We start from the raw sequence: 57671 nt of genomic DNA, 5'->3' as shown, positions 1-57671 counted from the left end.
TCTCCTCGGCAATTATGAGGGCTACAAGGCCGAGTCCGAGATCGACGCCAATGTCTACCGGATCGACGGCACCACCGGCAAAGCCAGCATCGTCGCCGAAGGCGTACTGGGGCCGAACGGGCTTGCCTTTTCGCCGGACGAGAAGATTCTCTACGTGATCGAATCCCGCGGCGAGCCGAACCGCAAGATCCTCGCCTATGACGTCGCGCCCTCCGGCGACAAGCTTTCCAACAAGCGCGTTTTCGTCGACGCCGGGCCCGGCACGCCGGATGGATTCCGCGTCGACATCGACGGCAATCTCTGGTGCGGCTGGGGCATGGGCGATCCCGAGCTCGACGGCGTCGTGGTGTTCGCGCCCGACGGCGTGATGATCGGCCGCATCGCGCTGCCCGAGCGCTGCGCCAACCTCTGCTTCGGCGGGCTGAAGCGCAACCGCCTGTTCATGGCCGCGAGCCAGTCGATCTACGCGCTCTATGTCAACACGCAAGGGGCGCCGGGGGGATAACCTCCGTCATTGCGAGGAGCGTAGCGACGAAGCAATCCAGAGCCGCGCGCGTAGCTCTGGATTGCTTCGCTTCGCTCGCAATGACGATCCTATCCCTTCTTCTCCTGGGCAGCAGCGGTCTGCTTGGCGAGCGCGTCCTCGAACGCTTTTTCGAGCGTCGCGGCATAGCTGTTGAACTCGCCGGGATTGACGAACGGATTGGGCGCGCCGTCGGCGATCTTCGCCCGCTTCTCCTGCATCTTGTACATTTCCGGATGCGGCGCGAGCAGGATATCGACCTTCATGTCCTGCGCCCGCGCAAATGTCTTCCGGTAATCGGTCACGATGCCGGGATAGGTCGGGTTGGGTACGAGCCGGTTGAGCGCGACGGTGCCGCTACAGAAGATGAGGACCGAGCGCGTGGCATCGCCATCCTTCACGTTGAAGGCCCAGCTCGTGCAGCCCGGCGAATGGCCGGGCGTTTCGCGGGCGGTCAGCGTCACATTGCCCACCGTAACCGTGTCGCCTTCGCGCACAGTGCGATCCACCTTCACCGGCGGGAACTGGAGTGCCGTGTCTTCCTTCGCGCCGGGATAGTAGCCGCCTTCGAGCAGCGGCTTGTCGGCTTCGCCCGCGACCATCTGCGCGCCGCTCGCCTGCTTGAGTTCGGCAAGACCGCCGGTGTGATCGATATGTGCGTGGGTGTTGAGGAGATATTTGATGTCGGTGACCTTGAAGCCGAGTTTTTCGATGCTGGCTTTGATCTGCGAGGTCGACTCCGGCATCACCGTATCGACGAGGATGTGTCCCTGCGGCGAGGTGATCAGATAGGACGCGAGGCCATCGGTGCCGACATAGTAGACGTTATCGACGATCTTGAACGGCTCGGTCGGCTTGTTCCATTTCGCAAGCAAGGCGGCGAGCAGGTCCTTGGTGGTTTGCGCCTGCGCTGAACCGGCAAGCGATAACAGCGCGACGAGCGCGATGGCCAGTTTCTTCATTTCCACCCTCTTTTTCTTGTTCGGCTTTTCTTATCTGAACGAGAATGCCGGCTGCTTTGCGGCAGCCGGCATGTTTTCGCTGATAGCGCGTGGGCGCCGTAGATCTTACGCCGCGTTGAAGCCGGCGACAGCCTTCACTTCGAGATATTCCTCCAGGCCGTACTTGCCCCACTCGCGGCCGTTGCCCGACTGCTTGTAGCCGCCGAACGGCGCGGTGCGGTCGTTCGGAACGCCCTGCAAATTGACGTTGCCGGCGCGGATCTGGCGACCGACCTTGCGGGCACGCTCGACCGAACCAGCCGAGACATAACCGGCCAGACCATAGGGCGTGTCGTTGGCGATCTTCACCGCCTCGGCTTCGTCCTTGGCGCCGAGGATGGTCAGCACCGGTCCAAAGATTTCTTCGCGCGCAATCGTCATGTCGTTGGTGACGTCAGCGAAGATGGTCGGGCGGACATAGAAGCCCTTGTTGACGCCTTCGGGCAGGCCCGGACCGCCGGCGACGAGCGTTGCGCCCTCGTCGATGCCCTTCTTGATCAGCGCCTGGATCTTGTCCCACTGGATGCGCGACACGACGGGACCGATGGTGGTGCCTTCGGCGCGGGGATCGCCGGCCTTGGTCTTGTCGGCGACGCCCTTCGCGATCGCGGCCACTTCCTTCATCTTCGACAGCGGCACGATCATGCGCGAGGGCGCGTTGCAGGACTGACCGGAATTGTTGAACATGTGCATCACGCCGCCGGTCACCGCCTTGGTGAGATCGGCATCGTCGAGGATCACGTTCGGCGATTTTCCGCCGAGCTCCTGGCTGACGCGCTTCACTGTGGGCGCGGCGCGCTTGGCGACATCGACGCCGGCGCGGGTCGAGCCGGTGAACGAGATCATGTCGATATCCGGATGCTCGCTCATGGCGGCGCCGACTTCGGGGCCGAGGCCGTTGACGAGGTTGAACACGCCCTTCGGCACGCCGGCTTCATGGAGGATCTCCGCGAAGATCAGCGCCGAGGACGGGGTGAACTCGCTGGGCTTGAGGATCATGGTGCAGCCGGCGGCGAGCGCGGGCGCGACCTTGCAGGCGATCTGATTGAGCGGCCAGTTCCACGGCGTGATCATGCCGACGACGCCGACCGCCTCGCGCACCACGACGGCGGTGCCGACGTTCTCTTCGAAGTGGTAGTTCTTGAGCACTTCCAGGGTGGAGGCGATATGGCCGAGGCCGGCGCCGGCCTGTAGGCGCTCGGCCATCGGCAGCGGCGCGCCCATCTCGTCGGACACGGCGGCGCCGATTTCCTTCATGCGGGTCTTGTAGACCTCGACGATCTTTTCGAGCAGCGCGACGCGCTCCTCGCGGCTGGTCTGCGAATAGGTCTCGAAGGCGCGCTTGGCGGCGGCAACCGCCTTGTCGAGATCGGCCTTGGAGCCGAGCGCGACCTCATACATCGCCTCTTCGGTCGCCGGATTGACGACGGGCGTGGATTTCTTGACGACGGGATCGACCCAGGCGCCGTCAATATAGAATTGCATGCGATTGACCATCGGAAACCTCTTTATGTGCGGGGCGAATGAAGGGGGAACGGAAACGTTCGGCAGGCATCCTTGCACGAAAGCCCGGACAGTTGAACCCGCCATATGCGGGAGGGCGCCTTGCGGCTGGCGCGGAATATAGGGTTGGGTTTGTGAGGGTGGCAAGGCCACCGCTCCAGCGTCGTCCCTGCGAAAGCAGGGACCCATAACCACCGGTCGTGGTTGCTTTTCGAAGTCGTCCTCCAGCCTTTGAACCAATTGCCGCCGCGGCGTATGGGTCCCTGCTTTCGCAGGGACGACAGCTACAATTTTCTCCTACACCGCCATCTTCCTATGCCGCACGGGCGCACCCACGGTGAGGCTTTCGGCCGCATCGATGATGGCGTTGGAATCGAGGCCGTGGTGGCGGTAGAGGTCGGCGATGGTGCCGGTCTGGCCGAAGTGCTCGACGCCGAGCGCCTCGACGCGATTGCCGCGCACGCTGCCGAGCCAGCCGAGCGTCGCCGGGTGGCCGTCGATCACGGTGACGATGCCGCAATCGCGCGACAGCGGCGCCAGCAGCTTTTCGATGTGGCTGAGATACTGAATGCCACGGCGGTCGCGGCGCAGTTTTCGCGCGGAAGTCCAGCCCGCGTGCAGCCGGTCGGCGGAGGTTACCGCCAGTAAACCGACATCGCGGTGGCTTTCGCCGATGAAGCCGACCGCCTCGATCGCCTCGGGCGCGACCGCACCGGTGTAAGCAATGACGAGATCGCAGTTTGGGCCGGGACGGCGCAGCCAATAGGCGCCGTCCGTGATATCCTGCTGCAATTCTTGCGTCATGATCCGTTGCGGCTGATCGATGGTGCGCGTCGACAGGCGCAAGTACACCGAGCCGCCGTCTTCTTCCCCTTGGCCCGCTTCGCGCTGCATGTGGCCAAAGCCCCAGCCCATGATGACGGAGAGCTCATCGACGAAGGCCGGCTCGAACGACGCAAGGCCATCCTGCGCCATGCCGATCAGAGGCGTTGCGATCGACTGATGCGCACCGCCTTCGGGTGCCAGCGTGATGCCCGAGGGCGTCGCCGCCACCATGAAGCGCGCATCCTGGTAGCAGGCATAGTTGAGCGCATCGAGGCCGCGCTCGATGAAGGGATCGTAGAGCGTGCCGACCGGCAACAGCCGCACGCCGTTGATGGAGTGCGACAGGCCAAGCGCCGACATCATGATGAACAGGTTCATCTCGGCAATGCCGAGCTCGATGTGCTGGCCTTTTGGCGAAAAATCCCAGTTGTAGGTCGAGGGGATTTTTTCCTGACGGAACAGATCGTGGTTTTCCGCTTTCGCAAACAGCCCGCGCCGGTTGACCCAGGCGCCGAGGTTGGTCGAGACGGTGACGTCAGGCGATGACGTGACGATGCGCGAGGCGAGTTCGGTATCGCCGCGCGCGAGTTCGTTGAGGATGAGGCCAAAGCCTTGCTGCGTCGACATCTGCGCCGCCGCCTTGAAGGCGAGCTGTTGCGGCACATCGATGACATCAGCGTCCAGCCGGCGGCGGCCTTCACGATTGAACGGCGCATCGCGCAGGAACGCCTCGAACTTCGCTGTGTCCTGCGTCAATCCTTCGAATTTTTCCCATTCATGGCCGGGGCGGATGTTCTGCGCCGCGCGCCATTTTTCCATCTGCGCCACCGTCATCAGGCCGGCGTGATTGTCCTTGTGGCCCTGCATCGGTAGGCCGACGCCCTTGATGGTGTAGGCGATGAAGCAGACCGGGCGATCGTGATCGACGGCCTCGAAGGCGTCGATCATGCTGGTCATGTCGTGGCCGCCGAGATTGGACATCAGCGCCAGCAATTCTTCGTCGCTGCGGCGGTCGATCAATGCGCTCACCGGCCCCTGATCGCCGATGTCGTCCTGTAGATGCTTGCGGAACGCCGCTCCGCCCTGGAAGCACAGCGCGGCATACATCTGGTTCGGGCAATTATCGATCCAGCGCCTTAGCGCCTCGCCGCCGGGCTCGGCAAAGGCCTGCTGCATCAACGTGCCGTATTTCACGATCACGACGTCCCAGCCGAAATTGCGGAACATGGATTCGAACTTGGCCCACAGGCCTTCGCGCACGACGGCATCGAGGCTCTGCCTGTTGTAGTCGACCACCCACCAGGTGTTGCGCAGGCCGTGCTTCCACCCCTCCAGCAGCGCTTCAAAAATGTTGCCTTCGTCCATCTCGGCATCGCCGACGAGGGCAATCATGCGGCCCTCGGGCCGGTCCTTCAGCCAGCCATGCGCCTTCACGTAGTCCTGCACCAGCGAGGCGAACAGCGTCTGCGCGACGCCAAGACCGACCGAGCCGGTCGAGAAATCGACGTCGTCGGCATCCTTGGTGCGCGAGGGATAGGACTGCGCGCCCTTGAAGCCGCGAAAATTTTCCAGCTTGTCGCGGGTCTGGTGACCGAACAGGTACTGGATGGCGTGAAACACCGGGCTCGCATGCGGCTTGACCGCGACGCGGTCCTGCGGGCGCAGCACCGAGAAATACAGCGCCGACATGATGTTGGCGAGCGAGGCCGACGATGCCTGGTGGCCGCCGACTTTCAAGCCGTCGGTGTTGGGCCTGACGTGGTTGGCGTGATGGATGGTCCAGGACGACAGCCACAGCACCTTTCGGGACAGAGCCGACAACAGCTCAAGGCGTTCAGGCGCGATCGGCATGGCGGGTCTCCGGACGGGCTGGCGAATGGTTGATTTTAATCCCGCCGGGTGCGTCAAAAATCTCAATTTGTCGCTACATACCTGTGAATGTTGGGATACATTACCACAAACTACCTCCAATTACGGGATTCATTCCAATGGTGCCCCTGGATGCCATCGACCGAAAGATATTGGCTCTGCTGCAAAACGATGGCCGCATCACCATGCAGGAGCTGGCCGACAAGGTCGGGCTTTCCGTCTCGCCGTGCCACCGTCGGGTGAAACTGCTGGAGGAGCGCGGCGTAATCAGTCGCTATATCGCGACGGTGGACCAGAAGTCGCTGGGGCTGCATGTCAGCGTGTTCATCTCCATCAAGCTGGCGCGGCAGAAGGAGGAAGACCTCAACCGCTTTGCACGCGCGATCTCGAAATGGGACGAGGTGCTGGAGTGCTACCTGATGACGGGTAATCGGGATTATCTCCTGCGGGTGGTGGCGGCGGATCTGTCGTCCTATGAGGCGTTCCTGAAGAACAAGCTGACGCGGCTGGACGGCATTGCCTCGATCGAGTCGAGCTTTGCGCTGAGCCAGGTGAAGTATTCGATTGCGCTGCCGGTGTGATCGACATCTCGCCGTCATTGCGCAGAACGAACCGACGACCACAGTCGTCATTCCCCGCGCAGGCGGGGAATCTAGTACGCCGCGGCTTCTCGCCTCTATCACTGCGGCCTCTGGAATACTGGATCCCCGCCTTCCGCCTTCGCTCTGCGAGCTACGGCGGACAAGTCGCGGGGGATGACGACTGAATATGTGTTCTCGTTCTCGCGACACGCTGTGCCCGAGCTTTTCAAATTCATCGCGCCTCTAACGAGAGAGGGCGCAGGGAATGCCGGGTGCGCGCTGCACCCGCGGTCTCGTGTGCCTGATGCGCAAGCAAAAAAAGGCGCACACGAGCATACAGGTGAGCGGAGAACACTCCGACATCCCCTGCGCAATGGCTTTACGGCTTACTTCGTGCTCTTCCCGGTGGAGCGTGCTTGTTGTCACCGTCAGCCGACAGCGCACTGCTGCCGACCTGACGCCAGCATCGCGGCGTCAGAACCACACGACTTGGCCGTACGCCCTCATCCAGTCGTCCGCTGAACAAGTGCGTCCATCGCAATCCCGGCCCTACGAGTCGTGACGATCGCGAAACGCCCCTCATGTGGGCCGGGGTGCGCGGGTTATGCCACTGATTTGGGGCAGGTGTCAAGTTAATTTCTGAAAAACAGAATTAGATTTCAGTCCTGTCGGGCTTATTTGTCGCAGTCGTCGCACCGCCCGTATTGTCGTCCCTGCGAAAGCAGGGACCCATAACCACAGGATGGTGTTGTCGAAGCAAAGCCGTCGGCATCCTGCTCTTGCAACGTCCGCCGCGGCGTATGGGTCCCGGATCGGCGCTCTCGGTGCTCGCTTGTCCGGGACGACGGCGGAGGTTGGAGCGCCGGACAACGCTACAGCACCCCCCGCTTCGCCAGATTACGCATCAGCTCGCCGATACCAAAGGTCCAGGGCTCGCATTCGTCGCTGGTGCGCATGCGGTTGACGAGTTTGCCGAGCTGCGGCGCGGAGATGGTGACGATGTCGTCGCGCTTGTGGGTGAAGCCCTCACCCGGCGCGTCGCGATCCTTCACCGGTGCGAACATGGTGCCGAGGAACAGCGCAAAGCCGTCGGGGTATTGATGCACGGGGCCGATGGTTTGGGCGACGAGGTCGGTGGGATCGCGGCTGATCTTGCCGATCGAGGAATGGCCGTCGAGCACAAAGCCATCGGCGCCCTTTACGTTGAGATCGATATCCATCTTCCTGACGTCGTCGAGCGAAAATGTCTTGTCGAACAGCCGCAGCAGCGGGCCGATGGCGCAGGAGGCGTTGTTGTCCTTGGCTTTCGAGAGCAGCAGCGCCGAGCGTCCCTCGAAGTCGCGCAAATTGACGTCGTTGCCGAGCGCGGCGCCGACGATGGCGCCGCGGCTCGACACGATCATCACGACTTCCGGCTCCGGATTGTTCCAGGTCGATTTCGGATGCAGGCCGGCGTCCATGCCGGTGCCGACCGACGACATCGTCGGCGCTTTGGTGAACACTTCGGCATCGGGACCGATGCCGACCTCGAGATACTGGCTCCAGGCGTTCTGATCGATCAGCACCTGCTTCAGCTTCATCGCCTGGGCCGAGCCCGGCTTCAGTTTGGAGAGATCGTCACCGACAAGGCTCACGACTTCCTTGCGGATCGCTTCGGCTGACGCCGGGTTGCCGCGCGCCCGCTCCTCGATCACGCGCTCCAGCATCGAGATGGCGAAGGTGACGCCGGCAGCTTTCAGCACCTGAAGATCGAGGGGGGCGAGCAGCCATGGTTTTGTGCGGTCGCGGCGATCGGGCGGCGTATTGGCGAGGATGGTTTCGAGATCGCCGATGTGTTCGCCCTTGGCCGCGCGGATCGCATCGGAGGGGCTGGCCTCCTCGCACAGCGCGCTGACGGTCGGGAAACGCGCGGTGACATCGAACACGCCATCGCCGCGGATCGCCACAACGGCCGGCCCGGCGAGTTGCGGCAGCCAGACGCGCCCGACCAGCGTGCCCGATGTGCCGTCGTCCGGCAGGACGTCCTTTGCGGTGAGTGTGATCATTCGATTCCCCCTCTTTTGTAGGGTGGGTTAGCGAAGCGTAACCCACCGCTTTGATAGCCACGCAGACGGTGGGTTACGCCTTCGGCTAACCCACCCTACGAATTACCGCCACGGCTCCACAATGATCTTGGTGTGCTGCTCCGGATTGGCGAGATCGGCGAAGGCCTGCGCGACGCCGTCGATTCCGATTTGCCCAGTCACCAGCGAGGCGGCATCGACCTGCCCTTCTGCGATCAGGCGCAGCGACCAGGCATATTCCTCCGGGGTGTAGCCCAGCACATATTGCACATTCAGCTCCTTCAGGATGCCGAGCATCGGCTCGGAACGGTCGGTTTCCATGCAGACGCCGACCACGACGATGCGGGCATCGCGCGGCGCGCCCTCGAAGACCTGCTGGATCAGGCCGGGAATGCCGACGCATTCGAAGATCAGTGCGGGTTTCAGCGCCGGCAGCCATGCCTGGAACGGCGGGCGCGCTGCCTTCTGCTCCGACGTCATCTGGGCGTGCTCGGCCCAGGTCTGATACGGCTGCGATTTGGCGGGATCGACCACGACGTCGGCGCCGAGCCTTTCGGCGAGCGCGCGTCGCTTCGGCGAATAGTCCGCCGCGATGATCGGGCCGATGCCCTTGATCTTCAGTGCCGCGATCACGGCGAGGCCGACCGGGCCGCAGCCGATCACCAGCGGCACCTCGTCGCCCCTGATATTGGCCTTGGCGACCGCGTGTACGCCGACGGCGAGCGGCTCGGTCAGCGCGGCGTGCTCGGCGGCAAGGCCGTTCGGCACTTCCAGCAGCAGGGCTTCGCTCAGCAGCATGCGCTCGGCATAGGCGCCGACATGGTCGTTGGAATAGCCGATGCCGCGCGGGCCCTCGGCCGTGATCAGCGCCGGAATCGAGCACACTCTTGTGCCGGGCTCGAGCTTCCGCTCGGTGGCAGGCCCGTGGTCGAGCACCTCGCAGCAGAATTCATGGCCGAACACGATATCGCGCGACAGATCCATCGGCTGGCGGCCGGTGTGCTTTGCGAGATCGGCCATGCGGTAGGCGTGCTGGCGCGCATGCAGGTCAGACCCGCAAATGCCGCAGGCAAGCGATTTCACCAGCACCTGCCCGGCTCCGGGCTTCGGCTCCGGCAGATGATCGACGACGATCTGGCCGTTTCGGAAAATGGCGGCGCGCATGCGTTTCCTCCGCAGGTTTTTCACTCTCTTAGCACAGAGAGTGCCCGCGAACAGCGCGTCATGGCATGGAAGCGGATGACATCAGGCGTTCGGCGACGTCTCGCCCGCGAGCTGGAGCAGTTGCGACCGGCGCACCCGCTCGCGATGGGCGATGTAGAGACCGCTGGCGACGATGAAGGCGGCGCCGGTGACGGTCCAGACATCGGGCACTTCGCCGAACACGATGAAGCCGAGGATGCTGACCCACAGCAGTTGCGTGTACTGGAACGGCGCGAGCACCGATGCATCGGCGTAGCGGAACGCCAGCACGACGATCCATTGGCCCGCGGTGGAGGTGACGCCGATCAGAACGCCGAATGCGATGTCCTGCCAGGTCGGTGTCACCCACACGAACGGCACCAGCGCGGTGAGAATGCAGACGCCGGCGATGGCGGAGTAGGTCATCGTCGTGATGGCGCGTTCGGTGCCGCTCATCATGCGCGTCATGATCAGCGTGCAGCCCCATGCCAGCGCCGAGACGATCGGAAAGATCGCCGCAGGATGAAACGCCGACGTGCCCGGGCGCAGGATGATGACGACGCCAAGCAGCCCCACCGCGGTCGCCGCCCATCGGCGCATGCCGACCTTTTCGCTGAGGAAGATCACCGAGAGCGCGGTGACGAACAGCGGCGCGATGAAGCCGGTGGCGGAAGCTTCCGCGATCGGAAGGAATCGCAGGCCGGAGATGAAGAACAGCGAGGAGCCGACGAGTGTGGCGCCGCGCAACAGGTGCAGGCCCATCCGCTGCGTCTGCATCGCGTAAAGCGGTGAGCCGGGAATCATCGCGGGAATCATGATCAGCGCGAACACCAGGAACCTGATCCAGGCGATCTCGATCGACGGCAAGCTCGCGGAGAGATATTTCGCCGTGACGTCGGAGCAGCCCAGGAACACCGTCGAGGCGAGGATCAGCGCAATGCCCTTGAACGGACGGTCGGCGCGCGCGGGTGCTTTGCGCTGCGTCGACTTCTTTTCGGGCAACAGGATGGGGTCGCTGTCCAGCCTGGCGGCTGTGGCGATAGGCGGATTCACGGCAATCTCGAAGGCAGCAATTCGACTCAAGGGCGAGCGTCTACAAAACGCCAAATGCGCCGAATCCACAAGGCACGCCAGCGGGATGCCGATATGCGCGATTGCGGCGCTGCAACACTTTGTTAAGCAACGTGTTCCGCCCATTGCACCGATGTGACGCGATGCGCCCTTAAACCTCGCCCCGCTTGCGGGGAGAGGTCGGAATTTGCGCGAAGCGCGAATTCCGGGTGAGGGGGTACAGGTCCATCAACAGGCCGCAGCGTTCGCGGAGAGAGCCCCTCACCCTACCCTCTCCCCGCATCCGCCTTCGCCCGAAGGCGGGCTTCGGCGGACAAGAGAGCGGGGAGAGGGAGAAGAAGCTAGAGCATCGGCAGGCTGCATGGCTTTGGCCCGCGCGGAAACGCCTTGTCGAGCGCGGAAATCTCGCTCGCGCTGAGCACGAGATCGCCTGCCGCGGCGTTCTCCGCCGCGTGGTCGGCGGTTGAAGCTTTTGGAATCGGAAATACGGACGGCGCACGCGCGAGAAAGCTCAGCGCGACCTGGCGCGGTGTGGCCTTGTGCGCGTCAGCGATCGATTGCAACACCTCGCCGCCTTCGCTGCGGACCGAGGGAAAATCATTGTGACCGAACGGCGAATAAGCGACGACGGCAACGCCATGCCGCTCGCACCAGGGGATCACGGCGTGCTCGATCGCGCGCTCCTGCAAATGATAGAGCACCTGGTTGCAGGCGATCCTGCCTTGGCCCGACACGGCAAGCAGTTCGTCGAGATCGTCGGCGTCGAAATTGCTGACGCCCCAGGAGCGGATTTTTCCGGCCGCAATCAGTTCCTCGAATGCCGCCACCGTATCCTCCAGCGGATAGGAGCCGCGCCAGTGCAAGAGATAACAATCGAGATGATCGGTCTTCAGCCGCTTCAGCGAGCGCTCGCAGGCGGTGATGGTGCCGCGGCGCGAGGCGTTGCTCGGCAGCACTTTTGAGACCAGGAACAGGCCGTCGCGTTTTCCAGCGATGGCGTCGGCGATGACGAGCTCGGCATCGCCATACATCTCGGCGGTATCGATATGGGTCATGCCGGCTTCGATGCCGCGCTGAAGCGCCGCAATCGCGCGCTTGCGGTCGCCATGGTCGAGATACCAGGTGCCCTGCCCGATCACGGAAACGTTTGGGCCGCCCTCGCCGAATGGATTTTGTCGCACGATTGGCTCGTCCAAAGTTTGTCGGGGACGAGTCTAGACGAACGGCGCGCGAAAGTCCTCGGGTTCGCTTCGCGCGCAATGACGGATCAATTCGCCGCGGCGACTTTCCGCTGTCCGGAATCGGCCGTACCCGTCTGCGCGATCAACCGCTTCAGCTCGGGGATGCAGGACCCGCAATTGGTGCCGGCTTTCAGCTTTGCGCCGATCTCGGCCGGCGTGCACGCGCCCGAGGCGATGGTATCGCAGATGGTGGTGCGGCCGACGCCGAAGCAGGCGCAGACAATCGGCCCGGCGCTGGCGAGGCCGTCGGTGGATTTGCCTGACAGCAGCATGCGGCGCTGTTCGCTTGACAGCGCATCCGACGCGAACAAGCCCTTCACCACATTCCAGTCGCCGGCATCATGGGCGGGGCCGATGAACAGGCATGTTTCGATCCGTTCGCCCGCAAAGGATGCGCCGCGATAGACGCCGCCGCCAAAATCCCTGAATTCGGCGATGTCGTCGCCGCAGCTCGCGCGCAGCCAGTCCTGCCAGCCCAGCAGATCGGCATTGTCGGCGAACAGATAGCCATGGCCGCCGGTCACTGCCACGCGCGCCCACCAGGCATGCGCCGGCAGTTCGAGGGGCGTGCGCGACAGGACGAAGCCACTGAACACGTATTCGTACGGCGCGATCGAGGCCGGGGTCGCCTTGTTCTCGGGCTGGCCGGAAAAGGGATCGGTGAACGGCGCTACCAGCGCGCCGACGCGCGCGCTGGTGGCGTTGGCTTCGCTCCAGTGGATCGGCGCGAACAACATGCCGCGCTGCTGGCGCTCGCTGACCACGACTTTCAGCGTGCACTGGCCGTAATCGGTGGTGACGCGCGCAAAGCTGCCGTCGGAAACGCCGAAGCGCAGCGCATCGTCCGGATGCACCTCGACGAACGGCTCGGGCAGATGCGCGCCGAGCCGCGGGCTTAATCCCGTACGCGTCATGGTGTGCCACTGGTCGCGGATGCGGCCGGTGTTGAGGCGCAGCGGGCGCGACGCGCTGGTCTCGGTGCGCAGCGACGGCATTTCCGGCGCGACGAAGCGGCCCAGGCGGTCGTTGGAGAAGAAGCCGCCTTCAGAGAAGAAGCGCGCCTGCGGCTGTTCGCCCGCGCGGATCGGCCATTGCACCGGCGCCATCAGGTCAAAGCCCTCGTCCGACACCGCCTTCAGCGCGCCGATGTCGAAATCGCGGTTGCCGTTGTTCTCGAAAGCCGAGAGTGCGGCGTGCTCGCGAAAGATGTCGGCGGCGGATTTGAAATCGAACGCCGCGCCGAAGCCGAGGCGTTTGGCGACCTCACTGAGGATCCACCAGTCGGGCCTCGCCTCGCCCGGCGCGGGCAGGAAGGCGCGCTGACGCGAGATGCGGCGCTCCGAATTGGTGACCGTGCCGGACTTTTCGCCCCAGGCCAGCGCCGGCAGCAGCACATGCGCGCCGGCATTGACGGTGTCGTTGGAGCGGACGTTCTCGGAGATCACGAACAGATCGAGTTTTTTCAGCGCCTCGCGCACGCCGTCAGCATCGGGCAGCGAGACTGCGGGATTGGTGCCCATCACCCACAGCGCCTTGATCTCGCCGCGCGCGATCGCCTGAAACATCTGCACCGCCTTCAGCCCCTCATGGGTGGCGATGCGCGGCGCCTTCCAGAACCGGCGCACGCGGTCGATGTCCGGCGGCGTGAAGGCCATGTGGGCGGCAAGCTGGTTGGCGAGCCCGCCGACCTCGCGGCCGCCCATCGCATTGGGCTGCCCGGTCAGCGAGAATGGCGAGGCGCCGGTCTTGCCGATGCGGCCTGTGGCGAGATGGCAGTTGACGATCGCATTGACCTTGTCGGTGCCCTGCGCCGACTGGTTGACGCCCTGCGAATAGAGCGTGACCACGCGCGGCGTGTTTGCGAACATCTGGAAGAAGACAGCGACGTCCTGTTCGGCCAGGCCGGTTGCCAGCGCGGTGGCAGCCACGCTGCCGGCCATGCTTTTGGCGCGCGCCAGCGTCTCGTCGAAACCGGAGGTGTGGCGGGCGATGAAATCGTGGTCGAGCAGCCCGTTGTCGGCGAGGTAAGCGAGCAGCCCCGCGAACAGCGCGCTGTCGGTGCCGGGCTTCAGGCCCAGGAACAGGTCGGCATCTCCCGCGGTGTCGGTGCGGCGCGGATCGATCACCACCATGCGGGCGCCGCGCTTCTGCTTGTTGGCGAGCATGCGCTGGAACAGCACGGGATGACACCACGCCGCGTTGGAGCCGACAAACACCAAGAGATCGGCTTCATCGAGATCCTCATAGCAGCCGGGCACGGTGTCGGCGCCGAAGGCGCGGCGATGGCCGGCGACGGACGATGACATGCACAGCCGCGAATTGGTGTCGACATTGGCGCTGCCGACAAAACCCTTCATCAGCTTGTTGGCGACGTAATAGTCCTCAGTCAGCAACTGGCCGGAGAGATAGAACGCCACCGCGCCCGGGCCATCGCGCGCGACGATGTGCTGGAAGCGGTGCGCGACATGGTCGAGCGCATCGCTCCAGGCGACCTGCTCCAGCGTGCCCTTGCTACAGCGGATCATCGGATAGAGCAGACGGTCCTCGAGACGGAGCGTCTCGCCGAGTGCCGAGCCCTTCGAGCACAGTCTTCCGAAGTTGGCGGGATGCTCGGGGTCACCCGCGATGGCCGCGCCGCCGCTGCCGTCAGGCGTAGCGAGCACGCCGCAGCCGACGCCGCAATAGGGACAGGTGGTGGGCGTGATACGAAGGGCGGGATCGACGGCAGTCATGGCGCGAACCGGATCATGCCGCCTCTGTAGCCAGCGCCAGCGAACGGCCGAACATCATGTCGGCGCGGATACGGGCGGTGGGCGTCTTGTTGCGGATCAGTTCGAGATACCAGAGCGCGTCTGATGTATCGCCGACGAGCACCGCGCCGGTGAGCTTTCCTTCCGAAATCACCAGCTTCTTGTAGGTGCCGTGCCTGACATCGCTGAGAACGATCTGCTCGCTGCCGTCAGTTCCCATGAAATCGCCGGCGGAGAATACGCTGACGCCGGAGACCTTCAGGTTGGTCGACACCACGCTGCCGGCATAGCGGGCATCCTTTCCGGCAAGATGCTGCGCCAGCACCCTCGCCTGCTCATAGGCCGGCTCGACCAGGCCGTAGCAGGTGCCGCGATGCTCGGCGCATTCGCCGATCGCGAACACGTCAGGCGCGGCGGTCTGCAAATGGTCGTCCACCACGATGCCGCGGTTGACTGAGATGCCGGCCTCCTTCGCCAGCGCGATGTTGGGGCGGATACCGGCCGCAAAGATCACGGCGTCTGCATCGATCTTCCGGCCGTCTGCGAGTTCGACGCCCGTAACGCAGCTCTCGCCATGGATGCGCGCGGTGTTGGCGTTGAGCACGACCTTGATGCCCTTGCGCTCGACCAGCGACTTCAGGAGCTCCGCGGCCGGAGCATCGAGCTGGCGCTCCATCAGGCGGTCCATCAGATGGATCAGCGTCACCGGCGCGCCGGCTTTGGCGAGACCGTACGCCGCTTCGAGGCCCAACAATCCGCCGCCGACGACGACCACGCGCTTCCTCTGCGCGGCCAAGGTCAGCAGGAGGTCGACGTCGCGGCTGTCGCGAAAAGTGTGAACGCCGGGGAGATCGGCGCCGGGCACGTTGAGCCGCAGCGGCGCTGAACCGGTCGCGAGGATCAATTTGGAAAACGAAATACTCTCGTCGTTCTCGATCTTGAGCTCGCGCCGGCCTACATCGATCTCGGTGGCGATGCAGCCGTATTTCAGCGTGACGCCGCGATCCTGCCACCATGAGGCCGGACGCAGCTCGATCTCGTGCGATGCGGTTTCGCCCGCGAGCACGGAGGAAAGCAGCACGCGGTTATAGGCGAGCCGCGGCTCGTCACCGATCACGGCGATTGCGTAGCGGCCGAGCGCTGCTTTCGACAGTTCATCGACCAGACGCGCGGCGGCCATTCCATTGCCGACGATGACGAGCGGCTCACTCACGTCATTTCCTTTACTCGGCAGCCTGCACGGTGCCGTAAGCTTCCGAGATCATGTAGCCGGACAGCGTTCCGTAGGCCGAAGTCCAGGCAGCGGCGACATCCGGCGTCCAGGCCTCACCGAGCCCCTTTTCCAGCGTCCACAGCAGCGCGCCGCCAACGACCGGATAGTGTGCCGGCTTGGCGCCGTAGGCGACATGACGCTTGGCGAGTGCGCTGGCGGCGGGCAGGATCGATTGGAGATTGCCGAGACCGCCAACGACGACGGCGAGCGTCGCCATCAGCTTCTTGCGCTGCTCGCTCATGTCGTCCGGAAACATCGCCTTTACCTGCGGGGCGACTTCGAACAGGCGATCGTAGAAGATCTGCGCTGCCGCTTCTGAAATCGGCGCGACCTTGGCAAAGCTCTCCTGAACCAGTTTCACTTCTTCCGAATTCATCTCAACTCTCCTCGATATGCTTTAAGGTGAGCCATTAGGTCTCGACTTACGGAACAATGGTTCGATCTGAATTTGCGATATGACGGTTCGATCCGGATGATGCCTACGCCGCTTCCACGAAACGATGCCGCTCGTAGAGGAATTCGAGCACGCGCTGCCGGCACTTGAGGTAGGCGGCGTTGGTTGCGAGCTCGAGCCGTTTGCGCGGACGCGCCAGCGGCACTTCCAGCACCTCGCCGATGCGCGCGCTCGGGCCGTTGGTCATCATCACGATGCGGTCCGACAGCAGCACCGCCTCATCCACGTCGTGGGTGATCATCAGGATCGTGTTGCCGAGTTTTTGATGCAGCGCCATCACGGAGTCCTGGAGATGCGCGCGGGTGAGCGCATCGAGCGCGCCGAAGGGCTCGTCCAGCAGCAGCACCTTCGGCTCCATCGCCAGCGCACGCGCAATGCCGACGCGCTGCTTCATGCCGCCGGAGATTTCCGACGGACGCTTGTCCTTGGCATGGGCCATCTGCACGAGGTTGAGATTGTGCATCACCCAGGCATCGCGCTCGGCCCTGGTCTTGCTGGACGCAAACACCTTGTCGACGCCGAGCTTGACGTTCTCGTAGACCGTCAGCCAGGGCAGCAGGCTGTGATTCTGGAACACGACCGCGCGATCGGGTCCGGGAGAATTGACCTCGCGGTTTTCCAGCAGCACGCCGCCGGTCGTTGCGGTGGTCAGGCCCGCGATGATGTTGAGCAGCGTGGATTTGCCGCAGCCGGAATGGCCGATGATCGAGACGTATTCGCCCATCTCGATCGTCAGATTGATGTCCTTCAACACCTCGGTAGTCGCGCTGCCGCGGGTGAAGGTTTTGTCGATGTGGTCGAGCTTCAGATAGGAGGTCATGGCCATTTTTCCTTCAGCTTGCCGAGGTGCCGCGGGTGACGATCTTGCCGAGCACCGCAATCAGGCGGTCGAGCAGGAAGCCGATGATGCCGACATAGAACAGCGCCAGGATGATCTCGCTGATGTGCGAGGAATTCCACGCATCCCAGATGAAGAAGCCGATGCCGACGCCGCCGATCAGCATTTCGGCCGCGACGATCGCCAGCCACGACAGGCCGATGCCGATGCGCAGGCCCGTGAAGATGTAGGGCGCGGCGGCCGGGATCATGATCTTCCAGAAAAACTCCAGCGGATTGAGCTGCACCACCGCGGCGACATTGCGATAGTCCTGCGGGATGTTGCGGATGCCGACCGCGGTGTTGATGATGATCGGCCATACCGAGGTGATGAAGATCACGAAGATCGCCGAGGGCTGGCCGTCGCGGAAGGCGGCGAGCGAGAGCGGCAGCCAGGCGAGCGGCGGAATGGTGCGCAGCACCTGGAACAGTGGATCGAGCCCGCGCATGGCCCAGACGGATTGTCCGACCAGCGTGCCAAGCGCGATGCCGACGACGGCGGCGATCGAGTAACCGAACGCGACGCGCTGGAGCGAGGCCGACAGATGCCAGAACAGGCCCTTGTCGATGCCACCGCGGTCGAAGAACGGATCGAAGATCAGCTCCTTCGTATCCTTGAAGACGCGCGAGGGCGGCGGCAGCGCCGAGCCGGCGCGCTGGCAGGCCAGCTCCCAGAACAGCAGCAGCAGCGCCAGCACCACCAGCGGAGGGACGACGCGAACCGCGGCGTCCTTTGCGAGCTTGAGATATTTTTCCGTGGCCGGTGTCCGCTTGGGCGTCATGGTCACGACGGCAGCGGGAGCCGCCGCGGCCGGAAGCACGGCAGTAGAGGCTTCGGATTTCATGGCAGGCATCGACATCTGGAATCTATCTCCGTGATTGAATGGGCGGGCCGCGCAAGCACGCGGCCCGCCGGGATCAAACCTCGACGCGCTTGATGGACAGGGATTTCAGGTAGGCGGCAGGATCCTCGGGATCGAACACCTTGCCGTCGAAGAAGGTCTCCTTGCCGCGCGACTTCGAGGCCGGGATGTCGGCAGCGGCAACGCCGAGCGCCTTGGCCGCATCGCGCCAGATGTCCTCGCGGTTGACCTTGGCGATCAGCGCTTTGGAATCGTAGCCGGGCTCGAACTTGCCCCAGCGGATGTCCTCGGTCATGAACCAGAGATCGTGGCTCTGGAACGGATAGGAGGCAAAATCCTTCCAGTACTTCATGATGTGCGGCGAGTTCTCGACGACCTTGCCGGTGCCGTAGTCGAACTTGCCCCTGGCGCGATCGAGAATGTCCTCCACCGGGCAGTTGATCCACTGCCGCTTGCCCATGATGGTGGCGAGCTCTTCCTTGTTTTCCATCTTGTCGGCCCACTGCTGGGCTTCCATGACCGCCATGGTGATCGCCTGCGCAGCCTTCGGATTCTTGTCGACCCAGGCCGAGCGCATCGCGAAGGATTTTTCCGGGTGCTTGTTCCAGAGCTCGCCGGTGTTGATCGCGGTGTAGCCGATCTTCTGGTGCACGAGCTGGCCGGGCCACGGCTCGCCGACGCAGAAGCAGTCCATGGTGCCGACCTTCATGTTGGCGACCATCTGCGGCGGCGGCACGGTGATGGTCTCGATGTCCTTGTCGGGATCGATGCCACCGGCGGCGAGCCAGTAACGGATCCAGAGATCGTGGGTGCCGCCCGGGAAGGTCATCGCCGCCTTGATCGGCTTGCCGGAAGCCTTCTTCTTGTCGAGCGCTTCCTTGAACGGCCTTGCGTCGATCCCGACCTTGAGATCGGCGTATTCGTTGGCGACCGAAATGCACTGGGCGTCGAGATTGAGACGCGCCAGGATGTACATCGGCGTCGGCTGATTGTTCTGCGTCACCTTGCCGGCCGAGATCAGGTACGGCATTGGGGTGAGGATATGCGCACCGTCGATGCCGTTGCCTTCGGAGCCGAGCACGAGGTTGTCGCGCGTGGTGCCCCACGACGCCTGCTTCTGCACATCGACGTCGGGCACGCCGTGCTTGGCGAAAAAGCCTTTATCCTTCGCGACGAACAGCGGGCCAGCGTCGCTGAGCGCAATGAAGCCGAGCTTGGCGCCCTTCACCTCGGGGCCGGCGCCTTGCGCGAACGCGCCCGCGGGGAAGTTCAGTTTTGCCGCGGCCAGCAAGGCGGCGGTGCCGCTGGTCGCCTTCAGAAGCTGGCGGCGGCTGATTCCGCGGCGGGGGGTCGTGTTGCTGGTCTTCGTCATGTCTGCGGTGGTCCTCTGGGTTGAAATCGGGACCGTCCGTCCGGTGACGCAGCTTGGAGCGCATGAAGTCGCGTTCCGAGGAAACCCCGGAATGGCGGCGGCACATTCGGATGAATGGTCTCGAGGGACGGCTTCAATGGCGTCAGCACCCACTATTCAAGCGGTGTGCCAACCTTGCCGCAGCGCAATAAGGCTATGAATTACAGTCGCTTACAAGATCGACCGGTCAGTGCCGGTCAACTTTTGACCGCATCTAAAATTTGCGATTCGCTCAATTCTTATGGGCCATTCGCCCAATCCTTGTGCGCTGCACAAGGACTGGGCAGGTGGCGCAATTTTATTCTCAGGCTGCTTCCGAGGCCTTCACCCCCAGCGGTTTTGGCGCGACGCCCTCGCCCGGCTTCATCCTGAATTCGTAGGTCATCAGGTGCCAGGGTCCGGACGACGGCTTGCCATCGGGCATGGTCGGATCAGTGCGCTTTTCGATATTGGCGATCAGTTCGTCCTTCACGCCGAACACCACGTCCTTGTCGATGTTGGGATCGCCGCCGATGAAGACATGCGTGACCAGCGGCTGATAACCGGGCGCGGCGACGAGGAAATGAACATGCGCCGGCCGCAGCGCCGGGCGTTTGGTGGCATGGATCATCTCGCCGACCGGGCCGTCGGTCGGGATCGGATAGCTACAGGGCACGATGGTGCGGAAGAAGAAGCGGCCGTCCTTGTCCGTGATGAATCGCGCGCGCGACGATGGACCCTGCGTCGCGAAGGTCGGCTTCTGTGAATCGTAAAAGCCGTCATCGTCGGCGTGCCAGACGTCGACCGGCACATTGGCCAGCGGCTTACCGCCTCTGTCGGTGACGCGGCTCTGCACGAACATGCGCTCGCCCTCCAGCTCGGCCGAGATGTCGGTGCCGTGGGCGGTCACCTTGTGCTCGCCGACATAGAAGGGGCCGAGCACCGTGGTCTCGGTGGCGCCCTCGCGGTCGCGATGGTTGACCGCATCGACCAGCATGGAAACGCCCATCACGTCGGAGAGCAGGATGAACTCCTGGCGGATGTCGGTGCATTTCTGCCCCGTCCGGGTCAGGAAATCGATCGCATAATCCCATTCCTCGAAGGTGAGGTTGGTCTTGCGGACATAATCGTGCAGCGACTTCACGAGCTCTTGCAGCAGGAACTTTGCCCGCGGGTCCGGCGTGTCGTCAAAGCTGCGGATGACGGCGGCGGTCAGTTCGGTTTCACTGAATTGGGTCATTTCTGGCTGTCCTGCTGGATGACACGGCGGTGGGAGGGCGAGCCTACACCCGGGTAACGATCTTGCGTAGGCACAAGCGGTTGGAACGGGCCACACTTTTCGGGTATCAAACCCGCCTTCCCGCCCCGTTTTCGGAGACCTTGCCGATGCTCGCTCCAACCTCCGCCTCGCCCGAATCCGCCGGCATGTCCACGGCCGCGTTGGCCCGCATCGAAGACCATCTGAAGCAGCGCTACATCGATGCCGGCCGCTTTCCGGGCACACAGCTCACGGTCTACCGTCGCGGCAAGATCGTGCACGCGGCCTCGCAAGGTTATGCCGACCTCGAGCGCAAGGTGAAGGTGGCTGATGACACCATCTACCGCATCTATTCCATGACCAAGCCGATCACGTCGGTCGCCTTCATGATGCTGGTGGAGGAAGGCCGCGTCGCGCTCGACGAGCCCGTGCACAAATATATCCCGGAATGGAAAGATGTCGGCGTGTTCGTCGCCGGCACCTATCCGAACTACCTGACCCGCCCGCCGGCGCGGCCGATGCAGATCGTCGACCTGATGCGCCACACTTCGGGCCTCACCTACGGCTTTCAGCAGCGCTCCAATGTCGATGCCGGCTATCGCGAGGCGAAGATCGGCGAGGTCGAAAAGGCCGGCACGCTGGATTCGATGATCGCCGACCTTGCCAAAATCCCACTGGAGTTTTCGCCGGGCGAAGCCTGGAACTATTCGGTCGCCACCGACGTAATCGGCTATCTCATCGGCAAGATCTCGGGCATGCCGTTCGAGCAGTTCCTGAAGGAGCGCATCTTCAAGCCGCTCGGCATGAACGACACCGATTTCCACGTGCCGGCCGACAAGGCGCATCGCTTCGCGGCCTGCTATTCGGCCGACCCGCAGGGCGGCATGACGTTCCATGCCGCGCAGCGCAAGGGTTCGCTGACGCTACAGGACGATCCCAAGACGAGTTCGTTCCTGAGCCCGCCCGATTTCGTTTCCGGCGGCGGCGGATTGTGCTCGACCTCGGCCGACTACCTCACCTTCTGCCGCGCGCTGCTCAACCGCGGCGAACTCGGCGGCGTCAGGCTGATCGGACCGAAGACGCTGGCGCTGATGGCGCAGAACCATCTGCCTGGTGGCCGTGACCTGCCGGCGATGTCGCGTTCGCTGTTTTCGGAAGCGACCTATAACGGCATCGGCTTTGGGCTGGGCTTCTCCGTCACCATGAACCCGGCGCAGACGCTGATCCCCGGTAGCGCCGGCGAATATTCCTGGGGCGGCGCGGCGACGACATCGTTCTGGATCGATCCGGCGGAAGAGCTGATCGCGATCTTCATGACGCAGGTGCTGCCGTCGAGCGCCTATCCGGTCCGGCGGGAGTTGCGCACCATGGTGTATTCGGCGATCGCGGACAGCAATCTCTGAGCCGGTGCGGCGGATTCCGTGGCGCAAAACAAGCGCGCCGCGGAGGCAGATCACGACCAATTTCCCAATTAGAGCCCCCTTCCGATTGAATCGGAACGGGGCTCTATCTTTTTGTTCTGACGCGTTTTCTTCACGCGAACCGGGATCCACTTCGCTTGAAAACGCTCTGGTTCCCGCTAATTTCTTGGCGAAGTTTTTGGGCTTCTCCTATGCTGGCCCCAGCTTCTCCTAGCCGGGACCTGCGTGCCAAAGCTCTCTTTGCCCCTGCGTCTCGCCCTTCTGGTGGCGGGAACCATGCTGCCGCTGATCATGTTCGCGGCCGGCATCGTGTTCTACAATTACCGGCAGGACCGCAGGGAGGCGACCCAGCGCGTGCTTGAGACCGTGCGCAGCATTCGCCTCGTACTCGACGCCGAGGTGCAGCGCATGACCGGCGCGCTCCAGGTGCTGTCGCTGACCGATGCGTTGCGCGACAAGGATTTCGACGGGTTTCGCCGGATCGCAAAAGGTTTTCTGGATCAGTATGGCGAGGGCGGTGTCGTACTGGTGGCGGAGCGTGACGGCCGGCAGGTGTTCTCCTCGGTGACGAGGGATACCGCGAGCCTGCCGCTGCGCAACAACCGCGAGATCGTGGAGAAGGTCTTTACGACCCGACATCCGCAATATTCGAATCTGTTTCTGGGTGTGGTGAAGAAGCGGCTGATCGTCACCGTCGAAGTGCCCGTGTTCGACGACGGCAACGTCATCTATGTCATTTCCTTCAGCCCGCCGATCGAGATTTTCCAGAGCATCATCGAGAAGCAGCGCCTCGGCCCGGACTGGACCATCTCGATCTTCGACGGCGACGGCATCAATTTTGCGCGCGTCCCCAATCCGCAGGAGACGATCGGCAAGAAGGCCTCGCCCACGCTGCATGCCGAGATGTTCCGAAGGCCGGAAGCGACGTTCCCGACCGTATCGCTCGAAGGCGCGCCGCTGATCACGAGCGTCGCGCGCTCCTCCCTTACCGGCTGGGCGGTGGCGGCCGGGATTCCGGAAAGCTCGCTGGTCGCCCCGTTGTGGCGCAATCTGGCGATCACCAGCGTGATCGGCGGCATTCTGCTGCTGGTGGGGCTTGCCTTTGCGGTGCGGATGGCAACCACGATCGCGCGCGGTGAGATGCTGCATGACCTCCTGATCGAGGAGCTCAACCACCGGGTCAAGAACACGCTCGCGATCCTGCAATCGATCGCCACGCAGACATTTCGCAGCGCGAGCCGCGTCGAGCGCGAAAAATTCGAAGGCCGGCTCGGCGCGCTTGCGGAAGCCCATAATCTCCTGAGCACGGAGAAGTGGCAGGGCTCGGATCTGGCCGAGGTGATCGGCCGGGTGTTACGGCCTTATCTGCTCAACAATCCGGAGCGGGTACGGATGTTCGGCCCGGCCGTGCCGTTGTCGCCGCGCCTTGCGGTGGTGCTGTCTATGATCCTGCACGAGATCGCAACCAATGCCGCCAAATACGGCGCGCTCTCCAACGAGAGCGGCACGGTGTCACTGGACTGGGAGATCATCGAGCAAAGCGCCGGACGCCAGCTGCGGCTGATCTGGAGCGAGACCGGCGGCCCGCCGGTGACGGCGCCGGTGCAGCGGGGGTTCGGGTCGCGGCTGATCGAGCGCAGCGCACGCGACCAGCTCGGCGGCGAGGCCACCGTGGATTTTTTGCCCCGTGGCGTGGTCTACACCGTGACCTGCGCGCTCGGTAGCGAGAGTGCATGACGTTCCGAGGAAACGTCATGCACTCTCGCTTTCTATTTGAGCATGATCCGTATCGGAAAACCGGTGCCCACTTTGCGCTAACGCGGCCCTGCGGGTCCGGATCATGCTTGCTTGAAGTTTACTTCACCACCCGCAGCAGCGGCGGACGGCGGCGGCGATAGCGCTGGGCGGCCGAATTGCGCGCCGCTTCAGCGGCCTCCTGGTCGGCCATCATGGCGTCGCAAAGCTCTCTCAGTTCCAGGTCGGAAACCCCGTAGCGGTTCATCCTGTGCTGGAGAATGGCGACAGAAACGAAATGCGCGGTCTCGTGATCGCCGCTCCTGGTCAGCGCCAAGCGGCATTGCTCGAGCGTTGCAAGAATGGACTGCGAGCGTTCTTCTGAGTTAGCCACCGGCGTTCTTTCCGATCCCAAGCTTGCGAGGCAGAGTAGAGGCGATCCACTCGTCCGTCTCGTACACATCTCCATACAATCCGGAAATTTTCGAAACGGCACGATGGATTTCGTCCGCCGACACCTCCTCCAGTGCATGACTGGCAGAAGCGTCGCACAGATAGGTGACCTTGTGATTGCGGTGAAAGGCGTCGATCAGGGTCGACAGGCAGGACGATTCCCCTGCAAAACCGGCCAGCACGATGCCGCCGCGGCTCTGGCCCACCAGCGCAGCGAACGGCTCACAGGAGTAACAGGACGGGCTCGATCGCTCGAAGATCATCTCGTTGCGGTGCGGCTCAAAGCCCTCGATCCAGCGCACGAACGGCGTGGCGCGGTTGAAGAAGGCCGATTCGGCGAGCATGCGGACGAAGGCGACCGGCAGCCCGTTGCGGCGCGCGTGGTCGAGAACCTTGCGGCAATTCTCAAGGGCGGGCTCAATGCCCAAAATGGCGAGCAGCCGCGGCGCAGCGACATACTCCTGCTGCAAGTCCACGAAAACGATGATCGGGACGTTCGACCCATTCGTAAAATTACGAAGGCTTACAACCGAATTCACCCGCCTACCCCCCAAGCAGCGGCCCGGGTTTGTGGCCGCTTTCCCCAGAAATCTCCGTAAAAATACGTCCCCACGGTAATATTGTGCGCAAAAATCTCCGGACGAGAGACCCGTCCTGGTTGTGTTCTCCGGCAGATTCTGCCAAGTTTAGCGGATCGAAGGGATCGTGTATGCCTCTTGCACTGGAAAGGGGCGTTCCGCTGGAGGAACGCCATAAGGTCGCCCTGGGCGGGCTCGCCGACTGGGATGCGGCCCGGATTTTCCTGGAGGTTGTGCGATGCGGTAGCTTCCGCTCCGCGGCCGAGCGGCTGGAATTGTCGATCAACGCCGTGCGCCGGCGCATCGACGATTTCGAGAAGCAGGTCGGCGCCACGCTTTTCACCCGCGACGTTCACGGTACCCGCCTGACGGACGAGGGTGCGGTGGTGGTCTCGGCGGTCGAGCGCATGGAGGCCGCCTCCTTCGACCTGATGCGCGCCAGCGGCTCGATGACCAATACGCTGTCGGGCGAGGTCCGCGTCGCGGTGACCGAGGGGCTCGGCACCTTCTGGGTGGCCCCTCGCCTGGTCGAATTCCAGAAATCGTTTCCCAACATCCTGGTCGATCTGCACTGCGCGATGCGCGGGGCGGACGTCCTGCGGCACGAGGCCGACGTCGCCATCCATCTGTCGCAGCCCGCCTCGCTCGACGCCAAGCTGGTCAAGCTCGGGCGGATGCACCTGATGTTCTTTGCCAGCCAGAAATATATCGACACCTTCGGCGCGCCGCGCACCCCCGAGGAACTGACCAAGCACCGCCTGGTGCTCCAGATCGCGGACCAGACCGCCTCGAAGGAAATGTTCGAGAGCTTTTTCCCCGGATTTTCGCAGCGCGACCTCCTGGTCATGAAGACCAATGTCAGCAGCGCCAACTATTGGGCCGTGGCCAACGGAGCCGGCATCGGGGTGTTCCCGACCTATGCCTGGGCGCTCGGCGGCGTGGTCCCTCTCGAGATCGAATTGCGGCGGCCATTCGATATCTGGCTCTCCTACCATCCCGGCAGCGGACGCATCCCCAGGGTGCGCCGCATGATCGATTGGCTGGTGGAGGCTTTCAATCCCGCGAAATTCCCGTGGTTCAAGGACGAGTGCGTCCATCCACGCGAATTTGCCGCGGTATACACGGGTGAATCCCTGACCCACCTATTCGGGGGAATCTCGACCGAAGGACGGTAGACCGAATGAACAAATCATCAGCGGCCAAGAAGATGAAGCAGCGCAGTGCCGGCAAGCCGGACGTTGAACTCGGCAAACGCATCCGCCTGCGTCGTGTCGAACAGAAGATCTCGCAAGCGGAGCTCGGCGACAAGCTGGGCGTCAGCTTCCAGCAGGTCCAGAAGTACGAAAAGGGCGTCAACCGCGTCGGCGCTGCGCGCCTACAGCAGATCGCTACCGCGCTCGATGTGCCCGTCACGTTCTTCTACGATGGCGACAGCAAGGCGCGCGAGGTCGAGAGCCTGTTGTTCCTCGACAGTGCGTTCAGCCTTCGGTTGCTGCGGGCCTACAGCAAGATCAAGGATCAGACCGTGCAGCGGCAACTGGTCTCCTTGATGGAATCGATCGCGGCCAACGAAAGCTAGAGCGCGATGACGGATCGTCATCGCGTTCCGTTTTTTGTTTGATCATGATCTCCGCGCAAACGCGCCCTGCGTTTGCCGCGAGGGAAACCGGTTATCATTTCCGGATCATGTTCTGCCCGTCGTTGCCGGCAAGGACCGCAGCCCCACGAATCCGGTCGATCAGCGCAAGCGGATCGGCCGGCAACGTGTTGCCGCGCCAGGCCACGTGCTGGTCCGGCCGTGACAGGACGAGCCCGTAGCCTTCGAGGGCGGGCGAGCCGGGGGGGACATCGAGGATCTTGAGCGGCACGCGCCGCAGGCTTGCCGCCTGCTCAAGCGGGGCCGTTTCGATTCCGCGGTCCACGCGCAGCAATGAAAATTCCGGGCCCATGGCGTCATAGAGCGAGGCTCCGTCAGCGCACCAGAGATGCGGCGTGCGGCAGCCCGGAACGGTCGATGGAATAAAACTGTCCATCGTGTAGGCCGGATGCGGCGAGCCGTCATAGGCGATGATCGGCGAAGAATCGTAATAGCTGCCGAAATTGAGACCGGCCGCGGCATATTGCCGGACATTGATCTCGTAGGTGAGATTGCCGACCTCGCGGCGCGCCGCTTCGCCCGTGGGCCCTTCGTCCTCGATCGCATCGGGTATGGCGCCGCGGCGCTTGATCTCGGCTTCCGCATGCGACATCGCAAAGCGCGACACTTGGCTCGTGATCGGCCAGCGTTCGGCCTCATAGGCGTCGAGGATGGCGGCCGGCGCCCAGCCGTTGAGATGCGCGGCCAAGAGCCATGAAAGGTTCATCGCGTCCGCGATGCCGGCATTCATGCCGTAGCCGGCATAGGGCACCCAGATGTGCGCGGCGTCACCGGCGATGAAGGCGCAGCGGTCGCGGAATTTGTCGGCGACGAGGCGGCGGCCGTACCAATCCTCCTTCGAGATGATCTCGTACTCGAAGTCGGCGCCAACGCCCAAAATGGCGCGCAGGCAGGCATCGCGATCGACCTCCTCGAAATCGCCCTCGCCCGGCCGCATGTAATTGTGCACCAGCCAGCGCTCGCGCCCGTCGATGGCGTAGACCATGCCGGAACGGCGCGGATTGATCGCGCCGGTGCCCCAGGCAGAGGCGCATCGCTGCAATCCGATCAGCTTTGGCGCGCGGATGTAGGTCGACTGCACGCGCTGCACCACGGCATCGCCGGTAAATTCCGCGCCGATCGCCTTGCGCACCGCCGAACGGGCGCCGTCGCAGCCGATCAGAAAGCGGCACTCGATCCGCCTGATATTGCCGGTCTCGAGATCGCGCAGGCTTGCCTGTGCGCCGCTTTCGCCGATCACCACGTCTTCGACGACCGTGCGGCTGATGATGGTGATGCGCGGCTGCGCCAGCGCATGCTCGAACAGGATCGGCTCGAGAAAGATCTGGTTGATGCGGTGCGGCGGCTCCGGCGTCGGCCAGTTGCAGTCGGGGCCGTCGGTTGCCGTAAAACGGTCGCGGCGGCAGGGAATCCTGATCCGGGTCAGCTCCTGTCCGGCAAAGCTCGTGCGATAGCTGATGTCGTGCGGATAATCCGCAGGCAGGCCCGCGTTGCGTATCTTGCCTGCAAGGCCGAGGCGCCGGAAGATTTCCATGGTGCGGGCGGCGACATGGTTGCATTTCGGCTCCGGCGGCTGGGCCGGCGCGCGCGTTTCCACCACCGTCACATCGATGCCGCGCCAGGCCAGATCGATGGCAAGCGTAAGCCCAACCGGGCCTGCGCCCACGATTACCACGTTTGTTCCGGTCATTTGCATGCGAGAGGCTTTGCCAAGGGCCGCACCCTTCTTGATTGTTGTTGGTCAGTCCGCCGGCATGCCCGAACGGCACAGCGATCGACTTCGCCACGTATAGGCATCGAAGCCGTCCTGTGTCGATGATTTCGCCTGCATTGCGGCAGTGCGGTGGCCGCAACGGCGCTTGACTGGAACGCAGTCCTTATGGGTTACGCGCGCGCCAAGCCGCCCTACAATGCGTTAGCCTTCCAGTCCCCGCTCGCCGAAAGCTGCTGCAATGCTCGACACGCCGAAAACCTCCCGGAAATCGCACGCCGACGGAAAGATCCTGCAAGACGTCGCCGACGGCGTCGGAATCATCACCTTCAACAATCCCGAAAAGCGCAACGCGATGTCGCTGGATATGTGGGAGGGTCTTGGCACGGCGCTCGCCGAATTGCGCGACGATCCAGATGTGCGCGTGGTGATCCTGGCCGGCGCGGGCGACAAGGCATTCGTCTCGGGCGCCGACATCAGCCAGTTCGAGAAGACGCGGCATAATGCGCAGGCTTCCGAGGAATATTCCAGACGCAGCGAGGCGCAACGCGCGCTGCTGGCGAATTATCCGAAGCCGACGATTGCGTGTATCCGCGGTTTTTGCCTTGGCGGCGGCATGCAGGTGGCGATGCTGACCGATATCCGGATTGCCGCGGAAGACAGCCAGTTCGGCATCCCCGCGGCAAAACTCGGCATCGCCTATGGCTATGACGGGCTGAAACATCTGGTCTCGCTGGTTGGGCCGTCCTGGGCGCGACTCATTATGTATACGGGGATGCGGATCGATTCCGCCGAGGCGCTGCGGATCGGGCTGATCGATCGCGTGCTGCCGAACGAGGCCTTGCGGGACGCGACCATGGAGATCGCCCGTACGATCTCGGGCAACGCGCCGCTGGCGATTCAGGCGGCCAAAATCACCATCGCGCAGGTGTTGAAAGACGAGAGCAAGCGCGACATGGATGCGATCAAGGCGATCGGAACGGCTTGCATGGACAGCGAGGATTTTCGCGAAGGGCGGCGCGCGTTCATGGAGAAGCGAAAGCCGCGCTTCAAGGGGAAGTAGACGCTGAGCTTTGCTCCGTCGACCAGTGTTGTATCGAAGCCACAGCCGGACCCCATAGCAACCGCTCGACACCAAAGAGATTGCGTTCCGCGGGAATACAATCCTAGATTGGCTTCGGGCAAGACGTGGGGGCGATCATGGCCAAATCTTCAAAGACGAAAGCAGGCAAGGCATCAAAGAAGGCAACCAAAAAAGTCACGAAAGCTGCCGGCAAGAAGGCTGCAGGCAGGAAGGCCGCGAAGAAGGCAAGCAAGAAGGCCGCCAAGAAGAAAACCGCAAAGAAGGCCGTGCTGGGTTGTTGCACGCTGACTGGCAGCGGTCCCGATCAACAGATTGAAGGTGTCACACGAGAGAGATGTCGTTTGCTTGCCATCGCGGCGGGCAAGAACGACCATTGGGTTGCCGGCAAGTGTGCCGAGCCGTTCTGATTTTCCGGAACTCTTATCAATGAGGCTCTGGACATGCGGCCCGCACGAAATTTCTTTTCGGCAATTTTCCCGACGGTGATCCTGGCCGCGTCATGCGGCGGCTGCGCCGTTCCAAACTGGGATGTGCCACGCGACGAGTACAATCAGCCTACGGTGAAAACGATCATCGAGCGGATACAGTGCGAGATACGCGACATGGTCCGGGACGATCGTCCCGATGACCCGGCATCATTCCATCGAAAATTCCTGCTCAACGGCGACTATGAGGTACTGATAGCCCTGTCGCTGGAGGTCAATGACAGTGGTGGACTTGCGCCCAGCACCACCTATGCAACTCCAATAACACCGCCGGGATCTACCTTTACATTTGCAGCGAACGCGAACCTCGGCCAAGCTCGCGCCCATACATTTACCGAGAATGTTGAAATCTCTACGCGGCAGATCTATCTGGATTGGAAATCAAGGCTCAAATCGTATGACTGCCCTCTACAGGACCACTATTTGTCCGGCACGTTGGGCATAAAGGATTTGGTGTCCATGGCGGCCTCATCTCCCGGTCTCGACGAAAGCCAGAAGACCGTTTTCGGTGGCAGCATCCAGTTTGTCATCACAAAATCGCTCTCGGCAACCGGTCCGAGTTGGCAAATCGTTCGCTTCAAGAATATTGCCACGCTAGCAAGCCTGTCGGAGATAAACACCGACAAAATCACTCTCTCCTTCGCGCAAGGCAGCAATAAGGGAAAGCGGCTGCCGCGCATCTACGGCGTCAACCGCGCTGCATACGAGTTTCTGCAACAGCAGTTGCTGAACTCGATCAGCTCCCAGCTGATCTTGCAGAACGCGCAGATCCGGTAATCGCATGGCAGGCTGACTACAACGCCGCCAGCACCGCCTTTGCGATATCCGCGGTGCCGTTGCTGCCGCCGAACTCGGTCGGCTTGATGCCGTCGGCATAGATTTTATCCACCGCAAGCTCGATCCGTTCGGCGGCTTCGGCGGCGCTTTCGACGCCGTGCTTGTCGGCGAGCCAGTCCAGCATCATCGCGGTGGAAAGGATCATGGCGGTGGGATTGGCCTTGCCCTGCCCCATGATGTCGGGCGCGGTGCCGTGGCAGGGCTGGAACATGGCATGGCGGTCGCCGATATCGGCCGAGGGCGCCATGCCGAGGCCGCCGACGAGGCCGGCGGTGAGATCGGACAGGATGTCGCCGAACATGTTTTCCGTCACCAGCACGTCGAAGTCCCACGGGCGCTTGACCAGGAAGGCCGAGCAGGCATCGACATAGAGGCGGTCGGCCTTGACGCCGGGGTAGCGTTTTGCGGTCTCGTCAAAGATCTCGCGGAAGAAGGCAAAGGCCTTGAACACGTTGGCCTTGTCGACACACGCGAGCGAACCGGCGCGGCCGCGCGCCTTGCGGCGTTCGGCCAGGCGAAAGGAGAAATCGAACAGGCGCTGCGAGGTGCGGCGCGTGATCACCATCGTCTCGCGCGCCTCGCTTTCGGTGACGACGCCCTTGCCCATCGAGGCGAACAGGCCTTCGGTGGATTCCCTGATGACCACGAGATCGATGCCGCGCTGGTCGGCGCCGACGATCGGGCTCGGCACGCCCGGAATCAGCCGCGCCGGGCGCACGCCGGCATAGAGGTCGAAATGAAAGCGCAGCTCGATCTGCGGCGCGATCTCGGTGTTGTCGGGGTAACGCACCGACGGCAGGCCGCAGGCCCCGAGCAGGATCGCGTCCGCCTCCTCGCACAGCTTGATCGTGCTATCCGGCATCGATTTGCCGGTCTCGCGATAATGGCCCGCGCCGGCCGGCGCCTCGGTGAAGCGGAAGCTCAGGCCCGCTTTGGTCTCGATCTTGCGCAAGATTTCCAGCGCCGGCGCCATCACTTCAGGGCCGATGCCATCGCCGCCGAGCACGGCGATGTGGAAGGCGTTGTTGGCGGACATGGGTGGTTCCTCGGAGCGGAGCAGAACTAAGCGGAGCCGTCATTGCGAGGAGCGAAGCGACGAAGCAATCCACCTTTCCCCGTGCGGTGAAATGGATTGCTTCGCTTCGCTCGCAATGACGGCGGAGAGACTTACGGCGTCAAGATCGCGCGGCCGACGAGCTTGCCCTTTTGCAGATCGTGCAGGGCGTCGTTGGCCTTTGCGAGCGGCATCGGCGTTACCGGGATCGGCGCGACCTTCTTCGTCCGAACGAGGTCGAGCAGTTCCTGCGTCTCGCGCAAATTGCCGACATAACTACCTTGAATCGTGATCGCCTTCATCGGGATCAGCGGCAGCGCCCAGGTCGCGCCGCCACCGAACAGGCCGACGATGATGAGCTTGCCGCCCTTGGTCAGGCAATCGAAGCCGAGTTGGGAAGTCTGCGCGCTGCCGACGAGATCGATCACCGCGCGGATCGGGCCACCGGCCGCCTTTGCAAGCTGCTCCAGCGCATCGGGCGCCTTGCCATCGACGGTCGCGAGCGCGCCGGCGGCCATTGCCGCCTCGCGCTTCTTCACATCGATGTCGACGACGATCGCGCCCTTGCCGCCCATGGCCTTGAGCAGCGACAGCAGCATCAGGCCGAGGCCACCGGCGCCGAACACGACGATCGGCGTTTGCAAATCATCGACCTTCTTCAGCGCGCTGTAGGTGGTGACGCCTGAACAGGCGTAGGGCGCGGCGGTGACGGGATCGAGACCCTTCAAATTGACCAGATACTTTGCATTGGGCACCGTCATATGGTCGGCATAGCCGCCGTCGCAATAAACGCCGAGCGCGTTCGGCTTGATCACGCACATGTTCTCGTCGCCGCCGACGCAGGTCGGGCATTTGCCGCAGCCGAGCCAGGGATAGACCAGGACGGTGTCGCCGACCTTGAGATCGCCCTTGTCGGCGGCGGCGATGTCCGGCCCGAACGCAACAATCTCGCCGACGGTCTCGTGGCCCATCGTGCGCGGCAGCGAAACGCCGCGATCCCTGAGCGACAGCGGTTTTCTGCCATGGCCGAGATCGTAGCCGCCTTCCCAGATGTGCAGATCGCTGTGGCAGACGCCGGCGGCCTTCACCTTGATCAGCACCTGCGTGCCTGATGGCTGCGGCGTCGGCGCATCGACCTCTTTCAGCGGCGCGTTGAAATCGGCTACCTGGAAACTCTTCATCGCTTCTCTCCCGCAAGATGTTTCTTGGTTGGGCTGGACCTTGCCACGTCTGTTCTCACAGGACAAACGCTCGCGTGGGTGGCTGGTATTCAGGTCAGCGGATAGTGGCAGGCGGCGTATTGGCGGGGTGCGACCATGCGCAGTTCCGGCATTTCCGCCGCGCACCTTGCATCGGCGCGCGGGCAGCGGGTTCGGAAGCGACAGCCCGAGGGCGGCGCGATCGGGGATGGCGGCTCGCCGACCGCGACGCTTTCGGCCGGGCGCACGTCAGGGTCCGGCACCGGGATCGCCTCGAGCAGCAGCGCAGTGTAGGGATGCGCCGGCTTTGCAAACAACTGCTCGGATGGGCCGACTTCGCAGAGCCGGCCGAGATACATCACCGCGACGCGGTCGCTCACCGCTTTGACGACCGCCAGATCATGCGCGATGAACAGCAGCGTCAGGCCGTAACGCGCCTTCATCTCCTCCAGCAGATTGAGGATCTGCGCGCGGATGGAGACGTCGAGCGCGGAGACCGGCTCGTCGCAGATGATGAAATCGGGATTGAGCACCAGCGCACGCGCAATGCAGATGCGCTGACACTGGCCGCCGGAAAATTCGTGCGGCAGGCGTCCGATCACCAGCGCCGGATCGAGGCCGACGGCGGAAAGCACGTCGCAAACCATTTTCCTGCGCTTGTCGGGATCCTTGATGCCGGCGATGACCAGCGGCTCGGCGACGATATCGCCGATACGGCGCCGCGGATTGAGCGAGGCGATCGGGTCCTGGAAGATGAGCTGTACGCGCTGGCGCATCTTGCGTAAGGGATCGCCGCGCATCGCGGTCAGATCATTGCCGTCGAACAGCACCTTGCCTGATACCGCCGGCCGCAATTGCAGCACGGCGCGGCCGAGCGTGGATTTTCCGCAGCCGGACTCGCCGACCAGGCCCAGCGTCTCGCCGCGCGCGATGTCGAGGCTGACGCCGGATACGGCGTGAACGGTCTTGCCGCCGACAAAATATTCGACGACGAGGTCATCGACCTTCAGGAGCGGTTCGGCGGATGGTGCGGATTGCTGCATCATGCGGGGACGCGGGCCTCGGTCCCGATGGGATAGAAGCAGGCGAATTGATGCGCCGGCGTTTCCGCCGCGGTCAATGCCGGCTTTTCGACGTGGCAGCCGGCCAGCGCATAGCGGCAACGCGGCGCAAAGGAGCACCCCTTCAGCGGACGCGTCGGATCGGGCGGACGCCCCGAGATCGCCGGCAATACCGTATGCGGCGCGGTGTCGATCTTGGGGATCGCGGCCAGCAGCGCCTCGGTGTAGGGCATGCGCATCTTCTTGAACAGGGCCTGCGTCGGGGCACGCTCGACCACGCGGCCGGCATACATCACCGCGACCTCGTCGGTGCGGCCGGCAACGACGCCGAGGTCATGGGTGATGATGATCATCGCCATATGGCGGCGGCGCTGCTCGCGCGCCAGCAGGTCGAGAATTTGCGCCTGGATGGTGACATCGAGCGCGGTGGTCGGCTCGTCGGCGATCAGCAGCTCCGGCTCGCAGGACAGCGCGATCGCGATCGCGACGCGCTGGCGCATGCCGCCGGATAGCTGATGCGGATATTGGGTCAGGCGCTGTTCCGGCGCAGGAATGCCGACCGCGGCAAGCAGCTCGACGCTGCGCCTCTTTGCGGCCGCCATGTCGAGCTCGAGATGCTCTTGCAACGTCTCGATCAGTTGCGTGCCGATGGTCAACACCGGATTGAGCGATGTCATCGGGTCCTGGAACACGACGGCGAGCGAACGGCCGCGCAGTTTGCGCAGGCGTTCCCGATCGAGGGTAACGAGGTCCTTGCCGTCGAACATCACGCGGCCGGACAGCATTGCCTTTTTCGGCAGAAGCTGAAGGACGGCGCGCGACAGCATGGTCTTGCCGCAGCCGGATTCGCCGACGATGCCGAGCGTGCGGCCGGCATTGAGCTTGAGGTCGACGCCATCGACCGCGCGCAGATTGCCGCGCGGCGTCGGCAGGTCGACCGCGACATTCTCGATCGAGAGCAGCACCCGGTCCGTCACAGCGCGCCCTGCCTTGGATCGGTGATCGCTCGTAGCGTGTCGCCGACCAGGTTGAAGGCGAGCACGGTGAGGAACATTGCAACCGCGGGAAGGAAAGCCAGCCGCGGCGCGACTTCGAGGCTCTCGCGGCCCTCCCCGATCATGCTGCCCCAGCTCGAGATCGGCGGCGGCACGCCCAGCCCGAGGAACGACAGCGATCCCTCGACCACGATGGTGACGGCAACGCCGAGCAGGAAGAAGGCAAACAGTGGCAGGATCACATTGGGCAGCAATTCCCTCAGCAGGATACGCGAATGCGAGGCGCCGAGCGCTTGCGCTGCGATCACGAATTCGCGGCGCGAGAGCGTCAGCGTGGTGGCGCGCGCGACCCGCATGAAGGCGGGAATGCCGAGTACGCCGAGGATGCAGGTGAGATTGAAGATCGACTGGCCGAGAAAGGCGATGATCGCCAGCACGAGGATCAGCGGCGGGAATGCCAGCAGCACGTCGGTGCCTCCGACCGTCAGCGTCTCGAACCGGCCGCGGAAATAGCCGGCGAGCATACCGAGCGCGCCGCCAACAGTGAGGCCGATCATCGGCGCGCACAGGCCTACGACCAGCGATATTCGCGCGCCGTAGATCAATCGCGAAACCTCGTCGCGGCCGAGGCCGTCGGTGCCGAGCCAGTGCTCCCATGAATAAGGCGCGCGCCGCTCCAGCATATCCATCGCAGTGGGGTCCGGAATCGGCAGCACGCCGGCGAAGATCGCGAGCGCGCACACCAGGACGATCCAGCCGATCGCAGCCCAGAACAGCATCCCGAACCGCCGGCCCTTGCGCACGGGCGCGGAGACGGCCTCCTCGGCCAGATCGAGCTCAAGCGTGGCCATGGCGGATCCTGGGATCGAGGACGGCGTAGAGCATGTCGACGATGAAGTTCATGATGACGAAGCCGCAGCCGACCAGCAGCACCACGCCTTGCAGGATGATGAGGTCACGCGTGAGGATGGCGCTCACCAGCAGCCGACCGATGCCGGGCAAGGCAAAGATGGTCTCGACGATCAGCGCGCCGCCGATCAATCGGCCGATATTGATGCCGGTGATCGTGATCAGCGTCAGCGACGATGGTTTCAGCGCGTGCACGAACAGGATGCGCGAGGCCTTCAGGCCCTTGGCGCGCGCCATCGCAATGTAGTCCTCCTGCAAGGTCGCGATCATGTCGGAGCGCAGGATGCGCATGATCCCAGGCCACTCGGCCAGCGCCAGCGTCAGCGCCGGCAGCACCATGAAGCGCAAATTGGCGAGCGGGTCCTCCGCGAACGGGACATAACCGGTCGCCGGCAGCCAGCCGAGTTCAACGGCAAACAGGTAGATCAGCAGGATCGCGGACAGGAAGGTCGGCACCGACAGCATTGCAAAGGCACTGCCGGTCATGAAGCGGTCGAAGGCGCTGCCGCTGCGCACTGCACACGCAATCGCAAGGGGAACGCCGATGGCAAGCGCCCCGATCTGCGCCAGCAACATCAATTCGAGCGACACCGGCAGCCGCTCGGTTACCGCTTGCAGCACGGTCTGCCCGGTGCGGAACGAACGGCCGAGATCCCCCTGTAGTGCGTTGCCGAGCCAGCCGAAATAGCGCCACCAGATCGGCTGATCCAGTCCCATGTCGCGCCGGAGCGCCGCCAGGTTTTCAGGCGTCGCCTGGTCGCCGAGGATCGTGTAGGCCAGATCGCCCGGCAAGAGCGAGGCGATCAGGAACGTCAGCAGCGAGACTGCAAGCAGCACCGGCAACAGATAAAGCAGCCGGCGCGCCAGGAAGAACGCCATGGGAGGTTATTCCTTCCAGACGCGCGACACGTCGATCACCCCGCTGTACATCTTAGGTAGACCTTTGATCTTCGCCGTCGAGATCGCATAGTAGGTGTTCTGGAAGGTCCAGAACCAGATCGCCTCCTTGTTGATCAGCCGGCTGATCTCGCAATAGAGGTCGATGCGCTTTTCGGTTTCGGCCGTCGTGCGGGCCTTGTCGAGCAGCGCGTCGAGTTCCGGATTGGAATAGTTGGCGAGCGCCACCGGGCTTCCGGTCTTGAAGTTGGCGTACATCTGCGGGTCGGGATCGGCGAGGTCGACGATGCGCCAGGGCGTCAACTGGAACTGGCGCATGAACGCACGCGGCGGAATGGTGGCCTGCTCGACCTGCTCGATTTCCATGTTGGCGCCGACATTCTTCCAGAACTGCTGTAGCACCTGTCCGACATTGCGCCCGCGCGGGGTCGCGGTAACCAGCATCTTGAACTCGACCGGCTTGCCGTATTCCTTGATCAGCGCCTTGGCCTTCTCGATGTCGTTAGGCAGCGCCCCGTCATCCTTGCACTTGACCCAGGAGCCATCGCCATAGGGATTGGTGGTCGGCCGGCTGAGGCCGTTGGTGATCGCCATCGACATCTTCTTGCGGTCGATCGCCATCACCAGCGCCTGGCGCACGCGCACGTCATCGAACGGCGGCGTCTTGGTGTTGAAAGCGTAGACGGCTGCGCCTGAACCGATATAGTTGTGCACCGTCAGTTTCGGATCTTTCTGCGCCTTCTGGATGCTGTCGGCCGCGTATTCGTCTTCCCAGATCAAATCGGCCTCGCCCGATTGCAGGCTGGCAAAACGCGACTGCGCATCGGGCAGCGGCTTCAGGATGATGCGGTCGAGGAAGACCTTATCCTTGTCCCAATAGTCCGGATTCTTCTCCAGGATCATGCGATCGCCGGCGGTCCAGGATTTCAGGATGTAGGGGCCGGTGCCGACGGGATTGCGATTGTAGTCGTCACCCTTGGCCTTCCACGCCGTCGGCGAATGCATCGCCGCATTCTGGTTCGCGTAGGAGACAAGTGTCGGATAATTCACCGAAGGATCGGCGAGATCATAGACCACCGTCAATTCGTCGGGCGCCTCGACGCTCTTCACGGCCGAGATATAGAAGGCACAGCGGCATTTGTTGGCGGGATCCTTCTGCCGGTCGAAGTTCTCCTTGTAGGCAGCCGCGTTGAACGGCGTGCCATCGTGGAACTTGACGCCCGGACGCAGCTTGAAGGTCCAGGTCTTGAAGTCCTCGGAATGCTGCCAGGAGACCGCGAGCTTGGGCTGGGCCTTTCCATTGGCATCGAGAGTGGTGAGCGTATCGAAGATCGCGGACGAAGCGGTCAACGCCGCGGTGTCGTAGACGCCGACCTTGAGCGGATCGAAGCCGGGGATGTCGAGCTCGAGGCCGACGGTGATGGTGCCGCCCGATTTCTGCGCGCTGGCGGGCGCCGCAGAGAGCGCGACGCCAAATGCCGTCACAAGGAAAATTCGCGCAAGCACACGCGAACGGATTGCCGCCTTCATGGTGATCCCTCCCGATAACCGTCCGTCCGGTGTTCCGGATCGTATATGATGCTGGCGTCAGATTGGCTGGAATCGCTCGCTGCGGCAAGACCATAACAAGCGCTGCGGATGAAAAGCCGCAGGGCCTGTTACGTGAAATTGACAAGATGGTCAGCGCCGTGCGGCAACTGCCGTCTTGTCGGAAAACGTTGCGATCTCGTCGTCGGAGAGGCCGGCTTCCTTCAGGTACGCGCGGGTGTGCTCGCCCAGTGTCGCCATCTTTGGCGCTGCCGCCACTTTGGCGCCGGACATGCGAAAAGGAAGGTTGAGTACCTTGAAAGTGCCGCCGCCATCGGCGACCTCGGCGAGCGCGCCGCGGTGCGCGAGCTGCGGATCACTCAAGGCTTCCTTCACCGTGCGATAGGCAGCCGACGGAACGCCGTGGCCGTTCAGCTCCGTGAGACACGCTTGCGTCGTCACCGTGCGCGACCATGCCTCGACCGCGTCCATCAATTCTCCCCAGTTGGCGCGGCGGTCGGAATATTTTGCAAAGCGCACGTCCGTGATCCATTCGGGACGGCCGATCACCTGCAACAGAGCCTGAAAGGTTTTCTCACTGGCGACGGCGGCCATGACATATCCGTCCGTCGTTTCGATCGGCCCGAACATCGGACGCTGGCTCGGCTGCACCTCGAACTGCGACCACTGCACTTCGTTGAGCGTCAGGCTCAGCATCGATTCCAGCATCGACACGTCGATGTGCTGACCCTTCCCGGTGCTGCCTCGCTGATACAGCGCCGCCGAAATGGCACCGAAGGCGTAGACGCCGGTCAGGACATCGGCGTGATAGATGCCGCAATAGTCCGGCCGGCTGCGCCCCGGCTGATAGGCGAGGTGCGCCATCTCATAGCCGGAGGCCGCGTGGATGACCGGCGCATAGGCCGGCAGTTCCGCCGAAGGACCGGTCTGGCCGTAGCCGGAGATCGAGCAATAGATCAGTTTCGGATTGAGCTCGCGGAGGGAGGCATAGTCGAGCTTCAGCCGCCGCATCACGCCGGGGCGAAAATTCTCGACCAGCACATCCGATGTCGCGACCAGGCGGCGCACGGCCTCGATGCCTTCAGCCGATTTCAGGTCGAGCACGACGCTGTTCTTGCCGACGTTGAGCGAGCCGAACGCGGTGCTACAGCCGTTCCGGACCGGAAGCCGCGTCCGCATCGTCTCGCCTTCGGCGGTCTCGACCTTGATCACCTCGGCGCCCATGTCGGCCAGCATGCGCGTGCAATGGGGACCTGCGATCGTGGTCGAAAAATCGAGCACGCGAAGACCTTCGAAGCTGCCTGTCAATTTCCCCTCATCCTTGTTTGTTATTGTCATTGGCGACACGCTCCCTCCCCGGCTTTGGCCGGCCGTTGGCCGGCCGGGCGTGACCCTAATTTGTGCAGCTCTGGCGGGAAAGCCTTTTAGGAACCCTTTGGCCTCGGGCGTATTATCCATGAAAGAAAACTGGACCTTTTCTTGCATAGCTGTTCGCCGGAGCTCATGCCGAACCTTTTGCAGGGGCGTTACTTGAGGGTTCTTTTCGTCACCACTGAGATGGATGACTTTATCCGGGTCGGCGGTCTTGCCGCTGTCTCTGCCGCCCTTCCCCGTGCACTGCGCGCCTTCACCGACATCCGGATCATGCTGCCGGGCTACCGGGATGTGGTCGAACAGTTCACGCATATTCATGTTTTGGGGCATTTGCCGGCGATGGCCGAGATGCCGGCCTGCACGCTCGGGGTCGCCGGCACCAGGGACGGACTACCGGTCTACATCCTGCTCTGCCCCGAGCTCTATGACCGGCCGGGCAACCCTTACGGCGACGAGAACGGCCAGGACTGGCCGGACAACGACATCCGCTTCGGCCGGTTTGCTTCGGCGGCGGCCGAGCTTGCCGCAGGCAGACTGGACAAGAATTGGGCAGCCGACCTCATCCACGCCAATGACTGGCAGGCGGCACTGGCCCCGGCCTACCTCGCCTGGAGCGGCCGCAAGATCCCCTCGATCCTGACCATCCATAACCTCGCCTATCAGGGTCTTTTCCCGAAGGAGTCGCTGCGGCGGATCGGTGCCCCGGAAAATTCCTTCCATATCGATGGGCTGGAATTTTACGACAAACTGTCTTTTCTCAAGGGCGGCCTCGTCTACGCCTCGCACCTCACCACGGTCAGCGCGACCTACGCGCGCGAGATCACGACGGAGGAGCTCGGGTGCGGGCTCGAAGGCCTGCTCCGAATTCGCTCCGATGCCAAGGAGCTGACGGGCATCCTGAACGGCATCGACGAGAGCTGGGATCCGCGGTCCTGCGAGCACCTCGCGCAACAATTTGCTCCCGGCGACTGGCATGGCAAGCAGGCCAACGCGGACTACGTGCGCAAGCAGTTTGGTCTCGCCGTCTCGCGCGGGCCGATGTTCGCGCTGGTCGCGCGCCTCGTGCATCAGAAGGGTATCGACCTCGTGCTGTCGGCTGCCGACGAGATCGTCGAAGCCGGTGGACAGATCGTGGTGACCGGCAGCGGCGAGCCGCGGTTTGAGAACGCGCTGGTCGAAGCGCATCGCCGCCGGCCGGATGCGATCGGCGTCACCATCGGCTTCAACGACGCCCAGGCGCGGCGGATTTTCGCCGGCAGCGATTTCACGCTGATGCCATCACGTTTCGAGCCGTGCGGGCTCAGCCAGATGTATGCGCAGCGGTTCGGCTCGCTCCCGATCGGTCACCAGACCGGAGGATTGGCGGAAACGATCAAGGACGGCGAGACGGGATTTTTGTTCGAACGGCCCTCGATGGATTCCTTCCTCGGCGGCGTTCGGCGTGCCTTCTCGACCTTCAGCGCAAAGGACCGGCTGGACGCGATGCGTCGCAGCGCGATGGCAAGATCGTTTAGCTGGAAGCTTTCCGCCGCCCTGTACGACTCGCTGTATCGCAAGACGCTTGGCCGTCCGACGGTTGCCGCCTAGCACACTCACTCCGCCGCAGCCGGCAGCTCATCCATGTGCTCGTGCAGGATGACGCCTGAAAGCGGATCGAAATCGCCGAGCCAGGGCCTTCGCGCCAGCACCGATCTGGTGTGGGCGTAGCCGGCGTCCCAGCGCTGCATGATGCCGGACGGCGTGAAATCGATATCCTTGGTGTGAGTCTCGCATTCGAGCTGCGGTGCGAGCAGCCGCACCACATGCATGCGCGTCGTGCAGCCGTAGCTTGCAAGCTCTCTCACCGCACTGCTGTTGCGCTCGGCCTCCGGCAGTCGCGCGGCCAGCTGATTGATCACATGGCGCAGGCGATGCACCTGCTGCTGGCGCGCGATTTGACTGGTGATCCGGCTCGAATACTGCACGTCCTTGTGCCGGTTCAGCACCTCGGACATGGTGACAGGCTCATCTCCCGAGGGATTCCACAGATGCACCGAGAAGATCAACGAGTTCCTGCGCGGGAGGTCATCGAACACAGCCTCCGTCGGTGTGTTCGACAGGATCCCACCGTCCCAATAGAGTTCACCGTCAACGCGCACGGCTGGGAATGCCGGCGGCAATGCGCCTGACGCCATGATGTGCTCGATGCCAAGCCGGCATTTGCGGCTGTCGAAATAGTGCATCTCGCTGGAGCGGACATGCGCGGCGCCGACCGTGAGGCGCGGCTTGCCGGCGTTCATCAGTTCGAAATCGACGAACTCCGCCAGTGTCCGTTGCAGCGGCGCGGTCGAATAATATCCGGCATGATCGGCGCCGAGCGGAAAGTCGTCGCCGGCATGGGCCAGCAATCTGGGCTGGAAGAACCCGCGAATCCCGCTGGTCACCGTTGACCAGTAGGAAAGCTTTCCACTGAAGCCTGGAAAGAGGTTGTCAAAATCCCAGACCGGCGACTGCTCCACCTTCTTCCAGAACTCGCGCAGCCGCGACAGGCGGTTCTGCCTCGAGTTGCCCGCGATCAGGCTGGCATTGATCGCGCCGATCGATGTGCCGATGATCCAGTCCGGCTCGATCCCGGCCTCATGCAGCGCCTGATAGACGCCCGCCTGGTAAGAGCCGAGCGCGCCACCGCCCTGAAGAACAAGCACGATCTGGCCGAACTCTCCGAGTTGCATCCCGTTGGGTTTGAAGTCCTTAACGTCCACGTCAGGCTCCCTGTCGATCCACCACGCCCCCACTGTTCGTAAAGGCGTCCGATTTCGTTACGGCATCAATATTTAGTGAGAGGCTGCCATCGACCGATGCGATGCCGGGATCAAGCAGCCATGTCGCCAACAACAGGCACCGAAAAATATGCCCGTTGGGCACGGTCGGCGGAAATACCGCCTGGCTTCTGAAACGATAGGTGCGCGCTATTGCAGTCATGATGTCATTTCCGGGCGTTGTCGGCTAATTTGATGCGAACAGATCGGGGCGGAACGATCATGGAAATGCACCAGGTGCGATATTTCCTTGCGGTGGCGCGTGTGTTGAACTTCACGCGGGCCGCGGAGGAATGCAACGTCGCGCAGCCCTCGCTGACGCGGGCGATCAAGCAGCTCGAGGCCGAGCTTGGCGGCGACCTGTTCCGGCGCGAGCGGCCCGCAGCGCAGCTCACCGAGCTCGGCCAGCGCATGCACCCGCTGCTTCAGCAGTGCTACGATGCGGCAAGCGGCGCCCGGGCGCTGGCGTCCTCCTTCAAGAGCGGCGAAGTCGGCGCGCTCAGGATCGCGCTGACCCATTCGATCGATCTGGCGCTGCTCATTCCGTACCTCGACCAGATCAAGCGGCAATTCAATCGGCTGGAATTCCGTTTTCTTCGCGGCAACAGCCACGAAGTCGGCGAATTCCTGAAAAAGGGCGAGGCAGAACTCGGCATCGCCGCCGAGATCGATGCGGACTGGAACCGGCTCGATAGCTGGCCGCTGTTCACCGAAAGCTTCGACCTCGTCGTCAACCGGCAGCATCCGCTGGCCGATCGCGACGGCATCGGCTTCGAGGATCTGCGAAACGAGCAGTTGCTGTCGCGCAAATATTGCGAGCATGCCGTTCGCCTCAACGACTCCTTGCGTGAACAAGGCATCAACGTCGACCGCAGTCACGAAATCTCGTCCGAGCGCGATCTGATCTCGCTGCTGGAAGCCGACATCGGCTTTGCCGTAATGCCTCATACCGCGACGATCCCGCCGACATTGCAGCGAGCGACGGTGGACGGGCTCGATGCGCGCCGCACGGTGCATCTCTATGGTGTCGCCGGGCGTCAGCGCACTGCGGTGGCCTCCGCCGTGATGCGGATGCTGCGCGGCGCGGACTGGCAGCAATTTCTCGGCAGGAGCGCTTAGAGCATGATCCGGAAAAGTGGACACCGGTTTTCCGAAAAGATCATGCTCAGATAAAAAGATAGAGCGGGATGACGATTCGAAGAAAAGTCATCCTGCTCTAGCGCGGCGCGGGCCTAGGTCGCGCTTTGCAGCGCCGACAGCAGGTCATCGATCTCCATCCGCTTGCGGAAGTCGGGATCGATAAACCTTGCCTTCACCAAACCGTCCCGGCCGACCACGAAAGTCGCGGGAATCGGCAGCACCCAACCGTCATTGCCGTGAAAATCCGACAGATCGTGCGACAGCAGGTCCCGGATTTCGGTGCCGAGCCAGATCGCAAGGTTGAGCGACAGCGCATAGCCGTTGTCGAGATCGGTCAGCACCGGGAACGGCGCGTCGGCATCGGCCTTGAATTTCTCGGCGTATTGCTGCCTCTCGGGCATGATGGCGGCGACCTGGCCGCCGACGGCCTTGACCCTGTCCATCGCCTGGCTCACCGCCCGCACGTTGAGCCGGCAATAGGGACACCAATGACCCCGGTAAAACATCACGGCAACCGGCCCCCTGGCGAGGAGAGATGTCAGGCTGACCAAGCGGCCGGTCTCGTCCGGCAGCAGAAAGGGCGGCATCGCCTCGCCCGGCCGCGGCGCATTTTCGCCGCCGCCGTTTTCATGAAGGCGCGCCACCAGGCGATCCACCGCCTCGCCATAGGCCGGAAAGAATTCCCGCCCGGCGGCGGCATAGGCCTCCAGTTGCTCGCGAAGCGTGCCTTCCATGTTGCGGCATCGCTCAAAGGCGAGCCTGAGACGCTCGGTATTGGCAGGCGAAAGCTCTGTCATGGCTGCTCCGGCGTACTTCATCTTTCCGATACTATTTTTTGGCGGAGGCCGCCCGCAAGGGGCAGTCTCCGCAAGGGCGAAAAATCAGGGCAGATAGAAATTGCTGGTGGGATCGAGCATCCCCGACGTTGAATAGAGCTGACCGTTGTCCATGAAGAAGACGGTGTTGTTCGGCACCTTGGTGGCATTCTTCGTCATCGCGCTCCGGTTCTTGTCGCCGGCGGCCATCGCCATGGCGCTCATCTTGCCGGGACCGCCATACGTGTAGGCCATGCCCGATTTGAATTCCCAGGCCGATTGCGAAAGCGCTGACGTGGCGATCGCAGCGAAGGCCGCGGTGGCGATGAGTGTCTTGCCGAGATTGGTCATGGGGGCTCCTGTTGAGTTGAGACGCCCGCCAATCGGGCGTGGACCCAATCAGAGGCCCGATCGCGCGGCTTCGGAAATACCGATAGCCAATCGGTTCGATAGCGGCGGGGCATCGCATCCCAATAGCGGGCGGCTATCAATCTCAGAGCGCCTGCGCATTTCATATTTCGGAAGCGGGCGTCCATCCTGTCTGCCGACAGCACCGACAGGAGATACCGATGACCCGCCGCATCGCCACCGGCAACCTCACAAGATTGTTCATGCCGGCTCTGCTCGCCCTGTTCCTTATCGGGGCCGCCTCCGCGGCCCGCGCCGACAGCGATGACGGCATCGTCCGCGTCAAGAGCGCGGTGCCGATGCAGGAAGCGATCGCCCGCATCAAGGCGGACATCGCCGCCAAGGGGATCAAGTTCTTCAGCGAGATCGATCAGTCGAAACTCGCGGCCGACGCCGGAATCAAGCTTCGGCCTTCGACGCTGCTCGTGTTCGGCAATCCGCCGCTCGGAACGCAGTTCATCACGTCCAATCCGAATGCCGGACTCGACTGGCCGGTGCGGTTGCTGCTGACGCAGGACGATGACGGCGGGGTCTGGGCGGTCTGGACCGATTTCGGATGGATCGCGCGGCGGCACAACATCAAGGACCGGGCCGCACAATTCAAAATGGCAACCTCGGTCGTCGAGTCCATCACCTCGACGATCGCAACGAAATAGCGGGCCGCCGCTGAAGCGACCGCGCATAGCGTCGCGCTATCCAATCAAGAGCTAGCCGGCATTTCTCCGTTCACCTTCCTTCAACGAAGCTCATCGACGTAGCCAGCCGTCAAGTCACTCACAAAGGAGATCATCATGTTCAAATTCCGCAAGACTTCCGTCCGTCACGGCATTGCGTTCGCCGGCATCATCGTATCGCTTGCGTCAGCATCCACCGCCTTCGCCGGCGAATGCCCGGCCGACAAGATGAAGCCGAACGTCCGCGAGAAGGTCGATTACAGGCCGGTCGGCGTCACCGACGTCACGCTCGGCTCGATCAATCTCGAGAAACAGCCGGCGGCCATCAAAGACCGCGAGCTGCGCTTCCGCAAGCTGACGATCGAGCCCGGCGGAATCGTGCCGTGGCACTCGCATGACGACCGGCCGGCGCTGATCTTCGTCCAGCAGGGCGAGATCGTCGAGTACGCCTCCAACTGCGCCGACCCCATCGTGCACAAGGCGGGCGACATCCGGCCCGAAGTGTCCGGAACCTCGCACTGGTGGAAGAACCTCGGCAAGGAAACGGTGATCCTCTACGTCGGCGACGTCCGCAAGGATCCGCACGACCACAACATGTAACCGGATGTGACGAGCTGCCCGGCTCGTTACCGGATGTGACGTCCTGGCATTTTCGTGTTGCCCCGCCCGCCCAGGCGTCACATCCCCCTTCCAAGTGAGAGAACGCCATGACCGACCTTTCCACGTTCATGAAGCCGGTGGAAATGCACGGCCATTCTCCGGGCGTGGCGCTGCGCTCGCTCGTCATCGGGCTCACGGCATTTCTGACGGTGGTCGACCTGTTTGCAACGCAGGCGATCCTGCCGTCGCTGACACGGCACTACAACGTCACGCCGGCCGCAATGGGCTTTGCGGTCAACGCCAGCACCATGGGCATGGCGATCGCCGGACTCGTGGTCGGCTTTTTCAGCCCCCACATCGACCGCAGGCTTGGCATTCTCGTCAGTCTGGTCCTGCTTGCGGTTCCCACCACATTGCTGGCCACCGCTCCCGACCTCACGACGTTCACCGTCCTGCGGATACTTCAGGGTCTCTGCATGGCCTCGGCATTCGCCCTGACACTCGCTTATCTCGGCGAACAATGCAGCGCGACGGATGCCGGCAGCGCCTTTGCGGCCTACATCACCGGCAACGTCGCCAGCAATCTGATCGGCCGGCTGATTTCGGCCGCGGTCGCCGATACGCTGGGACTGGCGTCCAATTTCTATTTCTTCGCGCTGCTCAATCTCACGGGAGCCGTGCTGGTGTGCTTCACGATCCATCGCGTCCAGCCGATGGATGCGATGCCGGCGGTGCAATCGCCGCTTGCCGCGGCGCTGGAGCACTGGCGCAACCGCCAGCTCCGCTCGGCCTTTGCGATCGGCTTTTGCATCCTGTTCGCCTTCATCGGCACGTTCACCTTCGTCAATTTCGTGCTGGTGCGGCCGCCTCTCTCGCTCGGAATGATGGATCTCGGCCTGGTCTATTTGGTGTTCGCGCCGTCCATCGTCACAACGCTGTTTGCCGGCCGAGCCGTAGCCCGTCTTGGAACCCGGCCGACGATCTGGACGGCGCTGGCGGTTGCAGCCGTCGGCCTGCCGCTGATGCTGTCCGCGAACCTGATGCAAGTGCTTCTCGGCATGGTGCTGGCCGGCGTCGGCACGTTCTTTGCGCAGGCCTGCGCGACCGGTTTTGTCGGCCGGGCCGCCAGCCAAAATCGCGGCATCGCCAGCGGGACCTATCTCGCCTGCTACTTTCTCGGTGGGCTTGCCGGCAGCGCCGTGCTTGGGCAATTGTTCGACCGTTTCGGGTGGACCGCCTGCGTTGCCGGCGTGGGCGCCTCGCTCGCAGTGGCGGCGCTGCTCGCGAAAAATCTGGTGCTCACGACGTCTTCCGCGTCTCCGGCATCAGGGTGAGAATCAACAGGAGGCCCAGCATCGCGATGCCGGAAAGCCCGAGGAACGCGGTGCTGCTGCCGAGCTTGTCACTGACATAGCCGGCGAGCACTGTAGAGAGCGAGGCGCCGATACCCGTCGCAGTGCCGACAATGCCGAGCGCCAGGTTGAAGTGGCCGCTGCCGAAGGCGACATCCGCCACGATCAGCGGAATCATGACGGCAAACACCGCGGCGGTGATGCCGTCAAAGATCTGCACGGCCACCAGCAGGAACGGATCGGTCACCGTTGCAAACAGCACGCCGCGAATGGCGAGCGCGCCGAAGCCGAGCAGCAGCAGCGGACGCCTGCCCCACGCCTGCGCCTTGCGGCCGATCGACGGCGAGGTCAGCGCCACGATCGCCTGCGGCACGATGATACAGGCGGCGATCAGCACCGGCGCCCATTGGCTCGACCGCGTCGTCACCACGCCCGCCATCAGCGGCAGCATCGCCGCGTTGGCCAATTGCAGCAGCACGATGGCGCCGGCGAAAATCAGCAGCGGCTTCTGGCGGATCAGGTTGAATACGCTCGTCGCCTTCTTGTCCGGCACCTCGCGCACCACGGCGCCGTGGGCCTGCACGATGTCGATCTCACGCTCGCGAATGCGCGAAAGCGCGAACAGGGTCGGGATCGCCAGCATGAAGGTGACGAGGAATACGGCCTGGTTCGAAATGAGATAACCGACGGCGCCCATCAGCGCCGCCGCCGAACCGTTGCCGAGCGATGCAAAGCGGGCGTTGCGTCCGAGCCGCTCGCCGATCGCATATGGTCCGACCAGACCGAGGCTGATGGCGGCGATCGCCGGACCGAGCACGCAGCTTGCCATCGCATGCAGCGTGGCCGCCGCGGTGACCACGGGAAAGATCGGCCAGAGAGCGTAGGCCAATGCGGCTGCGGCAATCGTCGCGACGGCACAGCCGGCAACCACCCGCTCCGAACGGGCGGCGTCGACGATGGCGCCGCCCGGCATCTGGCCGAGCAGGCCGACGATGCCGCCGATCGAGAGCACGAAGCCGATCTCGACCTGGGTCCATTTCTGCGTGGTCAGATAGACCGCGACGAACGGACCAAAGCCGGTCTGCACGTCGGCGAGGAAGAAGATGAACCAGTCGAGGCCGCGCTGGCTCTGCTTCGATGGCGGCGGCCTCGTTGGTACCGGCAGCGGCGACGGCGAGAGTGGCACAACATTGCCGTCAGCCGGTCGCCCGCGGCGATCGTCGTCACTCCGCTTGATCGAATGGGAGGGACGTACAATCAGGCTCATCTCCTCACCGATCAAACTCCCACGGGCTCAACTTGCCGGCCGCTCCCAGCACGATCAGCGGTGTGTCTTCCTTGTATTCAGGCGCCGCGGTGACCTGTTCCTTGTTCAGCTCCAGCGTGACGGTGTCGCCCTTGTTGGCGATGCGGGAAAAATGCAGCGCGCTCCAGTCGACGACGATCTTGCGGCTGCCGACGCCGAGAAAGCCGCCGAAATCGATCACCGCGGCGCGCACGGTGCCGGTGCGGTCGACGATCACGTCGACGATCCGTCCCATGTTCTCGTTATTGGAGGCGCTGCGGACCTCGCGGCCCAGAATGCCGTGCGCATCGCGCGCACCGATCACCGTGACCGAAGGCGGTGGCGCCGGCTCCTTGGCAGGCGGCGCTGCCGGCTCTTTTTGAGTCGGCTCCTTTTGAGTCAGCTCCTTCTGAGTCTCCTGGGGCACGGCGCCCTTGGTCTGCGGCGGCGCATTGTCTTGCGCCCATACCGCCGCCGATGTCGCAAGGACCGCGCCGATGAAAGTCACCAGCAGTTTCGTGCGCATATGGCCTCCTCGCGATTACAACGACCTGCCGCCATTCAATGCGTCAGCACGATCGACACCTGGATCTGGCCGCGCGTGCGCAGCACCTCCAGCGACACCTCCTGGCCGTGGCGGCGGACCCGAAGATCCACGCTCGACGGTCCGAGCTTGATATCGCGGATCACGACCTCGTTCAAAAATTCCGGCAGGCGGGGATCGCGCAGCCGGATCTCGCGGCGCGCTGCATCGAATTCGAGCCCGAGCGCGGCTTCCAGCAGCGTGAACGGCGTGGCGCTGGCCCAGGCCTGCGGCGCGCAGGCGACCGGATAAAGCACCGGTCCACGCCGCCGCTCGCGCTGGAATCCGCAAAACAATTCGGGCAGCCGCCGCAGGTCCATGTAGCTCGCGGCGTCGAACAGGCCCTTGAACAGATGCGCCACCGAATGCTTCAGGCCGTACCGGGCAAAGCCGAGCGCAATCAGCGCATTGTCGTGCGGCCAGACCGATCCGTCATGATAGGACATCGGATTGTAGCGGGCCTCGCCCCGCGCCACCGTGCGAATGCCCCAGCCCGAATAGAATTTCGGACTCATCAGGTCGGCGGCGACCAACCTTGCATGATCTTCGCTCACGATACCGGTGAACAGGAGCTGCCCCGCATTCGAGGTGCGCACGCGACAGGGCTCTTTGGCACCATCCAGCGCCAGGGCGTAGGTGCCGAGCTCCTCGCACCAGAACGCCTGTTCGAACCGCTCGGCCAGCAGCAAGGCTTCGGATTCGAGGCTGGCGGCCTTGTCGATCATCCCGAGGCGGCGCGCGCATCGCGATGCGAGTCGCTTGCCGGCGAACACATAGCCCTGCACTTCGGCCAGCGCGATGTAGCCTTCGGCGAGCCGCCCGTCGGCATGGAAGATCGCGTCGTAGGAATCCTTCCAGCCTTGATTCGCCAGCCCCTGCTCGGTCGCGCGCTGATATTCGACAAAGCCGTCGCGGTCGGGATCGCCCGGACCGTCGATCCAGCGCAGCCCCGCCTCGATCGCAGGCCACAGTTCGGCCAGCGTTTCCTCATCGCCGGTGCGCTCGACGTAAAGCCCGGCCAGCAGCACGAACAGCGGCGTGGAATCGACGCTGCCGTAATATTGCGCGAACGGCACCTCGCGCAGCGTTGCCATCTCGCCGCCGCGCATCTCGTGTAGGATTTTTCCGGGTTCGGCGTCGTTGAGCGGGTCGACGGCGGTCGCTTGAAAGACGGCGAGTCGTTTCAGCACGCCCTTGGCGATGCGCGGGTCGACCCACAGCATCTGCAATGCCGTGATCAGGCCGTCGCGGCCGAACGTGGTCGAGTACCAGGGAATGCCGGCATAGGGATAGCGGCCCTGCGGCGTTTCCGTCATCAGCATGTTGAGGTCGGCCATCGCCTGGCACAGCACCTCGTTGAAGATGTTGTTGGAGGTTTCAATGCTGGCGGCGCCCGCCGTCGAGCGGCGCATCTCGCGGCGGTGCGCGAGCAGCCCGCGGAAGAACGGCACAGGCTTGTGCATGATCGGCCGGTTGCAGGAGACGGCAATGAACAGCGACGTGACCTGCTTCGGTTCAAGCTCGAAATGATAGGTCGCGGCGTTGACCGCGAGCCGGGTCGGCTTTGGATCGAAATGCAGCGCCGTGATGCGCGACTGCTCGTCGAGGCCGCTATATTCGAACACCACGTCGCTCGGGCCCAGCAGTCTCGCCGAGCCGACGCCGCGGCGCGGACGCTGCTCGCCGCGCACCTCGAACAGGTCGGCAAAGTCGTTGTCGAACAGCAGCGTGAGGTCAAAGCTCGCCGGCAGGTCGCCGTGGTTCTGCAGCCCGATGCGCTGATAGGCCGTGCCCCGCCACAGGAAGATCGAGCGCACGATGTGCAGCGTGTCCTTTTGCAGGACGAGGCGGTCGTTGCGGTAGACGTCGCAATTGGTGAGATCGACGGTCAGCGCGGAATTGTCGTCGCGCAGGTTGGAGCCGAGCAGCAGCGGCTGCATGTCGTCCAGCACCATCTCGAGGCGCGCGAGATAGCGAGTGTCGGCATTGAACAGACCGTCCGGTCCGCCGGCGGAAGCGCCGATGTCGCCATGGCTGTCGAGCACGATGAAGGTATCGTCATGCTTCAGCGAGCGGCGCGGCCGCGCCGCCGGTCCCGTCATCGGGATGTAGAACGGCTGCTCCGTGACGATTTCGATGGGACGATTGGTTGCAAGTTGCGTGACGACTTCGGCTGCCATTTGGACCTCGACGACTGATCCACCGGACTCGGAGACGCTACTGGCTGAACTCAGGCCGCGTGCGTGGCGAGACGACCCATCTCACGCGCGACCAGCTCGCGGTAGGGGCCCTTGCCTTGCAGGAGAATATCCGGGGGACCATCCTCGATGATCCGGCCGGCCTGCAACATCACCACGCGATCGAAATTGCGCAGCGTGGAGAGTCGATGGGCGATCGCGATCACAGTACGCCCACGCATCAGCCGTGACAACGCCTCGCGGATCGCTTCCTCGGATTCACCATCGAGCGCCGCGGTCGCTTCGTCCAGCAGCAAGATCGGCGCATCCTTCAAAAAGGCGCGAGCGATCGCGATGCGCTGGCGCTGGCCACCGGAAACCTTGATGCCGCGGTCGCCGACCATGGTGGCCATTCCCTGCGGAAGGGAATCGATGAAGTCGCAACGCGCCGCCATCGCCGCGCGCAGCACCTCGCTGTCGGTTGCGCTGGGGCGGCCGTAGCGGATATTTTCCATGATCGAGCGGTGGAACAGCGAAATGTCCTGCGGAACGACGGAGATCGCCTCCCGCAGGCTTTGCTGCGTCACCTTTGCAATATTCTGGCCGTCGATCGTGATGCTGCCGCCCTGCACGTCATAGAAGCGCTGGAGCAGCGTGAACAGGCTGGATTTGCCGCCGCCGGAGTGACCGACGAGGCCGACCCGCTGGCCGGGCTGGATGCGCAGGCTGAACTTGTCGAACACCTGAAGGCCGCCGGGATAGGCAAACGAGATATTGTTGAACGCAATCGCGGCGCCGCTCTTGACCAATACCTCCGCCTCGGGGTGATCCTTCAGTTCGTGCGGCTGCAACAATGTTGCGATCGCTTCAGTGAGGCGCGCAACATGCTGGGTGACGTCGACCAGCGCCACCGCCAGGTCGCGCGTCGCGCTCAGAATGGCAATGCCGAGCGTGCATACCAGCACGACGTCGCCCGTGGTGGCCGCGCCCTTCTGCCAGAGCGAGATCGCCCAGGCCAGCATGCAGATCGTGAGCACCACCGTCACGCCGGCATGCAGAATCCGCACCTTTTCGAGATAGCGCAGGCTCTTGCCGCGCGCGGCGAGTTCCTGGTTCACGGTGGCGTCAAAGCGGTCGTGCTCATGGCCGAAGCCACAAAATGCACGCACCAGCGGCAGATTGTTGACAACATCGACCATCTCGCCGTCGACGGCGGCGGCCTTGTTGGCATAATCGTCATGCAGCGGCTTTCCGGCTGCGGCCATGTGGAACATCGCCAGCACCATGATCCCGGCGATCACGATAAATGTCGCCGACATCATCAAGCTCACGGTCCCGATCAGGGCAATCGCCGCAACCGTGGCAAAGCACGGCGGCAACACATTCCAAACGAACATGTTTTCGGTCGTGAAAACCGCATTGGACGTCGCCGTGATGCGGCTGGTCAGCATTCCCGGCAATTTTTCGGAAAAGTAGCTGGGCGCATGACCGGTCAGATGACGGAACATGTCGCGCCGAAGATCACCCGTGACGCCAACGAAGGTGAAACTCGCCGTCCAGCTCGCGATGCGCCACAGGAAATTGTCGGCGGCGACCAGTGACATGAGGAAAATGAATGCCAGCCATACGCCACCCGCACGATCGGGGCCGCCGGACAGGCTGTCGACCAGGTTCTTGACGCCGTACTGCGTGCCTACGGAACAAGCGACCGCCGCAAGTACGGCAGCCAATATGACCAAATGCGCGGCGAGACGTTTGCGCAAATAGCGCAGCACGAACGAGAACGGACGGTGCGCATATCCTGAAAGATAGTCCATGTTCATTTGCAAACCTGTTGGCGGCGAACGAGATTTCTATTTCGTCATCTCGCGCACGGTTACGTGAAGGGCGTCGGTCCCGATATCGCCGCGCAAGGCCATCACTGCGCAACAATTTTGCAGCATCGTCATTGTCGAAACTCTGTTGGCGGCGGATGGCATCAGCAAGACCGCAGTGTGGAGGAAGCAAGAAGACCGCTGCACCTAAGGAACTTCGCAGGCGCGGGAACGTTCCCGCCTTATGGCACGCCGGTGCCAACTGTGGGCCAGGGCTTTCTTCACATGCATGACAAACAGGAGACGGAGAGATGCGCATCGCGCAGGTTGCCCCGCTGACGGAGGCTGTTCCCCCCAAACTGTACGGAGGCACCGAGCGGGTGGTGCACTGGCTGACGGAAGAACTGGTGGCGCTCGGACATGAGGTCACGTTGTTCGCCAGCGGCGATTCGAAAACCTCCGCGAAACTTGACGCGACCTGGCCGAAGGCGCTGCGCCTCGACGGCTCCGTGCGCGATCCCAACGCGCTGCACATGGTGATGCTGGAGCGCGTCCGCCGCAAGTGTGACGACGAGGAGTTCGACTTCCTGCACTTCCATCTCGATTACTATCCGTTCTCGCTGTTCTATCGGCAGCCGACGCCGTTCCTGACCACGCTGCACGGGCGGCTGGACCTGCCCGAGCACCAGCCGGTGTTCAACACGTTCTCGAAGCTGCCGGTGATCTCGATCTCGAATGCGCAGCGGCGGCCGGTGCCGCAGGCCAACTGGGTGCGGACCATCCATCACGGCCTGCCGGAAAACCTGCTGACGCCGCAGCCGGCCAAGCCCTCCTATTTCGCCGTGCTGGGCCGGATTGCGCCGGAAAAAGGCGTCGACCGCGCGATCAAGATCGCGACCCGTTGCGGCATTCCCTTGAAGATCGCCGCCAAGGTCGATCGCGCCGACCAGGAATATTATGACGAACTGATCAAGCCGATGATCCAGAACAATCCGCTGGTCGATTTCATCGGCGAGATCAGCGACCGCGAGAAGCCGGACTTTTTGAGTGGCGCGATCGGGTTACTGGTGCCGATCGACTGGCCGGAGCCGTTTGGCCTGGTGATGATCGAGGCGATGGCGTGCGGCACGCCTGTGCTCGCCTACAACCGCGGCTCGGTCCCGGAGATCATCGACGATGGCGTAACCGGCTTTGTCGTCGAGGACGAACTCAGTGCGGTTGCCTCGATCGACCGCCTGTTGCAGCTCGACCGCGCAGCTATCCGCAAGGTGTTTGAAAAGCGCTTCACCGCGCGCCGCATGGCGCTCGACTATCTTGCCGCCTATCGCGGCCTGATGGAAGAAGCCAAGCCGCGCATGAAGCTGGTGAGCAGCGCGGAGTAGCGGCCACCACCGTCATTGCGAGGAGCACTTGCGACGAAGCAATCCATCTATCCCCGCGCGGAGAGGTGGATTGCTTCGCTTCGCTCGCAATGACGGGCGCGATGTCTAACTCACCATCGTCCGCTTCGGCTCGACGATCTCGAACACGCGCGGGAATTCGTCCATCAGCGTCATCAGTTCGCCGAGCCGCATCGGATTGCCGGTGAAGGTGATCTTGCCGGCGCCGACGGCATCGGGAAACGTGGTCAGCTTGGCGATGACCTCATCCAGCGTGCTGCGCGCCAGCGTGAAGCCGGCGTCGGCATCGGGGGCCTGCGCGTCCGCGACATAGGTCAGCGCGGAATTTTCCAGGTTGAGAATGAAGTTTTCGCCAGTGTCCGAAAAACTCCAGTTCAGCACGATGCGCTTGCCTTCGGCCTTGGGACCGTTGAGGCGGACGCCGAGCACGTCCCATAGCTGCTCGGTGCGGAGCGCCGCCAGCGTTTCGCGCGGCATCGGCGCGCGCGCCGGCACTTTTGGCATGCCCTGCCGCAACTCCTGCGCGCCGAACAGATAGGCGTTACGCCAGGTCGAGCTTTCGGCGGCATAGCCGAGCTGCTCGAACGTGTCGGCCAGCATGGCGCGCGCGGCCTGATTGTCCGGCTCGGCGAACACCAGATGGCTCACCGCCTGCGCCACGAAGCGGAATTCGCCCTTGGCAAAATCCGTCTTTGCGCGCTCCAGGATCGCGGCGGCACCGCCCATGTATTCGACATACTTCCTGCCGGACTCGACCGGCGGCAGCGGATCGAGATTGACGGGATTGGCGTCATACCAGCCGAGATATTTCTGGTAGATCGCCTTCACGTTATGACGGATGTGGCCGTAATAGCCGCGCCCGTGCCAGGCGCCGTCGAGGCTTTTGGGCAGTCGGATCGTCTCGGCGATCTCGGTCGCGGTCAGGCCGTGATTCATCAGGCGGATGGTCTGGTCATGCGCGAACTTGTAGAGGTCGCGCTGCTGGCGGATCATGGTGTCGATGCGCTCGTGACCCCAGACCGGCCAATGGTGCTGGCCGCACATCGCGTCAGCCTTGCCGCCCCACATGTGCAGGGCCTCGCCGAGATATTTCGACCACGCCAGCGCATCGCGCACATCAGCGCCACGGAACGGCAGCAGATTGTGGAAATTGTGGGTGCAGTTTTCCGCAAGGTTGAGCAGCTTGTAGCGCGGGATGAAGAAATGCATCTCGGCCGGCGCTTCGCTGTTCGGCGCCATCTGGAATTCGAATTCGACGCCGTCGATGACGCGCTTGTCGCCGGTGGCGATGATCAGGTCGGTCGGGCGCAGCAGCGCGACCGAGCCCGCCGCCATCGACTTGCCGAGACCGCAATCGACCTGGCCGCGCACGCCCTTGGCGAGCAGCGGACCGAATTGATACATCGCGCGCCGCAGCATCGCGGGTCCCGCGATGATGTTTTCGGAGACCGCGTGTTCCATGAAAAAGTTCGGCGCGATGATCGGCACGCTGCCGGAAGCCAGCGTCGCATCGTCGAGCACGCCGCGAGCCCCGCCCCAATGGTCGGTGTGGGTGTGCGTGAAGATGACAGCGGCCACCGGGCGCGTGCCGCGGTGCTGGAAGTAGAGCTCCATCGCGGCGCGCGCGCCTTCGATCGAGGTCAGCGTATCAACCACGATCACGCCGCGCTCGCCCTCGATCAGCGTCATGTTGGCAATGTCGAGGCCGCGCACCTGATAGACGCCGGGCACCACCTCGAACAGGCCGTGATGCATGTTGAGGCGCGACTGGCGCCACAGGCTGGGATCGACCGTCGGCGGCGCCGTCTCATCCGAGAGGAAGCCATAAGGCTCAAGGCTCCAGACTACCCTGCCCTGCGCGGAGGCGATGCGCGCGTTCTCCACGGTGCCGAGAAAGCCGCGTTTGGCGTCATCGAAATCGCGCGTGTCGGAGAACGGCAGCGCCTGAAGCGTCGCCGCATGCTGCGCGATGACGGGCGCGGTGGCGTCCTTTGGAGACTCGATCGGCCTTTCACCGGCGGCTGGCTGGTTCATACCCCTGCACTCCCCTTGCGCTACAAACGGAATTTGAGAAATCGGCTCAGCGAAACGCCAGCCCCTCGAACTGGCCCGAGTTGCGCCATGCCTCGATATATTTGAAGTAGGCCGTTGCCCCCGCAGGGTGGCCGACATTCAGCTTCGCCGCCGGACCGGGTTCGCGCCCTTCGTTGTTGTAGTAGCCGGGCGTGCAGTCGGGCGAGCCGATCATCCGTCCTGCGCCGCTCAGCAGCAGTTCGATCCAGCGATCCTCGGCTTCCCTGGTGACCTCGATTTCCTTGAATCCATTGGCGCGGGCATGGCCGACCATCAAGGCGATGGTTTTCGCCGCGTCTGTCAGATTGTGCGGAACGTTGGAGATCAGATTGGCGCCCTGCGCCGGCTGCACGAGGAACGCGTTGGGAAATCCGTGCACGTGGATGCCGTGCTTGGTCCGCATGCCCTGCGCCCAATAATCCGACAGTTTGACACCGCCCTTCCCGGTGAGATCGAAACCGGCGCGCCGGCGATATTCGGTGCCGACCTCGAAGCCGGAAGCATAGATGATGCAGTCGAGCTGATATTCCCTGCCCGCGACGACAACGCCGTTTTCGGTGATCCGCTCGACGCCCTTGCCGTCGGTATCGATGAGATGCGTGCCTGATATGTTGAAGGCTTGCAGATATTCGTCGTGGAAACACGGCCGCTTGCAAAGCTGGCGGTACCAGGCCTTCAGTTTTGCCGCGGTCTCGCGATCGGCGACGATGCTGTCGACCCGTGAGCGAATCTCTTCCATCTTCTCGAAGTCGGAATCCTCGAACGCCGCCAGCATGTTTGGCGGCGTTCGCTGCTCGCGCGGAAGCTGAACGATCTTTGCCCGGATACGTCG

50 protein-coding genes (2 of these 50 cut by a window edge) are annotated in these 57671 nt (G+C 63.4%); 15 read left to right on the top strand and 35 right to left on the bottom strand.

Features of this window, described 5'->3' with window-relative positions; genetic code table 11:
* Nucleotides 1-505, top strand: the 3' portion of a protein-coding gene (locus tag JQ628_RS19760; RefSeq protein WP_212224663.1) for an SMP-30/gluconolactonase/LRE family protein. The gene continues 464 nt to the left of window position 1, outside the view; the window shows 505 of its 969 coding nt (coding positions 465-969); its start codon lies beyond the left edge, outside the window; the stop codon is at nt 503-505.
* A gap of 89 nt (nt 506-594) precedes the next feature.
* On the opposite strand, the gene bla is transcribed toward JQ628_RS19760, so the two are convergent.
* The 3 genes from bla to JQ628_RS19745 all read right to left on the bottom strand — a co-directional run bounded on the left by bla (nt 595) and on the right by JQ628_RS19745 (nt 5703).
* Nucleotides 595-1485: a subclass B3 metallo-beta-lactamase gene (bla, locus tag JQ628_RS19755; protein ID WP_212224661.1), complete on the bottom strand. Its 891-nt coding sequence runs from the start codon at nt 1483-1485 to the stop codon at nt 595-597.
* Between the two features lie 105 nt (nt 1486-1590).
* Nucleotides 1591-3021 (bottom strand): aldehyde dehydrogenase family protein, encoded by a 1431-nt coding sequence (locus JQ628_RS19750; protein WP_212224659.1) that lies wholly within the window; start codon nt 3019-3021, stop codon nt 1591-1593.
* Between the two features lie 303 nt (nt 3022-3324).
* Nucleotides 3325-5703 (bottom strand): transketolase, encoded by a 2379-nt coding sequence (locus JQ628_RS19745; RefSeq protein WP_212224658.1) that lies wholly within the window; start codon nt 5701-5703, stop codon nt 3325-3327.
* A 137-nt stretch (nt 5704-5840) separates the two neighbouring features.
* On the opposite strand from JQ628_RS19745, the gene JQ628_RS19740 reads away from it, so the two are divergent.
* Nucleotides 5841-6302: an Lrp/AsnC family transcriptional regulator gene (locus JQ628_RS19740; RefSeq protein WP_212224657.1), complete on the top strand. Its 462-nt coding sequence runs from the start codon at nt 5841-5843 to the stop codon at nt 6300-6302.
* An 872-nt stretch (nt 6303-7174) separates the two neighbouring features.
* On the opposite strand, the gene JQ628_RS19735 is transcribed toward JQ628_RS19740, so the two are convergent.
* The 11 genes from JQ628_RS19735 to JQ628_RS19685 all read right to left on the bottom strand — a co-directional run bounded on the left by JQ628_RS19735 (nt 7175) and on the right by JQ628_RS19685 (nt 20705).
* Nucleotides 7175-8347 (bottom strand): fumarylacetoacetate hydrolase family protein, encoded by a 1173-nt coding sequence (locus JQ628_RS19735; protein ID WP_212224656.1) that lies wholly within the window; start codon nt 8345-8347, stop codon nt 7175-7177.
* Nucleotides 8348-8449: 102 nt separating this feature from the next.
* Complete coding sequence (locus JQ628_RS19730) at nt 8450-9529, bottom strand: zinc-binding dehydrogenase (protein WP_212224655.1); 1080 nt, start codon at nt 9527-9529, stop codon at nt 8450-8452.
* Between the two features lie 81 nt (nt 9530-9610).
* Entirely contained in the window at nt 9611-10555 is a 945-nt protein-coding gene (locus JQ628_RS19725) for a DMT family transporter (protein ID WP_433996149.1), read from the bottom strand.
* Between the two features lie 404 nt (nt 10556-10959).
* Nucleotides 10960-11799, bottom strand: a complete 840-nt coding sequence (locus tag JQ628_RS19720) for an aldo/keto reductase (protein ID WP_212224653.1) — start codon at nt 11797-11799, stop codon at nt 10960-10962.
* Between the two features lie 86 nt (nt 11800-11885).
* A complete protein-coding gene (locus tag JQ628_RS19715; protein WP_212224652.1) occupies nt 11886-14591 on the bottom strand; it encodes a nitrate reductase in 2706 nt (901 codons plus the stop codon).
* 13 nt (nt 14592-14604) lie between these two features.
* Nucleotides 14605-15822, bottom strand: a complete 1218-nt coding sequence (locus JQ628_RS19710; RefSeq protein WP_212224651.1) for an NAD(P)/FAD-dependent oxidoreductase — start codon at nt 15820-15822, stop codon at nt 14605-14607.
* Between the two features lie 10 nt (nt 15823-15832).
* Nucleotides 15833-16258, bottom strand: coding sequence for a globin family protein (locus JQ628_RS19705; RefSeq protein WP_212224650.1), 426 nt, complete (start codon nt 16256-16258; stop codon nt 15833-15835).
* A gap of 103 nt (nt 16259-16361) precedes the next feature.
* Nucleotides 16362-17156 (bottom strand): ABC transporter ATP-binding protein, encoded by a 795-nt coding sequence (locus JQ628_RS19700; RefSeq protein WP_212224649.1) that lies wholly within the window; start codon nt 17154-17156, stop codon nt 16362-16364.
* 13 nt (nt 17157-17169) lie between these two features.
* A complete protein-coding gene (ntrB, locus tag JQ628_RS19695) occupies nt 17170-18072 on the bottom strand; it encodes a nitrate ABC transporter permease (RefSeq protein ID WP_212224648.1) in 903 nt (300 codons plus the stop codon).
* Between the two features lie 58 nt (nt 18073-18130).
* Entirely contained in the window at nt 18131-19447 is a 1317-nt protein-coding gene (locus JQ628_RS19690; protein WP_212224647.1) for a CmpA/NrtA family ABC transporter substrate-binding protein, read from the bottom strand.
* Nucleotides 19448-19790: 343 nt separating this feature from the next.
* Nucleotides 19791-20705, bottom strand: coding sequence for a dioxygenase (locus JQ628_RS19685; RefSeq protein ID WP_212224646.1), 915 nt, complete (start codon nt 20703-20705; stop codon nt 19791-19793).
* A 146-nt stretch (nt 20706-20851) separates the two neighbouring features.
* Between JQ628_RS19685 and JQ628_RS19680 the strand changes: the two genes are divergently transcribed.
* On the top strand, nt 20852-22126 hold the full coding sequence (locus JQ628_RS19680) for a serine hydrolase domain-containing protein (protein ID WP_212224645.1): 1275 nt from the start codon (nt 20852-20854) through the stop codon (nt 22124-22126).
* Nucleotides 22127-22369: 243 nt separating this feature from the next.
* Nucleotides 22370-23881 carry a sensor histidine kinase gene (locus JQ628_RS19675; RefSeq protein ID WP_212224644.1) on the top strand — a complete coding sequence of 504 codons (1512 nt, stop codon included), beginning with the start codon at nt 22370-22372 and terminating at the stop codon, nt 23879-23881.
* A 118-nt stretch (nt 23882-23999) separates the two neighbouring features.
* Here the strand turns inward: JQ628_RS19675 and JQ628_RS19670 are convergent, their stop codons facing one another.
* On the bottom strand, nt 24000-24272 hold the full coding sequence (locus JQ628_RS19670) for a hypothetical protein (protein WP_212224643.1): 273 nt from the start codon (nt 24270-24272) through the stop codon (nt 24000-24002).
* A complete protein-coding gene (locus tag JQ628_RS19665; protein WP_349628094.1) occupies nt 24265-24807 on the bottom strand; it encodes an isochorismatase family protein in 543 nt (180 codons plus the stop codon). The genes JQ628_RS19670 and JQ628_RS19665 overlap by 8 nt, the downstream gene beginning before the upstream one ends.
* Nucleotides 24808-25040: 233 nt before the next feature.
* On the opposite strand from JQ628_RS19665, the gene JQ628_RS19660 reads away from it, so the two are divergent.
* Together JQ628_RS19660 and JQ628_RS19655 are read left to right on the top strand one after the other, a co-directional pair.
* Nucleotides 25041-26084: a LysR family transcriptional regulator gene (locus tag JQ628_RS19660; protein WP_212224641.1), complete on the top strand. Its 1044-nt coding sequence runs from the start codon at nt 25041-25043 to the stop codon at nt 26082-26084.
* 5 nt (nt 26085-26089) lie between these two features.
* A complete protein-coding gene (locus tag JQ628_RS19655) occupies nt 26090-26488 on the top strand; it encodes a helix-turn-helix domain-containing protein (protein ID WP_212224640.1) in 399 nt (132 codons plus the stop codon).
* A gap of 94 nt (nt 26489-26582) precedes the next feature.
* Here the strand turns inward: JQ628_RS19655 and JQ628_RS19650 are convergent, their stop codons facing one another.
* Nucleotides 26583-28256, bottom strand: coding sequence for an FAD-dependent oxidoreductase (locus JQ628_RS19650; protein WP_349628093.1), 1674 nt, complete (start codon nt 28254-28256; stop codon nt 26583-26585).
* Between the two features lie 262 nt (nt 28257-28518).
* Between JQ628_RS19650 and JQ628_RS19645 the strand changes: the two genes are divergently transcribed.
* From JQ628_RS19645 to JQ628_RS19635, 3 genes are all read left to right on the top strand, one after another.
* Nucleotides 28519-29340, top strand: coding sequence for an enoyl-CoA hydratase (locus JQ628_RS19645; RefSeq protein ID WP_212224638.1), 822 nt, complete (start codon nt 28519-28521; stop codon nt 29338-29340).
* 137 nt (nt 29341-29477) lie between these two features.
* Entirely contained in the window at nt 29478-29768 is a 291-nt protein-coding gene (locus JQ628_RS19640) for a hypothetical protein (RefSeq protein ID WP_212224637.1), read from the top strand.
* A 33-nt stretch (nt 29769-29801) separates the two neighbouring features.
* Entirely contained in the window at nt 29802-30623 is an 822-nt protein-coding gene (locus JQ628_RS19635; RefSeq protein WP_212224636.1) for a hypothetical protein, read from the top strand.
* A gap of 16 nt (nt 30624-30639) precedes the next feature.
* On the opposite strand, the gene JQ628_RS19630 is transcribed toward JQ628_RS19635, so the two are convergent.
* The 8 genes from JQ628_RS19630 to JQ628_RS19595 form a co-directional block, all read right to left on the bottom strand.
* Complete coding sequence (locus tag JQ628_RS19630) at nt 30640-31719, bottom strand: isocitrate/isopropylmalate dehydrogenase family protein (protein ID WP_212224634.1); 1080 nt, start codon at nt 31717-31719, stop codon at nt 30640-30642.
* Nucleotides 31720-31850: 131 nt separating this feature from the next.
* Nucleotides 31851-32918 carry an alcohol dehydrogenase gene (locus JQ628_RS19625; RefSeq protein WP_212224632.1) on the bottom strand — a complete coding sequence of 356 codons (1068 nt, stop codon included), beginning with the start codon at nt 32916-32918 and terminating at the stop codon, nt 31851-31853.
* A gap of 89 nt (nt 32919-33007) precedes the next feature.
* Entirely contained in the window at nt 33008-33979 is a 972-nt protein-coding gene (locus tag JQ628_RS19620) for an ABC transporter ATP-binding protein (protein WP_433996148.1), read from the bottom strand.
* Nucleotides 33979-34974 (bottom strand): ABC transporter ATP-binding protein, encoded by a 996-nt coding sequence (locus tag JQ628_RS19615; protein WP_349628092.1) that lies wholly within the window; start codon nt 34972-34974, stop codon nt 33979-33981. Before JQ628_RS19615 ends, JQ628_RS19620 begins: the two co-directional genes overlap by 1 nt.
* Nucleotides 34971-35843 (bottom strand): ABC transporter permease, encoded by an 873-nt coding sequence (locus JQ628_RS19610; protein ID WP_212224630.1) that lies wholly within the window; start codon nt 35841-35843, stop codon nt 34971-34973. The genes JQ628_RS19615 and JQ628_RS19610 overlap by 4 nt, the downstream gene beginning before the upstream one ends.
* On the bottom strand, nt 35830-36780 hold the full coding sequence (locus JQ628_RS19605; protein WP_212224629.1) for an ABC transporter permease: 951 nt from the start codon (nt 36778-36780) through the stop codon (nt 35830-35832). Before JQ628_RS19605 ends, JQ628_RS19610 begins: the two co-directional genes overlap by 14 nt.
* Nucleotides 36781-36786: 6 nt before the next feature.
* Nucleotides 36787-38328, bottom strand: coding sequence for an ABC transporter substrate-binding protein (locus tag JQ628_RS19600; protein WP_212224628.1), 1542 nt, complete (start codon nt 38326-38328; stop codon nt 36787-36789).
* Between the two features lie 150 nt (nt 38329-38478).
* A complete protein-coding gene (locus JQ628_RS19595; RefSeq protein ID WP_212224627.1) occupies nt 38479-39684 on the bottom strand; it encodes a CaiB/BaiF CoA transferase family protein in 1206 nt (401 codons plus the stop codon).
* Between the two features lie 192 nt (nt 39685-39876).
* Between JQ628_RS19595 and glgA the strand changes: the two genes are divergently transcribed.
* The gene (glgA, locus tag JQ628_RS19590; protein ID WP_249128142.1) at nt 39877-41307 is read left to right on the top strand and encodes a glycogen synthase GlgA; all 1431 of its coding nucleotides are present in this window, start codon (nt 39877-39879) and stop codon (nt 41305-41307) included.
* A 5-nt stretch (nt 41308-41312) separates the two neighbouring features.
* Here glgA and JQ628_RS19585 read toward each other — a convergent pair whose 3' ends face one another.
* Both JQ628_RS19585 and JQ628_RS19580 read right to left on the bottom strand, forming a co-directional pair.
* Nucleotides 41313-42431 (bottom strand): patatin-like phospholipase family protein, encoded by a 1119-nt coding sequence (locus tag JQ628_RS19585; RefSeq protein ID WP_212224829.1) that lies wholly within the window; start codon nt 42429-42431, stop codon nt 41313-41315.
* A gap of 31 nt (nt 42432-42462) precedes the next feature.
* The gene (locus tag JQ628_RS19580) at nt 42463-42681 is read right to left on the bottom strand and encodes a hypothetical protein (protein WP_212224623.1); all 219 of its coding nucleotides are present in this window, start codon (nt 42679-42681) and stop codon (nt 42463-42465) included.
* Nucleotides 42682-42740: 59 nt separating this feature from the next.
* Here JQ628_RS19580 and JQ628_RS19575 point away from each other — a divergent pair, with 59 nt between their 5' ends.
* A complete protein-coding gene (locus JQ628_RS19575) occupies nt 42741-43637 on the top strand; it encodes a LysR family transcriptional regulator (protein ID WP_212224621.1) in 897 nt (298 codons plus the stop codon).
* A 113-nt stretch (nt 43638-43750) separates the two neighbouring features.
* On the opposite strand, the gene JQ628_RS19570 is transcribed toward JQ628_RS19575, so the two are convergent.
* Complete coding sequence (locus JQ628_RS19570; RefSeq protein WP_212224620.1) at nt 43751-44455, bottom strand: peroxiredoxin-like family protein; 705 nt, start codon at nt 44453-44455, stop codon at nt 43751-43753.
* An 84-nt stretch (nt 44456-44539) separates the two neighbouring features.
* Nucleotides 44540-44824, bottom strand: a complete 285-nt coding sequence (locus JQ628_RS19565; RefSeq protein ID WP_212224619.1) for a hypothetical protein — start codon at nt 44822-44824, stop codon at nt 44540-44542.
* A gap of 218 nt (nt 44825-45042) precedes the next feature.
* On the opposite strand from JQ628_RS19565, the gene JQ628_RS19560 reads away from it, so the two are divergent.
* The 3 genes from JQ628_RS19560 (at nt 45043) to JQ628_RS19550 (ending at nt 47489) form a co-directional block, all read left to right on the top strand.
* A complete protein-coding gene (locus tag JQ628_RS19560) occupies nt 45043-45537 on the top strand; it encodes a DUF302 domain-containing protein (protein WP_212224618.1) in 495 nt (164 codons plus the stop codon).
* Nucleotides 45538-45672: 135 nt separating this feature from the next.
* The gene (locus JQ628_RS19555) at nt 45673-46155 is read left to right on the top strand and encodes a cupin domain-containing protein (RefSeq protein WP_212224617.1); all 483 of its coding nucleotides are present in this window, start codon (nt 45673-45675) and stop codon (nt 46153-46155) included.
* A 107-nt stretch (nt 46156-46262) separates the two neighbouring features.
* Nucleotides 46263-47489, top strand: a complete 1227-nt coding sequence (locus JQ628_RS19550) for an MFS transporter (protein WP_212224616.1) — start codon at nt 46263-46265, stop codon at nt 47487-47489.
* Here the strand turns inward: JQ628_RS19550 and JQ628_RS19545 are convergent.
* From JQ628_RS19545 to JQ628_RS19530, 4 genes are read right to left on the bottom strand one after another with little or no spacing between them, the layout of a single operon-like run.
* Nucleotides 47455-48774: an MFS transporter gene (locus tag JQ628_RS19545; RefSeq protein ID WP_212224615.1), complete on the bottom strand. Its 1320-nt coding sequence runs from the start codon at nt 48772-48774 to the stop codon at nt 47455-47457. The two genes, JQ628_RS19550 and JQ628_RS19545, sit on opposite strands and share 35 nt — an antisense overlap.
* Before the next feature lie 4 nt (nt 48775-48778).
* On the bottom strand, nt 48779-49318 hold the full coding sequence (locus JQ628_RS19540) for a PRC-barrel domain-containing protein (protein WP_212224613.1): 540 nt from the start codon (nt 49316-49318) through the stop codon (nt 48779-48781).
* A 35-nt stretch (nt 49319-49353) separates the two neighbouring features.
* On the bottom strand, nt 49354-51555 hold the full coding sequence (locus JQ628_RS19535; RefSeq protein ID WP_212224611.1) for an amylo-alpha-1,6-glucosidase: 2202 nt from the start codon (nt 51553-51555) through the stop codon (nt 49354-49356).
* Between the two features lie 50 nt (nt 51556-51605).
* Nucleotides 51606-53369: an ABC transporter ATP-binding protein gene (locus JQ628_RS19530; RefSeq protein WP_212224609.1), complete on the bottom strand. Its 1764-nt coding sequence runs from the start codon at nt 53367-53369 to the stop codon at nt 51606-51608.
* Between the two features lie 308 nt (nt 53370-53677).
* On the opposite strand from JQ628_RS19530, the gene JQ628_RS19525 reads away from it, so the two are divergent.
* A complete protein-coding gene (locus tag JQ628_RS19525; protein ID WP_212224608.1) occupies nt 53678-54748 on the top strand; it encodes a glycosyltransferase family 4 protein in 1071 nt (356 codons plus the stop codon).
* A 105-nt stretch (nt 54749-54853) separates the two neighbouring features.
* On the opposite strand, the gene JQ628_RS19520 is transcribed toward JQ628_RS19525, so the two are convergent.
* The gene (locus JQ628_RS19520; RefSeq protein WP_212224607.1) at nt 54854-56800 is read right to left on the bottom strand and encodes an alkyl/aryl-sulfatase; all 1947 of its coding nucleotides are present in this window, start codon (nt 56798-56800) and stop codon (nt 54854-54856) included.
* A 46-nt stretch (nt 56801-56846) separates the two neighbouring features.
* Nucleotides 56847-57671 carry the 3' portion of a flavin-containing monooxygenase gene (locus JQ628_RS19515; protein ID WP_212224606.1) on the bottom strand. It continues 996 nt past the right edge of the window, so 825 of the gene's 1821 nt are visible here — the last part of the coding sequence; its start codon lies beyond the right edge, outside the window; it ends in the stop codon at nt 56847-56849.

Source organism: Bradyrhizobium lablabi, assembly GCF_018129385.1.
Taxonomy (GTDB): Bacteria; Pseudomonadota; Alphaproteobacteria; order Rhizobiales; family Xanthobacteraceae; genus Bradyrhizobium; species Bradyrhizobium lablabi_C.
Note: the sequence above shows the minus strand (reverse complement) of the source record. Positions and strands in the feature narration are given on the sequence as shown.

What these genes read in the sequence shown, in the direction of transcription:
- JQ628_RS19730 (WP_212224655.1), bottom strand. Translation starts at nt 9,529, where the DNA reads ATGCGCGCCGCCATTTTCCGAAACGGCCAGATCGTCGTCGATCATCTG.
- JQ628_RS19565 (WP_212224619.1), bottom strand. Translation starts at nt 44,824, where the DNA reads ATGACCAATCTCGGCAAGACACTCATCGCCACCGCGGCCTTCGCTGCG.
- JQ628_RS19545 (WP_212224615.1), bottom strand. Translation starts at nt 48,774, where the DNA reads ATGAGCCTGATTGTACGTCCCTCCCATTCGATCAAGCGGAGTGACGAC.
- JQ628_RS19575 (WP_212224621.1), top strand. Translation starts at nt 42,741, where the DNA reads ATGGAAATGCACCAGGTGCGATATTTCCTTGCGGTGGCGCGTGTGTTG.
- JQ628_RS19735 (WP_212224656.1), bottom strand. Translation starts at nt 8,347, where the DNA reads ATGATCACACTCACCGCAAAGGACGTCCTGCCGGACGACGGCACATCG.
- JQ628_RS19750 (WP_212224659.1), bottom strand. Translation starts at nt 3,021, where the DNA reads ATGGTCAATCGCATGCAATTCTATATTGACGGCGCCTGGGTCGATCCC.
- JQ628_RS19715 (WP_212224652.1), bottom strand. Translation starts at nt 14,591, where the DNA reads ATGACTGCCGTCGATCCCGCCCTTCGTATCACGCCCACCACCTGTCCC.
- JQ628_RS19660 (WP_212224641.1), top strand. Translation starts at nt 25,041, where the DNA reads ATGCCTCTTGCACTGGAAAGGGGCGTTCCGCTGGAGGAACGCCATAAG.
- JQ628_RS19560 (WP_212224618.1), top strand. Translation starts at nt 45,043, where the DNA reads ATGACCCGCCGCATCGCCACCGGCAACCTCACAAGATTGTTCATGCCG.
- JQ628_RS19630 (WP_212224634.1), bottom strand. Translation starts at nt 31,719, where the DNA reads ATGTCCGCCAACAACGCCTTCCACATCGCCGTGCTCGGCGGCGATGGC.
- JQ628_RS19705 (WP_212224650.1), bottom strand. Translation starts at nt 16,258, where the DNA reads ATGAATTCGGAAGAAGTGAAACTGGTTCAGGAGAGCTTTGCCAAGGTC.
- JQ628_RS19595 (WP_212224627.1), bottom strand. Translation starts at nt 39,684, where the DNA reads ATGACAATAACAAACAAGGATGAGGGGAAATTGACAGGCAGCTTCGAA.
- ntrB (WP_212224648.1), bottom strand. Translation starts at nt 18,072, where the DNA reads ATGTCGATGCCTGCCATGAAATCCGAAGCCTCTACTGCCGTGCTTCCG.
- JQ628_RS19610 (WP_212224630.1), bottom strand. Translation starts at nt 35,843, where the DNA reads ATGGCCACGCTTGAGCTCGATCTGGCCGAGGAGGCCGTCTCCGCGCCC.
- JQ628_RS19745 (WP_212224658.1), bottom strand. Translation starts at nt 5,703, where the DNA reads ATGCCGATCGCGCCTGAACGCCTTGAGCTGTTGTCGGCTCTGTCCCGA.
- JQ628_RS19520 (WP_212224607.1), bottom strand. Translation starts at nt 56,800, where the DNA reads ATGAACCAGCCAGCCGCCGGTGAAAGGCCGATCGAGTCTCCAAAGGAC.
- JQ628_RS19580 (WP_212224623.1), bottom strand. Translation starts at nt 42,681, where the DNA reads ATGACTGCAATAGCGCGCACCTATCGTTTCAGAAGCCAGGCGGTATTT.
- JQ628_RS19530 (WP_212224609.1), bottom strand. Translation starts at nt 53,369, where the DNA reads ATGGACTATCTTTCAGGATATGCGCACCGTCCGTTCTCGTTCGTGCTG.
- JQ628_RS19685 (WP_212224646.1), bottom strand. Translation starts at nt 20,705, where the DNA reads ATGACCCAATTCAGTGAAACCGAACTGACCGCCGCCGTCATCCGCAGC.
- JQ628_RS19740 (WP_212224657.1), top strand. Translation starts at nt 5,841, where the DNA reads ATGGTGCCCCTGGATGCCATCGACCGAAAGATATTGGCTCTGCTGCAA.
- JQ628_RS19620 (WP_433996148.1), bottom strand. Translation starts at nt 33,979, where the DNA reads ATGCAGCAATCCGCACCATCCGCCGAACCGCTCCTGAAGGTCGATGAC.
- JQ628_RS19525 (WP_212224608.1), top strand. Translation starts at nt 53,678, where the DNA reads ATGCGCATCGCGCAGGTTGCCCCGCTGACGGAGGCTGTTCCCCCCAAA.
- JQ628_RS19535 (WP_212224611.1), bottom strand. Translation starts at nt 51,555, where the DNA reads ATGGCAGCCGAAGTCGTCACGCAACTTGCAACCAATCGTCCCATCGAA.
- JQ628_RS19570 (WP_212224620.1), bottom strand. Translation starts at nt 44,455, where the DNA reads ATGACAGAGCTTTCGCCTGCCAATACCGAGCGTCTCAGGCTCGCCTTT.
- JQ628_RS19605 (WP_212224629.1), bottom strand. Translation starts at nt 36,780, where the DNA reads ATGGCGTTCTTCCTGGCGCGCCGGCTGCTTTATCTGTTGCCGGTGCTG.
- JQ628_RS19600 (WP_212224628.1), bottom strand. Translation starts at nt 38,328, where the DNA reads ATGAAGGCGGCAATCCGTTCGCGTGTGCTTGCGCGAATTTTCCTTGTG.
- JQ628_RS19700 (WP_212224649.1), bottom strand. Translation starts at nt 17,156, where the DNA reads ATGACCTCCTATCTGAAGCTCGACCACATCGACAAAACCTTCACCCGC.
- JQ628_RS19625 (WP_212224632.1), bottom strand. Translation starts at nt 32,918, where the DNA reads ATGAAGAGTTTCCAGGTAGCCGATTTCAACGCGCCGCTGAAAGAGGTC.
- JQ628_RS19640 (WP_212224637.1), top strand. Translation starts at nt 29,478, where the DNA reads ATGGCCAAATCTTCAAAGACGAAAGCAGGCAAGGCATCAAAGAAGGCA.
- JQ628_RS19645 (WP_212224638.1), top strand. Translation starts at nt 28,519, where the DNA reads ATGCTCGACACGCCGAAAACCTCCCGGAAATCGCACGCCGACGGAAAG.
- JQ628_RS19555 (WP_212224617.1), top strand. Translation starts at nt 45,673, where the DNA reads ATGTTCAAATTCCGCAAGACTTCCGTCCGTCACGGCATTGCGTTCGCC.
- JQ628_RS19550 (WP_212224616.1), top strand. Translation starts at nt 46,263, where the DNA reads ATGACCGACCTTTCCACGTTCATGAAGCCGGTGGAAATGCACGGCCAT.
- JQ628_RS19650 (WP_349628093.1), bottom strand. Translation starts at nt 28,256, where the DNA reads ATGACCGGAACAAACGTGGTAATCGTGGGCGCAGGCCCGGTTGGGCTT.
- JQ628_RS19690 (WP_212224647.1), bottom strand. Translation starts at nt 19,447, where the DNA reads ATGACGAAGACCAGCAACACGACCCCCCGCCGCGGAATCAGCCGCCGC.
- JQ628_RS19635 (WP_212224636.1), top strand. Translation starts at nt 29,802, where the DNA reads ATGCGGCCCGCACGAAATTTCTTTTCGGCAATTTTCCCGACGGTGATC.
- JQ628_RS19680 (WP_212224645.1), top strand. Translation starts at nt 20,852, where the DNA reads ATGCTCGCTCCAACCTCCGCCTCGCCCGAATCCGCCGGCATGTCCACG.
- JQ628_RS19585 (WP_212224829.1), bottom strand. Translation starts at nt 42,431, where the DNA reads ATGCAACTCGGAGAGTTCGGCCAGATCGTGCTTGTTCTTCAGGGCGGT.
- bla (WP_212224661.1), bottom strand. Translation starts at nt 1,485, where the DNA reads ATGAAGAAACTGGCCATCGCGCTCGTCGCGCTGTTATCGCTTGCCGGT.
- JQ628_RS19655 (WP_212224640.1), top strand. Translation starts at nt 26,090, where the DNA reads ATGAACAAATCATCAGCGGCCAAGAAGATGAAGCAGCGCAGTGCCGGC.
- JQ628_RS19540 (WP_212224613.1), bottom strand. Translation starts at nt 49,318, where the DNA reads ATGCGCACGAAACTGCTGGTGACTTTCATCGGCGCGGTCCTTGCGACA.